The 53,983-nt window shown below is 65.1% G+C and carries 57 protein-coding genes (1 of these 57 only partly in view); 28 read left to right on the forward strand and 29 right to left on the reverse strand.

Annotated features, from left to right (window positions below):
• Window positions 1-73: 73 nt before the first annotated feature.
• Window positions 74-346, reverse strand: a complete 273-nt coding sequence (locus BCV67_RS11475) for a hypothetical protein (protein WP_156455883.1) — start codon at window positions 344-346, stop codon at window positions 74-76.
• 238 nt (window positions 347-584) lie between these two features.
• Between BCV67_RS11475 and BCV67_RS11480 the strand changes: the two genes are divergently transcribed.
• From BCV67_RS11480 to BCV67_RS20115, 5 genes are all read left to right on the forward strand, one after another.
• A complete protein-coding gene (locus BCV67_RS11480) occupies window positions 585-1,100 on the forward strand; it encodes a M23 family metallopeptidase (protein ID WP_082746637.1) in 516 nt (171 codons plus the stop codon).
• Between the two features lie 47 nt (window positions 1,101-1,147).
• Window positions 1,148-2,440 (forward strand): adenosylmethionine--8-amino-7-oxononanoate transaminase, encoded by a 1,293-nt coding sequence (bioA, locus tag BCV67_RS11485; RefSeq protein WP_062170257.1) that lies wholly within the window; start codon window positions 1,148-1,150, stop codon window positions 2,438-2,440.
• Window positions 2,437-3,087 (forward strand): dethiobiotin synthase, encoded by a 651-nt coding sequence (bioD, locus tag BCV67_RS11490; protein ID WP_062170255.1) that lies wholly within the window; start codon window positions 2,437-2,439, stop codon window positions 3,085-3,087. The genes bioA and bioD overlap by 4 nt, the downstream gene beginning before the upstream one ends.
• Before the next feature lie 154 nt (window positions 3,088-3,241).
• Complete coding sequence (locus tag BCV67_RS11495; protein ID WP_062170253.1) at window positions 3,242-3,532, forward strand: hypothetical protein; 291 nt, start codon at window positions 3,242-3,244, stop codon at window positions 3,530-3,532.
• Window positions 3,513-3,671 carry a hypothetical protein gene (locus tag BCV67_RS20115; RefSeq protein ID WP_156455882.1) on the forward strand — a complete coding sequence of 53 codons (159 nt, stop codon included), beginning with the start codon at window positions 3,513-3,515 and terminating at the stop codon, window positions 3,669-3,671. Before BCV67_RS11495 ends, BCV67_RS20115 begins: the two co-directional genes overlap by 20 nt.
• 168 nt (window positions 3,672-3,839) lie before the next feature.
• On the opposite strand, the gene BCV67_RS11500 is transcribed toward BCV67_RS20115, so the two are convergent.
• Entirely contained in the window at window positions 3,840-6,248 is a 2,409-nt protein-coding gene (locus tag BCV67_RS11500; protein WP_062170251.1) for a membrane-bound PQQ-dependent dehydrogenase, glucose/quinate/shikimate family, read from the reverse strand.
• Between the two features lie 120 nt (window positions 6,249-6,368).
• On the opposite strand from BCV67_RS11500, the gene BCV67_RS11505 reads away from it, so the two are divergent.
• The 3 genes from BCV67_RS11505 (at window position 6,369) to BCV67_RS20120 (ending at window position 8,917) form a co-directional block, all read left to right on the forward strand.
• Complete coding sequence (locus BCV67_RS11505; RefSeq protein ID WP_062170249.1) at window positions 6,369-7,448, forward strand: SPFH and helix-turn-helix domain-containing protein; 1,080 nt, start codon at window positions 6,369-6,371, stop codon at window positions 7,446-7,448.
• Window positions 7,448-8,647 carry a hypothetical protein gene (locus tag BCV67_RS11510; protein WP_062170247.1) on the forward strand — a complete coding sequence of 400 codons (1,200 nt, stop codon included), beginning with the start codon at window positions 7,448-7,450 and terminating at the stop codon, window positions 8,645-8,647. Before BCV67_RS11505 ends, BCV67_RS11510 begins: the two co-directional genes overlap by 1 nt.
• A 129-nt stretch (window positions 8,648-8,776) precedes the next feature.
• Entirely contained in the window at window positions 8,777-8,917 is a 141-nt protein-coding gene (locus BCV67_RS20120) for a hypothetical protein (protein WP_156455881.1), read from the forward strand.
• An 81-nt stretch (window positions 8,918-8,998) separates the two neighbouring features.
• Here the strand turns inward: BCV67_RS20120 and BCV67_RS11515 are convergent, their stop codons facing one another.
• Window positions 8,999-9,358, reverse strand: coding sequence for a DUF1428 domain-containing protein (locus BCV67_RS11515; RefSeq protein WP_062170245.1), 360 nt, complete (start codon window positions 9,356-9,358; stop codon window positions 8,999-9,001).
• A 647-nt stretch (window positions 9,359-10,005) separates the two neighbouring features.
• Between BCV67_RS11515 and BCV67_RS11520 the strand changes: the two genes are divergently transcribed.
• A complete protein-coding gene (locus tag BCV67_RS11520; RefSeq protein WP_231732403.1) occupies window positions 10,006-11,022 on the forward strand; it encodes a hypothetical protein in 1,017 nt (338 codons plus the stop codon).
• A 443-nt stretch (window positions 11,023-11,465) separates the two neighbouring features.
• Here the strand turns inward: BCV67_RS11520 and BCV67_RS11525 are convergent, their stop codons facing one another.
• A complete protein-coding gene (locus BCV67_RS11525) occupies window positions 11,466-11,855 on the reverse strand; it encodes a DUF6165 family protein (RefSeq protein ID WP_062170243.1) in 390 nt (129 codons plus the stop codon).
• Between the two features lie 138 nt (window positions 11,856-11,993).
• On the opposite strand from BCV67_RS11525, the gene BCV67_RS11530 reads away from it, so the two are divergent.
• Complete coding sequence (locus BCV67_RS11530) at window positions 11,994-12,395, forward strand: hypothetical protein (RefSeq protein ID WP_062170241.1); 402 nt, start codon at window positions 11,994-11,996, stop codon at window positions 12,393-12,395.
• Window positions 12,396-12,523: 128 nt separating this feature from the next.
• Here the strand turns inward: BCV67_RS11530 and BCV67_RS11535 are convergent, their stop codons facing one another.
• Entirely contained in the window at window positions 12,524-12,712 is a 189-nt protein-coding gene (locus BCV67_RS11535) for a heavy-metal-associated domain-containing protein (protein ID WP_057626485.1), read from the reverse strand.
• 133 nt (window positions 12,713-12,845) lie between these two features.
• Here BCV67_RS11535 and BCV67_RS11540 point away from each other — a divergent pair, with 133 nt between their 5' ends.
• The 4 genes from BCV67_RS11540 to BCV67_RS11555 all read left to right on the forward strand — a co-directional run bounded on the left by BCV67_RS11540 (window position 12,846) and on the right by BCV67_RS11555 (window position 17,439).
• Entirely contained in the window at window positions 12,846-15,344 is a 2,499-nt protein-coding gene (locus BCV67_RS11540) for a heavy metal translocating P-type ATPase (protein WP_062170239.1), read from the forward strand.
• 24 nt (window positions 15,345-15,368) lie between these two features.
• Window positions 15,369-15,824: a Cu(I)-responsive transcriptional regulator gene (gene cueR, locus BCV67_RS11545; RefSeq protein WP_062171846.1), complete on the forward strand. Its 456-nt coding sequence runs from the start codon at window positions 15,369-15,371 to the stop codon at window positions 15,822-15,824.
• Window positions 15,825-16,034: 210 nt separating this feature from the next.
• Entirely contained in the window at window positions 16,035-16,610 is a 576-nt protein-coding gene (locus BCV67_RS11550) for an Ax21 family protein (RefSeq protein ID WP_057626483.1), read from the forward strand.
• 373 nt (window positions 16,611-16,983) lie between these two features.
• The gene (locus BCV67_RS11555; protein ID WP_062170237.1) at window positions 16,984-17,439 is read left to right on the forward strand and encodes a hypothetical protein; all 456 of its coding nucleotides are present in this window, start codon (window positions 16,984-16,986) and stop codon (window positions 17,437-17,439) included.
• 192 nt (window positions 17,440-17,631) lie between these two features.
• Here the strand turns inward: BCV67_RS11555 and BCV67_RS11560 are convergent, their stop codons facing one another.
• Window positions 17,632-18,102: a DUF1456 family protein gene (locus BCV67_RS11560; RefSeq protein WP_057626481.1), complete on the reverse strand. Its 471-nt coding sequence runs from the start codon at window positions 18,100-18,102 to the stop codon at window positions 17,632-17,634.
• A 182-nt stretch (window positions 18,103-18,284) separates the two neighbouring features.
• Between BCV67_RS11560 and BCV67_RS11565 the strand changes: the two genes are divergently transcribed.
• Window positions 18,285-18,608, forward strand: a complete 324-nt coding sequence (locus tag BCV67_RS11565) for a DUF6122 family protein (protein WP_062170235.1) — start codon at window positions 18,285-18,287, stop codon at window positions 18,606-18,608.
• A 22-nt stretch (window positions 18,609-18,630) separates the two neighbouring features.
• On the opposite strand, the gene BCV67_RS11570 is transcribed toward BCV67_RS11565, so the two are convergent.
• The 3 genes from BCV67_RS11570 to BCV67_RS11580 form a co-directional block, all read right to left on the reverse strand.
• Window positions 18,631-19,083, reverse strand: a complete 453-nt coding sequence (locus BCV67_RS11570) for a hypothetical protein (protein ID WP_062170233.1) — start codon at window positions 19,081-19,083, stop codon at window positions 18,631-18,633.
• A gap of 107 nt (window positions 19,084-19,190) precedes the next feature.
• Entirely contained in the window at window positions 19,191-20,402 is a 1,212-nt protein-coding gene (locus tag BCV67_RS11575; protein ID WP_062170231.1) for an NAD(P)/FAD-dependent oxidoreductase, read from the reverse strand.
• 28 nt (window positions 20,403-20,430) lie between these two features.
• A complete protein-coding gene (locus BCV67_RS11580; RefSeq protein ID WP_062170229.1) occupies window positions 20,431-20,925 on the reverse strand; it encodes a lipocalin family protein in 495 nt (164 codons plus the stop codon).
• Between the two features lie 189 nt (window positions 20,926-21,114).
• Here BCV67_RS11580 and BCV67_RS11585 point away from each other — a divergent pair, with 189 nt between their 5' ends.
• Window positions 21,115-21,360 (forward strand): hypothetical protein, encoded by a 246-nt coding sequence (locus BCV67_RS11585; protein WP_062170227.1) that lies wholly within the window; start codon window positions 21,115-21,117, stop codon window positions 21,358-21,360.
• Window positions 21,361-21,453: 93 nt separating this feature from the next.
• The gene (locus BCV67_RS11590; RefSeq protein ID WP_062170225.1) at window positions 21,454-23,880 is read left to right on the forward strand and encodes a DUF3772 domain-containing protein; all 2,427 of its coding nucleotides are present in this window, start codon (window positions 21,454-21,456) and stop codon (window positions 23,878-23,880) included.
• 596 nt (window positions 23,881-24,476) lie between these two features.
• Here BCV67_RS11590 and BCV67_RS11595 read toward each other — a convergent pair.
• Together BCV67_RS11595 and BCV67_RS11600 are read right to left on the reverse strand one after the other, a co-directional pair.
• The gene (locus tag BCV67_RS11595) at window positions 24,477-26,576 is read right to left on the reverse strand and encodes a phosphoglycerol transferase I (RefSeq protein ID WP_062170223.1); all 2,100 of its coding nucleotides are present in this window, start codon (window positions 26,574-26,576) and stop codon (window positions 24,477-24,479) included.
• A 476-nt stretch (window positions 26,577-27,052) separates the two neighbouring features.
• Window positions 27,053-28,747 (reverse strand): ABC1 kinase family protein, encoded by a 1,695-nt coding sequence (locus BCV67_RS11600; RefSeq protein WP_062170221.1) that lies wholly within the window; start codon window positions 28,745-28,747, stop codon window positions 27,053-27,055.
• A gap of 143 nt (window positions 28,748-28,890) precedes the next feature.
• Between BCV67_RS11600 and BCV67_RS11605 the strand changes: the two genes are divergently transcribed.
• A complete protein-coding gene (locus tag BCV67_RS11605) occupies window positions 28,891-29,799 on the forward strand; it encodes a DUF808 domain-containing protein (protein ID WP_062170220.1) in 909 nt (302 codons plus the stop codon).
• A 316-nt stretch (window positions 29,800-30,115) separates the two neighbouring features.
• Here BCV67_RS11605 and BCV67_RS11610 read toward each other — a convergent pair whose 3' ends face one another.
• The 3 genes from BCV67_RS11610 to BCV67_RS11620 form a co-directional block, all read right to left on the reverse strand.
• Entirely contained in the window at window positions 30,116-30,775 is a 660-nt protein-coding gene (locus BCV67_RS11610) for a hypothetical protein (RefSeq protein ID WP_062170218.1), read from the reverse strand.
• Window positions 30,776-30,779: 4 nt separating this feature from the next.
• A complete protein-coding gene (locus tag BCV67_RS11615) occupies window positions 30,780-31,334 on the reverse strand; it encodes an RNA polymerase sigma factor (RefSeq protein ID WP_062170216.1) in 555 nt (184 codons plus the stop codon).
• Window positions 31,335-31,401: 67 nt separating this feature from the next.
• Window positions 31,402-32,943 (reverse strand): GGDEF domain-containing protein, encoded by a 1,542-nt coding sequence (locus BCV67_RS11620; RefSeq protein WP_062170214.1) that lies wholly within the window; start codon window positions 32,941-32,943, stop codon window positions 31,402-31,404.
• 118 nt (window positions 32,944-33,061) lie between these two features.
• On the opposite strand from BCV67_RS11620, the gene BCV67_RS11625 reads away from it, so the two are divergent.
• Window positions 33,062-33,694 carry an NAD-dependent epimerase/dehydratase family protein gene (locus BCV67_RS11625; protein WP_062170212.1) on the forward strand — a complete coding sequence of 211 codons (633 nt, stop codon included), beginning with the start codon at window positions 33,062-33,064 and terminating at the stop codon, window positions 33,692-33,694.
• A 108-nt stretch (window positions 33,695-33,802) separates the two neighbouring features.
• Here BCV67_RS11625 and BCV67_RS11630 read toward each other — a convergent pair whose 3' ends face one another.
• From BCV67_RS11630 to pdhA, 9 genes are all read right to left on the reverse strand, one after another.
• The gene (locus tag BCV67_RS11630) at window positions 33,803-34,567 is read right to left on the reverse strand and encodes an SDR family NAD(P)-dependent oxidoreductase (protein WP_062170210.1); all 765 of its coding nucleotides are present in this window, start codon (window positions 34,565-34,567) and stop codon (window positions 33,803-33,805) included.
• 76 nt (window positions 34,568-34,643) lie between these two features.
• A complete protein-coding gene (locus BCV67_RS11635; RefSeq protein ID WP_062170208.1) occupies window positions 34,644-35,066 on the reverse strand; it encodes a hypothetical protein in 423 nt (140 codons plus the stop codon).
• A gap of 71 nt (window positions 35,067-35,137) precedes the next feature.
• Window positions 35,138-35,524, reverse strand: a complete 387-nt coding sequence (locus BCV67_RS11640; RefSeq protein ID WP_062170206.1) for a VOC family protein — start codon at window positions 35,522-35,524, stop codon at window positions 35,138-35,140.
• Window positions 35,525-35,563: 39 nt separating this feature from the next.
• The gene (locus tag BCV67_RS11645; RefSeq protein ID WP_062170204.1) at window positions 35,564-36,205 is read right to left on the reverse strand and encodes a DUF998 domain-containing protein; all 642 of its coding nucleotides are present in this window, start codon (window positions 36,203-36,205) and stop codon (window positions 35,564-35,566) included.
• A gap of 13 nt (window positions 36,206-36,218) precedes the next feature.
• A complete protein-coding gene (locus BCV67_RS11650; RefSeq protein ID WP_062170202.1) occupies window positions 36,219-36,560 on the reverse strand; it encodes a hypothetical protein in 342 nt (113 codons plus the stop codon).
• Window positions 36,561-36,995: 435 nt separating this feature from the next.
• Entirely contained in the window at window positions 36,996-38,372 is a 1,377-nt protein-coding gene (locus BCV67_RS11655) for a dihydrolipoamide acetyltransferase family protein (protein ID WP_062170200.1), read from the reverse strand.
• Complete coding sequence (locus BCV67_RS11660; protein ID WP_062170198.1) at window positions 38,369-38,722, reverse strand: SH3 domain-containing protein; 354 nt, start codon at window positions 38,720-38,722, stop codon at window positions 38,369-38,371. The genes BCV67_RS11655 and BCV67_RS11660 overlap by 4 nt, the downstream gene beginning before the upstream one ends.
• Window position 38,723: 1 nt before the next feature.
• Entirely contained in the window at window positions 38,724-39,803 is a 1,080-nt protein-coding gene (locus BCV67_RS11665) for an alpha-ketoacid dehydrogenase subunit beta (RefSeq protein ID WP_062171843.1), read from the reverse strand.
• The gene (gene pdhA / locus BCV67_RS11670) at window positions 39,796-40,884 is read right to left on the reverse strand and encodes a pyruvate dehydrogenase (acetyl-transferring) E1 component subunit alpha (protein WP_062170196.1); all 1,089 of its coding nucleotides are present in this window, start codon (window positions 40,882-40,884) and stop codon (window positions 39,796-39,798) included. Before pdhA ends, BCV67_RS11665 begins: the two co-directional genes overlap by 8 nt.
• A gap of 805 nt (window positions 40,885-41,689) precedes the next feature.
• Here pdhA and BCV67_RS11675 point away from each other — a divergent pair.
• The 4 genes from BCV67_RS11675 to BCV67_RS11690 all read left to right on the forward strand — a co-directional run bounded on the left by BCV67_RS11675 (window position 41,690) and on the right by BCV67_RS11690 (window position 46,307).
• Complete coding sequence (locus BCV67_RS11675; RefSeq protein WP_062170194.1) at window positions 41,690-42,550, forward strand: tryptophan 2,3-dioxygenase; 861 nt, start codon at window positions 41,690-41,692, stop codon at window positions 42,548-42,550.
• 206 nt (window positions 42,551-42,756) lie between these two features.
• Complete coding sequence (locus BCV67_RS11680) at window positions 42,757-44,265, forward strand: peptide MFS transporter (protein WP_062170192.1); 1,509 nt, start codon at window positions 42,757-42,759, stop codon at window positions 44,263-44,265.
• 10 nt (window positions 44,266-44,275) lie between these two features.
• Window positions 44,276-44,869 (forward strand): thioredoxin family protein, encoded by a 594-nt coding sequence (locus BCV67_RS11685; RefSeq protein ID WP_062170190.1) that lies wholly within the window; start codon window positions 44,276-44,278, stop codon window positions 44,867-44,869.
• A 322-nt stretch (window positions 44,870-45,191) separates the two neighbouring features.
• The gene (locus BCV67_RS11690) at window positions 45,192-46,307 is read left to right on the forward strand and encodes a hypothetical protein (protein ID WP_062170188.1); all 1,116 of its coding nucleotides are present in this window, start codon (window positions 45,192-45,194) and stop codon (window positions 46,305-46,307) included.
• Window positions 46,308-46,320: 13 nt separating this feature from the next.
• On the opposite strand, the gene BCV67_RS11695 is transcribed toward BCV67_RS11690, so the two are convergent.
• Window positions 46,321-46,815, reverse strand: coding sequence for a MarR family winged helix-turn-helix transcriptional regulator (locus BCV67_RS11695; RefSeq protein ID WP_057626456.1), 495 nt, complete (start codon window positions 46,813-46,815; stop codon window positions 46,321-46,323).
• Between the two features lie 128 nt (window positions 46,816-46,943).
• Between BCV67_RS11695 and hppD the strand changes: the two genes are divergently transcribed.
• The 3 genes from hppD to hmgA all read left to right on the forward strand — a co-directional run bounded on the left by hppD (window position 46,944) and on the right by hmgA (window position 49,939).
• Window positions 46,944-48,053, forward strand: coding sequence for a 4-hydroxyphenylpyruvate dioxygenase (gene hppD / locus BCV67_RS11700; protein WP_062171839.1), 1,110 nt, complete (start codon window positions 46,944-46,946; stop codon window positions 48,051-48,053).
• 101 nt (window positions 48,054-48,154) lie between these two features.
• Window positions 48,155-48,553, forward strand: a complete 399-nt coding sequence (locus tag BCV67_RS11705) for an endonuclease domain-containing protein (protein ID WP_062170187.1) — start codon at window positions 48,155-48,157, stop codon at window positions 48,551-48,553.
• Window positions 48,554-48,640: 87 nt separating this feature from the next.
• Entirely contained in the window at window positions 48,641-49,939 is a 1,299-nt protein-coding gene (gene hmgA, locus BCV67_RS11710; RefSeq protein ID WP_062170185.1) for a homogentisate 1,2-dioxygenase, read from the forward strand.
• Between the two features lies 1 nt (window position 49,940).
• Here hmgA and BCV67_RS11715 read toward each other — a convergent pair whose 3' ends face one another.
• Window positions 49,941-50,501, reverse strand: a complete 561-nt coding sequence (locus BCV67_RS11715) for a hypothetical protein (protein WP_062170183.1) — start codon at window positions 50,499-50,501, stop codon at window positions 49,941-49,943.
• A gap of 129 nt (window positions 50,502-50,630) precedes the next feature.
• Here BCV67_RS11715 and BCV67_RS11720 point away from each other — a divergent pair, with 129 nt between their 5' ends.
• Both BCV67_RS11720 and BCV67_RS11725 read left to right on the forward strand, forming a co-directional pair.
• Window positions 50,631-51,230 (forward strand): hypothetical protein, encoded by a 600-nt coding sequence (locus tag BCV67_RS11720; protein WP_062170181.1) that lies wholly within the window; start codon window positions 50,631-50,633, stop codon window positions 51,228-51,230.
• 77 nt (window positions 51,231-51,307) lie between these two features.
• Entirely contained in the window at window positions 51,308-52,261 is a 954-nt protein-coding gene (locus tag BCV67_RS11725) for a calcium/sodium antiporter (RefSeq protein ID WP_062170179.1), read from the forward strand.
• 106 nt (window positions 52,262-52,367) lie between these two features.
• Here the strand turns inward: BCV67_RS11725 and BCV67_RS11730 are convergent, their stop codons facing one another.
• The 4 genes in view from BCV67_RS11730 to BCV67_RS11745 are tightly spaced (at most 38 nt apart) and all read right to left on the reverse strand, a layout consistent with a single transcriptional unit that may run on beyond the window.
• Window positions 52,368-52,703 carry a Na+/H+ antiporter subunit G gene (locus BCV67_RS11730; RefSeq protein WP_062170177.1) on the reverse strand — a complete coding sequence of 112 codons (336 nt, stop codon included), beginning with the start codon at window positions 52,701-52,703 and terminating at the stop codon, window positions 52,368-52,370.
• Entirely contained in the window at window positions 52,700-52,942 is a 243-nt protein-coding gene (locus tag BCV67_RS11735; RefSeq protein WP_231732514.1) for a K+/H+ antiporter subunit F, read from the reverse strand. Before BCV67_RS11735 ends, BCV67_RS11730 begins: the two co-directional genes overlap by 4 nt.
• A gap of 38 nt (window positions 52,943-52,980) precedes the next feature.
• Window positions 52,981-53,487 (reverse strand): Na+/H+ antiporter subunit E, encoded by a 507-nt coding sequence (locus BCV67_RS11740; RefSeq protein ID WP_062170173.1) that lies wholly within the window; start codon window positions 53,485-53,487, stop codon window positions 52,981-52,983.
• Window positions 53,484-53,983, reverse strand: partial view of a monovalent cation/H+ antiporter subunit D gene (locus BCV67_RS11745; RefSeq protein ID WP_062170171.1) — the 3' end only. It continues 1,051 nt past the right edge of the window; only the last 500 of its 1,551 coding nucleotides appear in the window; its start codon lies beyond the right edge, outside the window; the stop codon is at window positions 53,484-53,486. Before BCV67_RS11745 ends, BCV67_RS11740 begins: the two co-directional genes overlap by 4 nt.

Genomic DNA, 53,983 nt, shown 5'->3' on the forward strand with positions numbered 1-53,983 from the left:
CCTACAAGACTGCATGACGTCGCCTTTGTGGGAGCGGCGTAAGTCGCGAAGCTATTGGCATTGAACAGCCCCATCAGCCACGATCCGACAGTGCACGAGCACCGCCACTCACACGCTGCACGCGGCTGCCGGCGAAGCTCAGCGTCAGCTGGATGACAGCGATGAGCGCGATGATCATTGATGCTTCACCGCTGCTGCCCAGGAAGGCCATCAGCAATCCGATCAGCCCCAGGATTGAAACCGCATCGAACAGCAATCGACTGAAGCACCATGTGCAAGCCAATAGCAGTAGATACATCGCTGCGGGAATCGCGGGTGTTCGGGTCATGAAGTAGAGAATGTCCATGTGCGAGGTGCATGGGCGATGGGTTCGGAGGTGCACAATCTAGCTGCGTTGCGTGTTCCCTCTATGCGCCCAATGTGAAGTGAATTTGAAGTGTTCGCCGTTGAGTAGTGAGGACGAAAATGTTGTGGAAATTCACCGTGACCTCCTGCTAGCTTTCGGCATCCAGCAGATATCTATCAGGCGCACTTTGACTTCTCCCGCACGAATCACGCCATTGCGAGCGACAGGTTTCCTCCTGATGCTGGCAGCACTGGCATTGGCCGCCAGCTGGCTTTGGCAGCAGCCCTTTTCGGTTGTCGCCCGCGAGAGCTGGAAGCTCTCCCGCTTGCCGCCGCCAACGGCCATCGTGGTGCCGGTGCAAGGCATCAAGCCGCGGCAGATCGCCGATACCTTCGGCGCGCCACGCGGGCGTGATCGCAAACACCATGGCGTCGACATCTTCGCCAAGCGCGGTACGCCAGTGCTCGCGGCCACAGCTGGCGTGGTGGCGGCTGTGCGCGATAGTGGCCTGGGCGGGCGCCAGGTGTGGCTGATCGGTCCCGCCGGGCAACGCCACTACTACGCGCACCTGCAGGACTGGGTGCCGGGGCTGGCCTACGGGCGCGTTGTCCAGGCGGGCGATGTGCTGGGCTTTGTCGGTGACAGCGGCAATGCGCGCGGCACGCCGCCACACCTGCACTACGGCATCTACGCGGGCGACGGCCCGTTCGACCCGTTGCCGCTGATGCATGCAGGCCAGCCGCGCAAGCGGTAAGGTACGCCCCCTGCAAGCCGCGCTGCCGCGGCGTGAAGCGCCCAACAATGCTGATTGATCAATTCGACCGTGAACACCTGTGGCACCCCTATAGCGCTCTGGGCAGCCCGGTGCCGGTGCTGAAGGTTGCGCGCGCCGATGGCGTGCTGCTGCAGCTGGAAGACGGCACCCAGCTGATCGATGGCATGGCCTCATGGTGGTGCGCCATTCATGGTTACAACCATCCGCAGCTGAACCAGGCCGTGGTTGAACAGCTGGGGCGCATGTCGCATGTGATGTTTGGTGGGCTCACCCATGAGCCGGCCATCGCCCTGGGCAAGCAGCTGCTGCAGATCGTGCCCAAGGGGCTGGATGCGATCTTCTACGCCGACTCCGGTTCGGTATCGGTCGAAGTAGCACTGAAGATGGCGGTGCAGTACCAAGCCGCACGCGGCAAGCCCGGCAAGACCAACATCGCCACCACCCGCTCCGGCTACCACGGCGATACCTGGAACGCGATGTCGGTCTGCGATCCGGTCACCGGCATGCACGGTCTGTTTGGTGCCTCGCTGCCGTCGCGTTGTTTTGTTCCCGCCCCGCAGACGCGCTTCGGCGATGACTGGGACCCCGCCGATATCGCGCCGGTTGCGCAGCTGTTTGCCGAGCGCGCCGATCAGCTGGCCGCCTTCATCATCGAGCCGGTGGTGCAGGGCGCCGGTGGCATGCGCTTCTATCATCCGCAGTATCTGCGTGAGCTGGCGCAGCTGTGCCGTGCGCACGACGTGCTGCTGATCTGCGACGAGATCGCCACCGGCTTCGGCCGCAGCGGGCGCCTGTTCGCCTGCGAGCACGCCGGCATCAGCCCGGACATCCTGTGCATCGGCAAGGCATTGACCGGTGGTTACATGACCCTGGCCGCCACGCTGTGCACGCGTGAGGTGGCCGACGTGATCGCCAGCGCCGAACCGGGCGTGTTCATGCACGGGCCGACCTTCATGGCCAACCCGCTGGCCTGTGCGGTGGCCTTGGCGTCGGTGCAGCTGTTGTTGGCGCAGGATTGGCAAGGCAGAGTGGCGGCGGTTGAAGGCCAGCTTGAACAGGGCCTGGCGCCTGCACGCGTGTTGCCGCAGGTTGCCGATGTACGCGTGCTTGGCGCCATCGGGGTAATCGAGTTGAAGGCTGGTCTGCGCCTGGAACGCATCCAGCAGCGGATGCTGGAACACGGCATATGGATCCGCCCGTTTGGCCGGCTGGTCTATGTGATGCCGCCATTTGTGATTGACGATGCACAGCTGCAGCAGTTGTGCGCAGGCATGGTTGCGCTGGTCACCAGCCTGCAGGAAGAGGATATGCGCGCATGAGCGGCAGGATCGTATTTGTCAGTGGCATCGATACCGAGATCGGCAAGACCGTGGTCACGGGTTGGCTGGCGCAGCAATGGGCGGCGCAGGGCGAGGACGTGATCACCCAGAAGCTGGTGCAGACCGGTTGCGTGGGTGCCTCCGATGACATCCTGCTGCATCGGCGGATCATGGGTACCGGCCTGTTTGAAGAGGACCGTGACGGCACCACGATGCCGGCATTGTTCGCCTACCCGGCATCGCCGCACCTGTCCGCGCGGCTGGAGCAGCGACCACTGGATCTTGCCGCGATCGAAGCGGCGACCGCACGCCTGTGCGAGCGCTACGAGACCGTGCTGATCGAAGGCGCCGGTGGTTTGATGGTGCCGTTGACCGAGCAGTTGCTGACGATTGATTACGTCGCAGGAAAGGGCTGGCCGGTGCTGCTGGTCACCTCGGGACGGCTGGGTTCGATCAATCACACTCTGTTGTCGCTGGAGGCGTTGGCCGCGCGTGGCATCACCTTGCACGGCATTGCCTGGAACAGCCGCGATGACAGCAGTGACGAGGTGATCGCGGCTGACAGCCGAGGCTTTATTCGAGATTGGGTTCTGTCGCGGTTCCCGGAAGCTGTCTGGTATGACGTGCCAAGGATTGATCTGGGGTGAAGCGCGGGAACCGTGTGCCCCCTTTGCTGGTGAAAGGCAGCGTTGCATTCATTGGTGAAAGAGCAGGGAGGGGATGGAGCAGTGGCCGAATTTCGGGCTCATTCCGGGTTGCCAGTCATCTATGATGTAGCCTCCAGACAGGAAGGAGCCTGACATGACATTTGCTTTCCCTGCGTTCCATGAGGAGATACTGGAGCGCGATCACACGTCGGATAATATCGAGGCGGCGATGCGTCGTAACGGCTGGAAAGGCATCCAGAAGACAGCGACAGGCATACGTTGTGCGGTTTCATTCAATCTGTGGTCATTTGGCGAGACGATCGAAGTGACCTGCGAAGACCGCCGGACCGTGCTCCGGAGCAATTGCGTATTGCCCACCCAATGCATGGACTGGGGCAAGAACCGGCGCAACATCACGAACCTGGTTGCTGCGCTGGAGCGTTGATGCGCGCTGCCGGAACAGCCGCGATGACAGCAGTGACGAGGTGATCGCCGCCGACAGCCGCAGCTTCATCCGCGACTGGGTACTGCAGCGCTTCCCCGATGCGGCCTGGTATGACGTGCCGCGGATTGATCTGGGCTGATTGAGTTCGTGGCGAAAAGCACCCCTCCCCAACCCTCCCCTGCGCGTTGCGCAAGGGAGGGGGCGGATCGGCGCTACTGACGCTGTTGCTCGTGCTCCCTCCCTTTGCCGAAGGCAAGGGGAGGGTTGGGGAGGGGTGCTTCTGCCCCTGCTTCAGCCATTAAGGACCTTACTTCTTCAACTTGTAAGCCAACACATAATCGCCGGCCTTGGTTCCCGTAGAGCCGTGCCCGCCAGCCACCAGCAGCACCATCTGCTCGCCCTGGCTGTTGAGGTAGGTCATTGGCGTTGCCTGTCCGCCGGCGGGAATACGTACATCCCACAGCACCTTGCCGGTGGCCAGGTCGTAGGCGCGGAAGTTGTCGTCGGTGGCTGCGCTCATGAAGGCCACGCCGGTGGAAGTCAGCATCGGTCCGCCAATGCCTGGCACACCGATGCGGATCGGCAGCGGGATCGGTGACAGGTCGCGGATGGTGCCGTTGCGGTGCTGGTAGGCGATCTTGCCGGTACGCAGGTCGGCGGCGGCGATCGTGCCCCACGGCGGCACATGGCAGGGCACGCCTATCGGCGACATGAACGGCCCCATCTCCACCGCGTATTCGGCGCCCTTGTTCTCGTTGAGGCCGTGCTCGCCCTTGTTCATCGCGCGGCCGCGGGTTTCATTCTTGGGCACCAGCTTGGACACGAAGGCCAGGTAGGTCGGCATGCCGAACATCACCTGCCGCTGCGGGTCCACTGCCACGCTGCCCCAGTTGAAGGTGCCGAAGTTGCCCGGGTAGACCAGGCTGCCCTGCAGCGTCGGCGGGGTATAGCGGCCGTCGTAGCGCAGCTGCCGGAACTGGATGCGGCACAGCATCTGGTCGATCAGGCTCGCCCCCCACATGTCGGCCTCGCGCAGCGGCTTGGGTTCAAAGCTCAGCGCGGAGGCGGGCTGGGTGGGCGCGGCGTGCTGGCCGGGAATATCCACGTACTGCGGCGCGGTGCGCTCGCTGATCGGCAGCAGCGGCTTGCCGTCGCGGCGGTCCAGCACGTAGACGTCACCCTGTTTGGTTGGCTGCACCAGCGCCGGTACGCGGCCCTGTGGCAGGTCCAAGTCGAGCAGCACCGGTTGCGCCGGGGTGTCCATGTCCCACAGGTCGTGATGCACGAACTGCTGCACCCAGCGCACCTGGCCGCTGCTGAGATCCAGCGCCACCACCGACGATGCGTAGGTTTCCTCGGCCGGGCTGCGGTACATGCCGAGCTGGTCGGGGGTGCGGTTGCCCATCGGGAAGTAGGCCAGGCCCAGGGCTTCGTCAGCACTGGCCACCGACCAGCTGTTCGGCGAGCTGGGGGTGTAGACCTGGTTGGGATTGTTCGGGTCCAGCGGCGCGGTCTGGGTGGGGTTGCCCGAATCCCAGTTCCATAGCAGCTGGCCGCTGTGCACGTCGTAGGCGCGGATCACGCCGGAAGGCGAGTTGATCGCATAGTCGTCGTTGACCGCGCCGGCGACGATGACCTTGCCGCCGGCCACCAGCGGCGGCGAGGTGGAGTAGTAGTAACCGGCCTGCTTGAACGGCATGTTGTGCAGCAGGTCGAGCACGCCGTTGTTGCCGAAGTCGCTGCAGTGCTCGCCGGTCTGTGCATCCAGTGCGTGCAGCTTGGCATCGGCGCTGGGCAGGAACACCCGGCTGCTGCAGGCATGGCCGGTTGCGGGCACGGCGGCCGGTGCAGGTGCGGCGGTTGTGGAGGCGGTGGCGGTCAGGGTGGCCGGCGTTGTTGCGGCAGCTGCGCCGGTGGGCTCGGTGTAGTACGAAAGCCCACGGCAGGTCTGGTGCTGGCGCTGCGGCTCCATGCCGGCGGCGGGGTCGAACTTCCACAGCACCTTGCCGGTATCGGCGTCCAGCGCGAAGGCAAGGCTGTGCGGCGTGCACAGGTAGAGCATGTTGCCGATCTTCAGCGGGGTGACCTCGTAGGTGGTCTCACCCACGTCCTGCGGCAGCCGCACGTCACCGGTCTGCATCTGCCAGGCCAGCTGCAGCTGGCCGACATTGGCCGGGGTGATCTGCGCCAGCGGCGAGTAGCGCTGGCCGTAGCCGCTGCGGCCGTAGGCCTGCCACTCGCCGTCCGGCTGCGGGCTGTCGCCCAGCGCCGGGTTGGCGTTGACGATGTCCATCGGCAGGGTTCCGTCCATCTCGTGCAGGTGACGCGGGATGCCGGCCAAGGCAACCGCCGCCACCGCCAGCGAGGCCAGCAGCACCGGCCAGCCGGCCGGCCCGGTATAGCCACGCGGGCTGGAGCGGCGCGCGGCCGGCAAGGCCATCAGCAGGCCCAGCAGCACCGGCACACCCAGGCGGGTGGCCAGCGGCCACCAGTACAGGCCGGCTTCCCACAGCGACCAGCCCAGCAGCACCAGCAACCAGCCGGCGTACAGCCAGGTGGGCCAGCGCCGGTGGCGCCACAGGCCCCAGGCAACGATCAGCAGCAGTACGCCGCTGAACAGGTAGAACGGGCTGCCGTGCAGCGCCAGCAGCCAGCCGCCACCCACGGCCAGGGCCAGCCCGAACAGGCTCGTCAACAACAAGGTCAGAAAACGCATGGCGTCCCCCGCAGGTACAGAAGATGTACCCATGCTGCGCCCAGTCATGTCTGCATGGCGTCACGCGCGCTGTTAACAATCCCGCCGTAGAATCACGGTCTTGTCGAGCGGGGAGTGAGCATGAGCATTCTGGACTTCATCAAGAAGGAACTGATCGAGATCATCGAATGGACCGATGACTCGCGGGACACGCTGTCCTACCGGTGGCCCGACGAGGACCGCCAGATCAAGAACGGCGCGCAGCTGATCGTGCGCGAATCGCAGATGGTGCAGTTTGTTGCTGCCGGCCAGTACGCCGACCTGTTTGGGCCGGGCAAGCACACGCTGAGCACCCAGAACATCCCGGTGCTGTCCACCATCCTGGGCTGGAAGTACGGCTTTGAATCGCCGTTCAAGTGCGATGTCTACTACCTCAACACGCGCCTGTTCACCGGCAACAAGTGGGGTACCGCAAACCCGGTGATGATGCGCGACGCCGATTTCGGCGTGGTCCGCCTGCGTGCGTTCGGCACCTACGATTTCCGCATCGTCGATCCGCCCAAATTCCTCAAGGAAGTGGCCGGCACCGACCAGAATTTCCGTCTGGACGAGTTCGCCGACACCATGCGTTCGCGCATCGTCAGCGTGTTTACCGAGGCGCTGGCCAAGGCCGGTGTACCGGCGCTGGACGTGGCCTCGCGCTACTCCGAGCTGGGTGAGGCGCTGCTGCCGCTGATCAACCCGGCCATGTCCGGCAAGTACGGCATCGAGATCACCAGCTTCATCCTGGAAAACGTGTCGGTGCCGCCGGAAGTGGAACAGGCCATCGACAAGCGCTCCAGCATGGGCGTGATCGGCAATCTCAACGACTACGTCAAATACCAGATGGGCCATGGCATGGGCGAAGGCGGCGAAGGTGCTGCCGCCGCCGCGGTGCCGGCACAGATGGCGATGGGCTTTGGCATGGCCCAGGAAATGATGCGCAATATGCAGAGCGGCGCGCCGGGGGTGCCGGGTGCGGCAGTACCGCCGCCGCTGCCGCCGGCTGGCGGCGATGCACCGCTGCTGGATGTGCTGACCCCGGAACAGGCCGCGCAGGCGCTGTCGGTGTCGGTGGAAGACGTGATGGCGTCGATTGCCGCCGGTGACCTGAAGGCACGCAAGATCGGCAATGCCACCCGTATTGCCCGTTCCGCACTAGAAGAGTTCCTGCGCGGCTGATGAACAACGCAACAGTTGGCAAACATCCCTGCCCGGAATGCGGCGGGGATCTGCAGTGGAATGCCGCCAAACAGGCCTTGGCCTGCCCCTACTGCGGCACCATCGTGCCGCTGTCGGAGGCGGCCGAGGGGGTGGGCGATGGCAGTGCCGGCGTGGTCGAGCTGGACCTGCTGGAGGCTTTGGCGCGGATGGATGCACAGGCGGCCATGCCGCCGCCGCTGCCGCCACTGCAGCAGGGCGGTGTGGCCGGCATGCTGCAGAGCATGGCCGCCACCCCGGCCGAGCAGCGTGGCTATGGCGGGCAACCGCGCGAGGTGCAATGCCGGAGCTGCCATGCGATCTCGGTGTTTGTCGATGGCAGGGTGGCCGACCGCTGCGAATTCTGCGGTTCGCCCTCGATCATCGCGCATGAATCGCTGGGCGATGCGATCACCCCGCAGAGCGTGCTGCCGTTCAAGATCAGCGACGGCCAGGTGCGCGACATCATCCGCCAGTGGTACGGCACGCGTTGGTTCGCGCCAAGCAAGCTCAAGCGCGCGGCGCTGACCGATACGCTCAAGGGCATGTACCTGCCGTACTGGACGTTCGATGCGCAGGTGTCCGCGCGCTGGACCGCCGAGGCCGGGCATTACTACTACGTCACCGTCAGCTACCGCGATTCCAAGGGCAATACCCAGACCCGGCAGGAGCGGCGCACGCGTTGGGTGCCGGCCTCCGGTTCGCTGCAGCACTTCTTCGACGACGAGCTGGTGCCGGGCACGGTAGGTGTGCATCCGGAGCTGCTGGCCAAGATCGGCCGGTTCCCGACCAACACTGACCTGAAACCATATACGCCGGAGTTCGTACGTGGCTGGACGGTGGAGCGCTACCAGGTGGACCTGCGCCAGGCGGCGCAGCAGGGCCAGGAGCGCATGCAGGAGCAGACCCGCTACCTGTGTTCCGAACAGGTGCCCGGCGATACCCAGCGCAACCTGCAGGTGCAGGCCACTTACAGCAAGCGTACCTTCAAGCACATCCTGGTGCCGGTGTGGCTGGTCAGTTACACCTATGGCGCGCGCAGCTACCAGGTGCTGGCCAATGGCTATACCGGTGCACTGGCCGGTGAGCGCCCTTACAGCGCGTGGAAGATTTTCTTCACGGTGCTGGGCGCTGTGCTGGGACTGCTGCTTATGCTGTTGGTGCTTGGCGGCGGGCGCTGACCAGGCGAAGTTGCCTGCCCGATGCGGCACCGCGCCGCGTTGGCTTCAGCCTCAGCGCTTGAAATGCAGGGTTTCAGCACCATATAGGAGCATTGGAATGCAACAAGAGGGAGGCTTATGGAAGCCAACATGGCTGGACGCGTCCAGTGCAACAAGTGCAAGGCGGTCTACGCGCCGGTGATCAAAGTGCTGGAACGGGTATGCCCGGAATGCCTTTCGATGAAAACGGTAATGCTGCAGGCGCCGCAGATGGCGCGCAGCGACAGCTGAGCGCAGCCACACAACAGATCCGACAAGGCCAGGCAACGTCCTGGCCTTTTCATTGCCCGCGCCATGCGCCGGGCTGGGCGATTACTCGCCCAGGTGCACCACCGGCAGGAACCCACCGTAGACCAGGCGCTTGCCATCGAAGGGCATGGGATTGGTGGCTGGGTCCATGCGTGGGTCTTCCATCATCCTGCGCATGCCGGCATCGCGGGTGGCCTTGTCCGGCCACTCTATCCACGAAAACACCACGGCTTCATCGTCCTTGGCCTGTACGGCGCGATGGAAGTCGGTCAGCGTTCCATGTGGCACGTCATCGGACCAGCATTCGGTGACGCGCAGCGCTCCGAATTCGATGAACAGTGCATCGGCAATGTGTGCGTGCTGGATGAATTTGGCCTTGTTGGCCAGTGGCACGGCGGCCAGGAAACCATCGACATAGGACATGGCGAACCTCGCGGGAGCAGCGGCCAGGGCGGCCGCCTTGGGTGGCAACGGCGGAGTGGGCGTCGGCTTGATTGTGCGCCCGGCAATGTTGCAACCGTGCAAAACCGCGCCGGTGCGGATGTCATTCGCCGTCGGGTTCGTGCGACGTGCTTACACCGGCCTGTGCCGCAGCAAGGGCGCGGCCCGGCGGGGTTCACGCGTCCGGTGTGGCGCAAAGGTTTCGGACGGCAGCGCAACGCTCAGGCCCCGGAATATGAACGCGCCTTGGCGGCGCCGCAGCGGCCCGTGACCGTGAAGTGGCGGGTACACGCGCCGGTTGGCATGCCGGCAAGGGGGCGGGCCGGGCGAGCATCGCGTTCAATGAATGCCGATCGCCGCCGCTATGGGGGGATGCCTCGTCAACAGCAGCCCCGGCACCCCACCGCGCTGCTCCAGAACGGCTTTCATGTTGAAACACGTCCCGTCCTGCAGCCGCAGATGCCGTCATCATGCGGTTGTCGGCAGGAGGCGCTGGAGGTGGTGCTTGCTTCCCCGCAACCGCAGCCGGGTGTTGCCGGCAGGGCCGATCCCTGCTCCGCCGACAGTGTCCCTGCAGGTACGCGATTGACCGCATAACGCCAGCTGCGGCTGGCATCAGGAGAGTTGTAATGCAGTTTGTTTCCCGCAATACCCTGGCTACCGCGCTGGCCGTGCTGTGCCTGCCGACCATGGCCTGGGCCCAGGATTCCGCACCGGCCACCAAGGTATCGGCGCAGATCTTCGTCAACGCCAGTCAGTTGGATCGCGATGGCGTGGACAGCGACGATGAAGGCCTGGCGATGGAGCTCAAGCGCACCTTCATCACCGTGGATCATCGTTTCAACCAGCAGTGGTCGGCACAGGTCACCACCGACGTGCAATGGCTGCGCAACAGTGACCCCACCGACGTATGGCTGCGCCACGCCTACCTGCAGCGCAGTTTTGGCAAGGGCACCTGGCTGCGTTTCGGCAATGCGCCGCTGCCGTGGATCCAGCAGGAGTCGGCACGTGATGGTTACCGCTATGTCGATGGTGCGCTGATCACCCGCAGCAAGATGGGCAATGCGGCTGATTACGGCGTGCATGGCCAGTACACGCGTGGTGATTTCACGTACGCCGCCTCGGTGGTCACCGGTGGTGGCTACCAGAAGCCGCGTCTGGGCGATCACCCCGATGTCGAGGTGCGGGTTGGCTGGGCAGCGGCCAAGGGCGTGGAGTTGGCGCTGGGCGGCTACCGCGGCACCCGCGCACTGGATTCCGGTGACATGCCACGCGAGCACACCGCACAGCGCTGGAATGCGATGGCCAGCTGGGTTGGCGAGCGCGGCCGGATGGGTGCGCAGTACTTCTATGCTGAGGATTGGACCCGCGTGGTCAAGCCTGGCAGTGACGACCAGCGTGGTTGGTCGGTGTGGGGCAGCTATCAGTTGAGCCCGCAGTACGCCGTGTTCACCCGTCACGAGGAAACCCGGATGAGCCTGGATATCAATCCGCTGAACCGCGAGCGTTATCACCTGGTCGGTGTGGAGTGGAAGCCGAACAAGTACCTGCGCCTGGCCGCAGTCGGCAAGCAGGTCACCCAGGAAACGGCCACCGCGCGCAAGGAAAGCCACGAAGCCGGTCTGTGGGCGCAGCTGGCGTTTTGATCGCGTTGCGGGAATAGCAAAAGCAACCCTCCCCAACCCTCCCCTTCGCTGCGCGAAAGGGAGGGGGCCTTTCTTCGCTATGCAAACAGGGGCGGCTACTCGCCTTGCTCCTCCCCTTTGGCGCAGCCAAGGGGGAGGTTGGGAGGGGGTTGGCGTTTGCTTGGGGCTTTGTGTTTGCCGCCAAGAGCACCCCTCCCCAACCCGTCCGGCTCGAAGGCATAGCCTTAGGTCGTTCATCAGGCCGCGCGCCAGTGGCGCGCAAGCAGGCCTTCTTCACCCCCTTCGCTGCGCGAAAGGGATGGGGCGTAGTGCCGAGCCATGCTCGGCGGGAGCGTCACCGGCAATGCCAAATGTAGAGCCGAGCCATGCTCGGCAGGAGCGTCACCGGTAAAGCCCCAGCCGAGTATGGCTCGGCTCTACAGGTGGGGCGGGCGCCGAGCGGCTTACTCGCCCTGGTACTGCTTTTCTTCCACCAGCGCCGAGCCGGCTACGCGGTTGATCTCGTTCTTCACCACGATGCGCTCACCATTGGTGCCGTACACGCCACGCGCCAGGGTGATGAACTCCGCACCGAAATCCTGCGCGGCTTCCTTCTCGCGCAGCCGGTCCTGGATTTCCCACATGCGTTCGTTGATGGCCTTGAGCTGGTCCTTGAGCGCGCCCAGCGAAGGACGTGCCTCCTGTTGCGCCAGCCACAACGGCCACAGGCCCTGCAGCTCGGTACGGATATTGGCCAGCTTGGCGGTGTCGCGGATGCGCTCGGCCTTGATTTCGAGGATGGTGATCTTGTCGATCAACTCGCCAATCGATACCGGGGTGAGGAGGGTCTGCATGGGGGCCGCCGTGGGTTCCTGTAATGGCGGCAATGATAGCGCCGCGCTGGCGCCGGCAAAGGTTGCCGATGCACCGGTATTGGCGTTGATCGCTTGCCAGTGCGCACAATGCGGGCCCGACCTGATCTGGAGTTGCCGATGCTGCGTTCTTTCGCCACCGCGGTACTGTTGCTGGGCGCGGCCAGCGCGCAGGGTACCGATGCCCTGCAAGGTGCCTGGCAGCTGCAGTCCGGGGAGTTCATCAACCCGGAAGGGGCGCTGGTGGATTACGCCAGCAAGCAGCTGGCCGGCACCAAGGTATTGGCCGATGGCCGCTTCGCCTTCACCACCACCAGCGGCGGCAAGTTCTGGGCCGGTGGCTCAGGCACCTACCGCAGTGAGGGCGGGCAGTACGTGGAAACGCCGTTGATGGCGTCCTACCCGCTGGAAAATGGTGGCAGCTACCACTTCCGCTACACGCTGGAAGGTGACGTGTGGACGCTGGAGCGCTGGGACGGCGAGCGCCGGGTGGAGCGTGAAGTCTGGAAACGCGCGCGCTGACGCGGTAGTGGGCGGTTGGGTTGTAGGAACGGCATAAGCCGCGAAGCTGACAATCCATGACGGTACTGGAAAGCCGCGAACGGAAGCGGCATCAGCTTCGCGGCTTACGCCGCTCCCACGGATACGCATCAACGCGGCGGGAAGCCGGCTTCTTCCAGGGCCTTGGTGAAGCTTTCAACCGGCTGGCTGGATTCGATCTTCACATTCTTGCCGGGCAGGTCGATCTCGACCGTCGCGGTGGGGTCCACGGCCTTGAGCGCGGCGGTCACGCTGCGTGCGCAGCCGCCACAGGTCATGCTTTCGATATGCAGTTTCATGGGGGTTTCTCCGGTTGGGAGTGCTCACCTTGGACCTTCCCATGATGGCAAGGTCAAGCGCTCGATCCGTGCTTGACCCTCCCATCGTTGGAAGCTTTAAGGTGGCTCCAGACCCTGACATGGAGATGTGCCGATGAGCAGCAGTACCCACCCGGGCGGCCCGGGTTCCGCCCCCGGCAGCGTGGATCTGACGATCGAAGGCATGACCTGCGCTTCCTGCGTGGGCCGTGTCGAGCGTGCGCTCAAGGCCGTCCCCGGCGTCACCCAGGCCAGCGTCAACCTGGCCACCGAGCGGGCCAGCGTGCACGCCGACGGCAACGTGCCGCGCGAGGCGCTGGTGCAGGCCATCCACAAGGCCGGCTACGAGGTCAGCGCGCCCGCCACGCAGGCGCTGGAACTGCTGATCGAAGGCATGACCTGCGCTTCCTGTGTGGGCCGTGTCGAGCGCGCGCTGAAGGCGGTGCCCGGCGTGCAGTCGGCCAGCGTCAACCTCGCCACCGAGCGCGCCAGCGTGCAGGGTAGTGCGGAGCCCGAGGCGCTGCTGGCGGCGATCAGCAAGGCCGGCTACACGGCCAGCGTGGTCGGCAGCGCCGGCAGCAACGAGGACCAGCAGGCGCAGCGGCATGCCGAGGAGCTGCGGGTGCTCAAGCGTGACCTGTGGCTGGCGGCGGCATTGACCCTGCCGGTGTTCCTGCTGGAAATGGGCGCGCACCTGGTACCGGCGTTCCATCACTACATCGCCGCCACCCTGGGCACCCAGAACAGCTGGCTGCTGCAATTCGTGCTGACCACGCTGGTCCTGGTTTTCCCGGGCCGCCGTTTCTACCAGAAGGGCATTCCGGCGCTGCTGCGCGCCGCACCGGACATGAACTCGCTGGTGGCGGTAGGCACCTTGGCGGCCTACGGCTACTCGCTGGTGGCCACCTTCCTGCCGCGGCTGCTGCCGGCTGGCACGGTGAACGTGTACTACGAAGCGGCGGCGGTGATCGTTACCTTGATCCTGCTCGGCCGCGTGCTGGAGGCCAAGGCCAAGGGCCGCACTTCCGAGGCGATCAAGCGCCTGCTCAAGCTGCAGGCCAAGACCGCGCGCGTGCGCCGCGATGGCAGCGTGGTTGAACTGCCGTTGGCGCAGATCGTCAGTGGCGACGTGATCGACGTGCGCCCCGGCGAACGCATCGCGGTGGATGGCGAGGTGGTGGACGGCGAAAGCTACGTCGACGAATCGATGATCAGCGGCGAGCCGGTGCCGGTGCAGAAAGCGCCGTGCAGCACGGTCATTGGTGGCACGGTCAACCAGACCGGTGCGCTCGGCGTGCGTGCCACCGCAGTAGGCGGGGCAACGGTGCTGGCGCAGATCATCCGCCTGGTGGAACAGGCGCAGAGTGCCAAACTGCCTATCCAGACCCTGGTCGATCGCATCACCCTGTGGTTCGTGCCGATCGTGATGGTGCTGGCGGTGCTGACTTTCGCGGTGTGGCTGCTGTTCGGCCCGGATCCGGCGCTGACCTTCGGCCTGGTCAATGCGGTGGCGGTGCTGATCATTGCCTGCCCGTGTGCGATGGGCCTGGCGACACCAACCTCGATCATGGTCGGTACCGGCCGTGGCGCCGAGCTGGGCGTGCTGTTCCGCAAGGGCGAGGCGCTGCAGCTGTTGAAGGAAGCGCAGGTGGTGGCGGTGGACAAGACCGGCACCCTGACCGAGGGCCGCCCGGTATTGACCGATCTGCAGCTGGCCGCAGGCTTCCAGCGCGGCGATGTGCTGGCACGCGTGGCGGCGGTGGAAGACCGCTCCGAGCATCCGATTGCCCGCGCCATCGTCACTGCCGCGCAGCAGGAAGGCCTGCAGCTGCCGGCCGTGGATGCGTTCGAATCGGTGACCGGTTATGGCGTGCGTGCGAACGTGGACGGCGTGCGCGTGGAAGTAGGCGCGGACCGCTTCATGCAGCAACTCGGCCTGGACGTGACGGTGTTCGCCGCCGATGCGCAGCGGCTGGGCGAGGAGGGCAAGAGCCCGCTGTATGCCGCGCTGGATGGCCGCCTGGCGGCGATCATCGCCGTCTCCGATCCGATCAAGCACGACACCCGTGCCGCCATCGCCAGCCTGCATGCGCTGGGCCTGAAGGTGGCGATGATCACTGGCGACAACCGCCGCACCGCCGAAGCCATCGCCCGTCAGCTGGGCATCGACGAAGTGGTGGCCGAAGTGCTGCCGGAAGGCAAGGTGGATGCGGTGCGCCGGCTCAAGGCCGCGCATGGCCGGCTGGCCTATGTCGGCGACGGCATCAATGATGCGCCGGCACTGGCCGAGGCCGATGTCGGCATGGCGATCGGCACCGGCACCGATGTGGCGATCGAGGCCGCTGACGTGGTGCTGATGTCAGGCAGCCTGCAGGGCGTTCCCAACGCCATCGCGCTGAGCAAGGCGACGATGGGTAATATCCGCCAGAACCTGTTCTGGGCCTTCGCCTACAACACCGCGCTGATTCCGGTTGCTGCCGGCGTGTTGTATCCGGTCTGGGGCATCCTGCTGTCACCGGTGTTCGCGGCCGGGGCGATGGCCTTGTCGTCGGTATTCGTGCTCGGCAATGCGCTGCGGTTGAAGCGTTTCCGTGCACCACAGAGCGAGGCGTGAGGAGCGATGATGATGGATGAAGGCATGAACATCGGCCAGGCCGCCAAGGCCACCGGCATCTCGGCCAAGATGATCCGCTACTACGAGGACACCGGCCTGATCGGGCCGGTGGCTCGCACCGATGCCGGTTACCGCGTGTATACGCCACGCGACATCCACACCCTGGGCTTCATCAAGCGTTCGCGCGACATGGGCTTCAGCGTGGAGCGCATCGGTGAACTGCTGGAGCTGTGGCGCGACCGCTCGCGGCACAGCGCCGATGTGAAGCGCATGGCGCTGGAGCACGTGCAGGTGCTGCAGCAGCGCATCGCCGAGCTGCAGGACATGGTGCAGACGGTGCAGGCGCTGGCCAGCTGCTGCGCCGGCGACGAGCGCCCGGATTGCCCGATCCTGCGCGACATCGAGACCGGCGTGCCACTGCACGACGCGGCGCTGCCGACCACCTTTGGCGGCGTTGCCGCTGGCAAGCGTTCACGCTGAATATTGCGTGTATTTGCTTAAATGAATTCGATTCAACGTGCACGCGCCCCGCGCGTGCCAGAAATCGCCTGAATGGACGCCAAAAATCGACGTTTTATTGCAGGGCCTGTTTCAGGGTTTGTTGGGGCGGCTAACGGAAAACTTACATCCGGACGCAGACAGCTCTTTGTTGTCGTGCCATCAAGCTCAGTAATGCAGAGGTAGTACCCCATGAAGACTTCGTTGATTGCCCTGGCGCTGGTTGCCGCCCTTCCGTTCGCCGCTTCTGCTGCTGACGGCCTGTCCTACAACTATGCCGAAGCCGATTACGCCAAGACCTCGGCTGACGGCAAGGCCGAAGGTTGGGGTGTGAAGGGTTCCTACGCCTTCCTGCCGAATTTCCACGCTTTTGGCGAATACACCCGTCAGGAAATCTCGCACACCAACCTTGACGTCGACCAGTGGCGCGTCGGTGCCGGTTTCAACAAGGAAATCGCCCCGACCACCGACTTCGTTGCTCGCGTGGCTTACGAAAAGTACGACGAAAAGTTTGCCCAGGGCCTGGATTTCAACGGCTACAGCGCTGAAGCCGGTATCCGCACCGCCTTCGGCAAGCACGCCGAAGTGTATGCAATGGCTGGCTACGAAGATTTCAGCAAGAAGCACGGCATCAGCCCGGAAGGTGACTTCTACGGCCGCCTTGGTGGCCAGGTGAAGTTGAACCAGAACTGGGGCATCAACGGCGACATCAAGATGTTCAACAACGGTGACAAGCAGTGGACCGTGGGTCCGCGCTTCAGCTGGTAATACGTACAAGGCGCTTTGGCGTCATGTAGCGAAGAAAGGCCCGGCTTATGCCGGGCCTTTTCTTTTGGGTTGGTTTTGGGTTTTGAATTTCCAGCCAGGAGCTTCCCCTCACCCCAACCCCCGCGCCCCGGCCCTTGCGCTGGCGCAAGGGCGTTCGAATGGCTGCGAACCTTTGGTTCGCGGGCAGCCCTTCTCACCCCGTAAATGGGAGAGGAGCTAATGCACTAGCAGCCGACGCGATCCGAGCCCCTCTCCCGCGTGCGGGAGAGGGGTTGGGGTGAGGGGAAGCTCTTGCTCTGCTTCATGTAACGCCACTGCAACCAAACTGCAGCAAAGTGCGCCTCAACCGGCATCGGCCGGAAGGACCTTGAGCATGAAAACCCGCCTGCTGCTTGCCGTAACCCTGCTGTCGATCACCCCGCTGGCCTGGAGCCAGCAGCGCGACTACCTGCCGCTGGAGCAGCGCCTGAGCGCGGAGCAGCTTCAGCAGGTCGGCCTGAGTGCGCAGCAGCTGCAGCTGCTCAATCGCATGCTCAGCGAAACCGCGCCGCTTGCAGCCGTTGCCGCCACGCCCACGCCTGCCCCCATGCAGATCGGCCTGGAGGAAGGCCCGGTGCACAGCCGGGTACAAGGCGCGGTGGAAGGCTGGGAGCCGGGCACCGTGTTCGTGCTCGCCAACGGCCAGCAGTGGAAGGTGCTCAAGGGCCAGATGCGCCTGCGCACTACCTTGCAGTCGCCTGAAATCGAAGTGATCCCCGGCATCGCCGGACGCTGGTTCCTGCAGGTGGATGAAGACCTGCCGAAGGCCCGCGTTTACCGGATTCTGTAAGCGCCGGATGGAGCGCGCCCAAGCCATCATCTTGTGGGAGCGGCGTAAGCCGCGAAGCCACAATTGTTTTCGAAGCAGCGATCTACACTATCCCCGACGAAGCCAAGCCTTTGCGGGCTGCAGGATTCGTTGTTTCGCGGCTTACGCCGCTCCCACAAGGCAAGAGAGCAGGGGAGCGGTGGCAGCGAGGCCTTACGCCGGGCGCACGCGCTGGGTCAGGCCCTTGAGGAAATTGCGCAGGGCCTGGTCGCCGCATTCGCGGTAATTCTTGTGGTCCGGCTGGCGGAACAATGCCGACAGCTCCGGCTTGGACATCGGGAAGCCCGCCGCCTCGAAGATCGCATGCATGTCCATGTCCTTCAGTTCAAAGGCCACGCGCAGCTTCTTCAGCACGATATTGTTGGTGATGCGCTTTTCCGGCGGGCGCTGCGGCTGCGATTCGTCGCGGCCACGGTAGTGGTAGATCAGGCCATCCAGAAAGCGCGACAACACCGCGTCCGGGCAGGCTTCAAACAACGGCTCGTCATCCTTGCGCAGGAAATCGTGCACCTGTGCCGCGTCCACCTCGAAGCTGGGATCGGCCAAGTGAATGGTGTCCACCACCATGCTGTCGCTGAGGTCGAGCATGTAGCGGATGCTGCGCAGTACGTCGTTGTTGATCATTGCCACTCCGGAACCACCGCGGCGGAACTGCCGGCGGGCGCATAGTGTAACGCCGTGCCCACGCCGCCCCGGCCTACAATCGGCGCTGGTTCAGCCAGAACGGTCCGCATGCGTCTTCCCGCCCCTGATCCCACCGCGCCGGCCTTGGCGGCCGCTGCCCCGTTGCGCCCGGCGGGCAGGCCATGAGCCTGCGCGCGATCCTGCACCTGTGCCTGCATGTGGCGGTGCCGGCGCTGCTGGCCTGGTTGTTCTGGCGGCCGCAGTTCGGCAAGGCCTGGATGCTGCTGTTGTTGGGCTGGGTGATCGACCTGGACCACCTGCTGGCCGATCCGATCTACGCGCCGGGCCGTTGCAGCATCGGCTTCCATCCGCTGCACACCGCGCCGGCCATCGTGCTGTATGCGGGTTTGACCCTGCCCAAACGGACCCGTCTGTTCGGCATCGGGCTGCTGGTGCATATCGCGCTGGATGCGCTGGATTGCCTGTGGATGCGCGCCAGCACCTGAGCGGTGCCGGGTTCGGGCTTGCTTACCAGCCGCCCCAGGGGCCGGGGCCGAAGCCAGGACCGGGGCCATATCCATACGGGCCCGGGCCTTCGCTCTTGCTCATGTGGATGTTCAGGTTGATGCGGCGGCTTTCGCCTTCATCGTTGTTGTAGTTCTTGCCCAGGTTCAGGTCCACAGCCTGCCAGTTGCTGTTGCCGTAGCCCTTGGAATAACCCATGCCGGCGCTGACCGCGCCGTGCACCTGCAGTTTGTCGTCCATCACCTGGGCGCCGGGCTGGTCCTTGCGCGGTGCGGGGCCGCTCTTGTCACCGTAGTAGGTGCCCGGTGCATCGCCCTTGTAGTCGGTGTCGCCCAGGTAGCGCAGCGGTGCCTGCGGCACGCTCAGGTCCAGGCCGCCCGGTGCGGTTGCGGTGTCCTGCGCCATGGCGATGGCCGGGGCCAGCAGCAGTAGCGCGGATAGGAAGGTTCGGATCATGGTGCAACCGCTCCGTACAGGGCCGCACCGTGATGGCGAGCCAGCCTGAACGCTACCAGAAATGATTTGAATGATGGCTGTCGGTTGCCCCTCCGCTGCCAGCGGCTTCAGTCCAGCCGCTGGAACGAAAACAGCTGCGCCAGCGGATGCCGGCGGCGCTCGATTGCCGCACGCACCAGGCCGGCGCCGATCATCGAATAGGTGATGCCGTTGCCGCCGTACGCCATGGCGAACTGCACACGCGGGCCCCATTGCGGATGCGCGCCGAAGAACGGCAGGCCGTCTTCGGTTTCGGCAAAGGTGCCGGCCCAGGCGAAGGTGGGTTGGATCGGCAGCTGCGGGAACAATTTGCCGACCTTGTCGGCCAGGCGCCGCGCCTTTCGGTCGACCTGTGCATCGCGCCGCAGTGGCAGATCGACGGCGTCGTCCTCGCCACCGATCAACAGGCGGTCGTCGGCGGTGCTGCGCAGGTAGAGATAGGGGCGGGCGGTCTCCCACATCATGGTGTCGCGCAACGGCCCCAGTGTGTCGGTGGGCAGCGGATCGGTGACGAAGGCGTAGCTGCTGCGGTTGCGTGCGACACGCTGCTGCAGCCAGTGCTGGGTGGCGTAACCGGCAGCGATGACCAGGTGCCGGCAGCGGATGTTGACGCCGTCGGTGGTGCGCAGATGCACCTGCCGCGCGCTGCTTTCGATATGACTCACGCGGCAGCGGTCATGCACACGGCCGCCCTGCGCCTGCACCCGGTCCAGCAGGCGGTAGGCCATGCGGTAGGGGTCCATGCTGGCTGCCGGGGTGGTCAGAATGGCGCCGGGCGCGCTGAAGCCATAGTCCTCGGCAACGCCTTGCGCATCGAGCCAGTCCACCGCGAAACCGTGCCTGGCGCGCAGCTCGAATTCCTCGAGCAACGGGCGCAGGTCGCGGCGCCGACTGGCGTAGTACAGGCTCTGCGCGCTGCGGAAGTCGACCTCGCCTACCTGCGTGGCCAGTACCCGCAGGTCGTTGATGGCCTGCGCGCAGGCACGGTAGGCCAGCAGCGCCGCGTCCAGCCCATAGCGCTTGGCCAGCTCACGCAACGGCGTGTCGATTTCATACTGCAGCAAGGCAGTGCTGGCGGCGGTGGAGCCCCAGCCGATATCGCGTTGCTCGATGACCGCCACTTCATGGCCATGCTGCACGAGCTGGTCGGCGATCAGCGCGGCGGTGATGCCGCCGCCGATCACCGCTACCTCGCATTGCAGGTCCTGCTGCAAGGGCGGGAACGCCTGCATCAAACCGTTCCTGATGGCCCAGAACGGGTAACCACTTTTCAAATCCATGCCGGCCTCCGCGCCGTTGCAGTCCAGGTCAGGCGGTCGGGTGGCCGGTATGCGGGGGGAAGATCAACGGGCTGGTATCAAAGCCCTGCTGCTGCGCATAGGCGATGTAGTGGTCGCGGGTAGTGGCGTCCATCTGTGGCAGGCGCGCAAGCAGCCACAGGTATTTGCGGTCCGGGCTGCCCACCAGTGCGGTGGTGTAGGCCTCATCCAGCTGCATGATCCAGTAGTCGCCCTTGGTGAAGGGTATCCAGCGCAGGCCTTCGGGCAGGAAGGTGACTTCCAGCTTGCTGTTGCTGTCATCGATGGGCTTGGCCTGGCCGATGGATTCCTCCAGGTTGCCGGCACGCAGGCAGCGGTTCTGCACCCGCACGCTGCCATCTTCGTTGAGCGAATAGTGGGCACTGATGTCGGTGCCGTCTTCGGGTTCGTGGCGCATCGGCAGGCGTGCCACTTCGTACCAGGTGCCCAGGTAGCGCTGCAGGTCCACATGCGCAACGGTTGCCAGGGGAGAATGTTCAGTCATGGTGCTCTCTTCAGCGTTGGCGCAGGCCGCTGCGCCGGGGCACCAGCTATAGGCCAGTGCCGGTTAAGGCGCTGTGCCGGGCAGGTCGACAGGCCATTCACTGAATCCTCACCATCGCCGGCAGCGTGTCTTCGCGCCGGGCAAACATGGCTGCGCTAGGCTGGCCACATCCGAAAACGGGAGTTCTCCATGTTTGTCGTGATCCTGCTCAAGGGGCAGAGCCGCTATGCGCGTGAACGCTGGGACCAGCTGCCCAAGGTGGTCGAGTACGAAGGCCACGGGTTTTCACTGCGCGCCGGGCCCCACCCGCCCCAGCCCAGCAGCGGGGCGCGGGAACAGGTGGCGGTGTATGCGCCGGCCGAACTGACCGAACAGGAATTCCAGGAGATCTACGAGCTCAACTGCGGTCATATCGCCGAGCTTGCGTTGAAATGAACACCGCGTTGGCGCGGTTTTGCAGGATGTGAACGCGTGCTGACATATAGTGCGCTGCAGGCGCGGTAGTCCGCGCGATCCGGTTGCCCTGCCTTGCCTGCCCAACGTTTCCTGCGTCCGCTGCGCACGCTGCTGTTTGTATTTCTGATCGTCCAGGCTGGCTTGCTTGCCAGTGGTCCGGCGTTGGCGGCGGTGGGGGACGCGGCGGCCGATAGCAGCCCGCAGGCGCGCATTGAACAGGCCTCGCGGGTGATCGAGTCGGTCAAGCGCGCGGTCAACGATGCCGATGCCCCGGAAACCCTGAAAACGCTCGCCGAGCGCGCCAGCCAGGCGCAGCGCGAGGCCGAGGCCAGCGTGCTTGCCCTGCAGCCGGAGCTGAACCAGCTCGATGCCCGCATCGAACAGCTGGGGCCAGCGCCGGAAGCTGGCGAAGAGCCCGACATCGCCCGCCAGCGCAAGCTGCTGGACCAGCAGCGCAGCCAGATCGATGCCGACATCAAGCGCGGCAAGCTGCTGGCCGAGGATGCCAAGCAGGCGACCGAATCAATTGAAAAAACCCGCGCCCAGCAGTTCGGCGAACAGCTTGGCCGCAAGGTGGGTTCACCCTTGTCACCGGCATTGTGGCGCGAGTTTGCCGAACACCTGCCGGACGACTATGCGCGTTTCCAGGCGTTGTACCGGCAGGCCAGTACTGCCTTGCTGAAAGCGGTAAACAAGCACGGCTGGGGCACGCCGATTTCGGGTGCGGTAGTGGCATTGCTGCTGCTGTTCCCGCTGCGCATCTGGCTGCGTCACCTGGGCCGGCGCTATGCGGCCTCCGAACGTGCGCCGGCCGGGCGCCTGCGCCGCACCGGCCTTGCGGTATGGCTGTTGCTGGTAGGCACCATGCTGCCGGGCCTGGCGGCCACGGTGCTGGTGGCCAGCCTGCAGGCTATCGATGCGGTCGCGCCACGGCTGGAATCGGTAGCCAACACCTTTGTCACGGCAACCTTTGTGGCCGCCTTCATCGGTGCGGTGGCTGCCTGCCTGCTGGTGCCATCGCGGCCCACCTGGCGTCTGCTGGATATCGATGATGTGGCCGCGGCACGCCTGCGCCGCTTTGCCTGGGGCGCGGCCAGCCTGACCTGGCTGACCATGCTGCTGCGCGAGGTCAACCGCGCGGCGCGCACCTCGGCAGTGGGCACGGTGACCCTGGACGGCTTGATCGCGCTGACCTACGTGGTGCTGATCATGAGCATGCTGGCCACGCTGGCCGCCCTGCACCGGCGCCGCGCGGCCGAGGCGGCACGGGCCGAGCATGAGGAAGCGGCCGGTGGCCGCACGCCCAGGGCACCGCGCAGCGGTTGGCTGATCGTCGCGCGCCTGGGTGGCTACCTCAGCATTTCCGCCGCGTTGCTGGCCACCTTGCTCGGCTATCTGAATTTCGCCATGTTCACCGCCCAGCAGATGGTGTGGGGCACGGTGATCGTGCTGGCCACCACGCTGCTGATGCGGTTTGCCGATGACTTCGCGTTGTGGCTGCTGGCGCCGGACAGTACGGTCGGGCGCATGTTGCGCCTGTCCACCGGGCTGTCGGCCAGCCGGCTTGAGCAGGCTGGGGTGTTGTTGTCGGCCACCGCGCGGGTTGCACTGGTGATGCTGGGGATCACCGCCTTTGTTGCGCCGTTCGGCAATGTCAGTGCGCTGTACAGCTGGCTGGAGCGGCTGTCGGCCGGAATCAGGATCGGCGGCAGCCTGCTGACGCCGACATCGATCTTCAGTGCGCTGCTGGTGCTGGCTTTGGGGCTGACGCTGATGCGCGTGGTGCAGCGCTGGCTGGTGGATACCTACCTGCCCAAGACCGAGCTGGACACCGGTGCGCGCAATTCGATCAGCACCGTGGCCCATTACTTGGGCATCGTGCTGGCCGCGTTGTGGGCGTTGGCGGCCTTGGGGATTGGTTTTGAGAAGCTCGCGCTGCTCGCCAGTGCCTTGTCGGTGGGTATCGGTTTCGGCCTGCAGGCGATCACCCAGAACTTCGTATCCGGCCTGATCCTGCTCGCCGAACGGCCGGTGAAGATCGGCGACTGGGTCAAGATCGGCGACCAGGAAGGCGACATCCGCCGCATCTCGGTGCGCTCGACCGAGATCCAGGTGGGCGATCGTTCGACCTTGATCGTGCCCAACTCGGAGCTGATCACCAAGACCATCCGCAACATGACCATGGCAAATGCGTTGGGCCGCATCCAGGTGCAGTTTTCGGTACCGCTGGGCACCAACATGGGGCAGTTGCGCAGCTTGTTGCTGGGGATCTATGCGGCCAACGAGAGCGTGCTGATCGACCCGGCGCCGTCGTTCTTCGTTGATTCGATCAGCGGCGGCCAGGTGGCGGTGAACAGCTTTGCCTATGTGTCATCGGCGCGGAATGTATACGGCACGCGCAGCGATGTGTTGTTTGCCCTGCTGGAACAGACTGCCGCTGCCGGCATCGCGCTGGTTACACCCACCGACATCCATCTGGTGCGCGACCCGGAGCAGTGATCGCGCGCTGTTGGATTGTAGGAGCGGCGTCAGCCTGTAGGAGTGGCGTAAGCCGCGAAGCTGACGGTCCATCAGATTGCAGGTGTATCGGTAACTGCGGCTTTCCCGGCGTCGCGGCTTACGCCGCTCCTACAAGGGAGCGGCGTGTGTGGCCAAATCCATCAGCCGCGATTGGTTGTGTGAGCGGCGTAAGCCGCGAAGCTGACGGTCCATCAGATTTCAGGCGGATCGGAAGCTGCAGCATTCCCGGCTTCGCGGCTTACGCCGCTCCTACAAGGGAGCGGCGGGTGCGACCAAATCCATCAGCCGCGTTTGGTTGTAGGAGCGGCGTCGGCCGCGAAGCTGACGGTCCATCAGATTGCAGGTGTATCGGTAACTGCGGCTTTCCCGGCTTCGCGGCTTACGCCGCTCCCACAAGGGAGCGGCGTGTGTGGCCAAATCCATCAGTCGCGTTTGGTTGTGGGAGCGGCGTAAGCCGCGAAGCTGACGATCCATCAGATTGCAGGCGAATTGGGGTAGCTGCAGCATTGCTGGTTTCGCGGCTTACGCCGCTCCTACAAGGTTATGCCGCTCCCACAGACAGCCTCGCCGCCTCGTCACGACCTCGGGTGGTCGCTGGTGGGAACCAGCGCATAGTCGTCGAGTGCCAGCTGTTCGGCGTGGTTGAGCCAGGCGCGGATTTCCAGATCGTCGATTTCCTGGTCCACGCCCAGCGGCATGCGGATGCGGCCTTCGCTGTCTGCCTGCACCCATTGCTGGGCGACCACCACCTGGCGCTTGGAAGACACCGCCTCCACCCAGAACGCGCGCGTCGGCCGCTGGGCGGCGTACAACTCCAGCACGTACTGGCCGGGGCCGGCATGACGCGGCTTCTGGCTGATCATGCGTGACTGGCGCACGCTCGGGCGCGGTCCGCTGAAGGCCTGCAGCGGTGCATCCACGGCAATGCCACGGCGCAGCTGCGCATCGCGGTACAGACGCATGCCTTGATCGCTGTCGAGCAGCAGTGCGCACCACTGGCCATCAGCCGAACCATCCTCAAATGCGGTGCAACGGTCGACATAGGCCAGGCGATGCTGCGGATCGGCTTCCTCGAACTTGCGCGTGGTGTTTTCCAGGTACACCGATTTCAGGTCCCACTGCTGGTCGTATTCCAGCAGTACCGGCGGCTGCACTTTCTGCACGCCCACCAGCAGCTGGTCCTGCTCCAGCCGCAGCATGCGGGTCTGTTCGCCCAGCCACAGCGAGCGCGCGAAGGCGCTGTAGCGGGCGTAGGCCAGGGTGTCGCCACCGGTGGCGGCAACGCTGGCACTGGCCGGGCGCTGCGGGTTCAACAGCGAGCGGCCGAAGCCAATCGCATCAATGGCTGGATCCAGCAACTGCAGGGCGGTGGCACCCGAGTCCAGGGTGGTGCCGGCCTGCACGTTTATCTGGCGCGGCTGCAGCTTGTTGCCGAGGAACAGCAACAGGTTCTCGCGCTGCTGCTGTTCCAGCACATGGCTCAGGTCGTTGGGCATGGCCAGGTGATCGGAGGCCACCACCACCAGCGTGTTGTCGGCGAACTGGCTGCTGCGGATGCGGTCCACCAGGCGCGAGATCAACCTGTCGCTGCACTTGAGCGCATTGAGCAGGCCGATGTTGCCGTGCGCGCTGCGATAGCGGGTGTTCTTGCACGCCACCGGCAGGTGACCGGCCGGATGGTGGGTGTCCATGGTCAGCGCGGTCAGCATGAACGGCTGGCCGCGCGCGGACAGTTCCAGGAAACGTTCGTAGGCACGCTCCAGCAACACGTCATCGTGCACGCCCCAGTTGGAGAAGTGCTGCTTGGCGATCTTCTGCTGCTGGAACCATTCCAGATCGCGCACGTCGTCAAAACCGTGCGAGCCCAGGAAGTCGGCCTTGGCCGCGAACTGGCCGTTCGCGCCGCCGAGGTAGTGGTTGCTGTAGCCCTGCTGCTTCAGATAGTCGCCAAGGCAGAAAGCCTCCGGCAGAAAGCGGCCCATCCGCCCCATGCTGTTCTCGTCGCCCTGCGCGGTGGTCAGCGGTACGCCACACATGGATGAGACCAGGCCAGCGATGGTCCAGCCACTGCCATCGGCCGAGGCGATGTTGCGGAAATCCAGGCCTTCGCCGGCAAGCCGGGTGAGGTTGGGCATCAGGCCGGGGAACACGGCCTCATTCAGATAGGTGCGTTCCAGGCTTTCGCCGTAGATCCAGACGATATTCGGACGTTGTGCCAGCGGTTTGGAAGGCAGCTGGTACTCCGGCGCCACCACGCTGTAATCCACCGGCTGCATCTGCTGGTGGATGCGCTTGGCATCGGTGTACAAAGGGCTGAGCAGCACGGTGCTCAGCAACAGCGCCGCAAACCCGGCAAATACCGGCAGGCCATGCCGCGGCAGCTGCAGGCGGCGCACGCGCAGCAGCAGCAAGGGCGTAAGCGAGAGCAGCAACAGTGCGATGAAGCCGATGATGTAGGCGCTGAAGTCGCCGACACCGGCACCTTCCATGTCGCTGCGCAGGTGATACAGCGTGGCCGAATTGATGCCATCGCCGCTGAGCTGGTCGATCAGCCACCAGCCGCTCATGGCCAGCAACAACAGTGACAGCAGCCCTGCCTTCAGCCGGGCCAGAGTGGGTGACAACATCAACAATACAAACAGTGCTGCCAGAGACAGCCAGATGATCCAATGCATGCGGTCACGTGGGTAGCGGAGACAGGGGCACAACGGCTGGGCCGTTGTCGCCTGCCACACCACTGTGTCAGTGGTGTGGCTGAGGTCATTGGATGTTGCCTGCCGTAACCTGACTGAAATGTTCGGACAGCGGCCTTGTATTCAGCATCTGTGACAAGACGCTTATCGCTGCGAAAACGAGGTGAGGCGAGGTGAGAAAGTGTGCTTTTGCTGGCGCTATACAGCCGCGCAGCAGCAGACTGCGCCGCAGCGACGTCGCCTGGCCAAACCCGCAGTACACCATGTCCAGTGACGTAGCCCGGGTAAGCGCAGCGCACCCGGGGCATGCAACATCCAACGCAGCGCAGCGATGATCGAAGCGATGCCTTGCACTGATTAAATCAGCAAGATTCGATCGCACGGCTGCTGTAGTCGTGCGGGCGTTGCGTGGTCCCGGGTGCGCTGCGCTTACCCGGGCTACGTGGACTCTTCGGTGTTCAGCGGTGGCCGCGTTCTTCGCGTGCGCGGGCGCGGGTGCGGCGATCGAACAGCAACGCGCTGACAATCAGGCCCAGTCCGATGAACACGCCCAGCAGGAACAACACCATCGCAAAGGCCGGGTAGCCAAACAGGTTCCAGTGCGTCGGTACCCGCATCAGCAGGGTGGAAGAAAGCAGCAGCGCGGCGGTGATCAGGCCGGCGGCGATGCGGTTGGCAACCTTCTGTATGTTCTCCATCAGCCGCGACTCGTCCAGCCCGGTGACCTTCATCTGCAGCCGGTTCTCGGCGAGCAGGCTGAGGATATCGGACATGCGCCGTGGCCCGTTGCGCAGCAGCTGCTGCAGTTCCATCGCCTCGCTGGCCAGATTGGCGGCCGACAATGATTTGCGGAAATGCGCGCGCATCACATGCTGCAGCTGTTTTTCGACCACGCGCCGGGTTTTCATTTCCGGGGCGAGGAAACGGCAGACGCCTTCCAGGTTGAGCAGGGCCTTGCCCAGCAGGCTCAGCTCCGGCGGCGTACGCAGGTTGCTGGTGGTGGCGATGCGCACGATCTCCAGCACCACGTGGCCTTCGGACAAGGTGCCGTTGGCGGCGTAGCGGGCAATCATCTGCCCGGTTTCGCGCAGATAGCGCTCCTCGTCGTAGTCCTCGAGGCGGGTGCTGATGCCGATGATCTCATCGGCCACTTCCTCGCCACGGCCATCCACCGCGGCGAACAACACCTTGAGCAGACGCTGGCGCAGCCGCGGTGGCACATGCGCCACCATGCCCAGGTCGAAGATCGCCAGTTGCCCCTGCGGGGTCACCCGCAGGTTGCCCGGATGCGGATCGGCATGGATTTCGCCATGCACGAAGATCTGGTCCAGATAGCCGCGTACCAGCGCGGCGGCCAGCGGTACCATTGATTGTTCGGTGCGGCGCACCTGCGGAATGGCGTCCACGCGCACGCCGTGCACCAGTTCCATCGTCAGTACACGCCGCCCGCACAGGTCCCACACCGGCTGCGGCACCCATAGCTCGGGGTAGGGCGCCAGATGCTGGCCGAAACGCGCCAGGTTGGCGGCTTCGGCTTCGTAGTCCAGCTCCATCCGCAGGGTCTTGGCGAATTCGCCCAGCCAGTCGGAGAAACGCACCTTGCGGCCGACCCGGGTGAGGTGGTCGGCGGCACTGGCAAAGCTGCGCAGCACGCCGATATCCGAACGCAGCTGGGCCGCGATATCGGGCTTCTGCACCTTGATGGCCACCTCGCGGCCGTCGTGCAGCTCGGCCCGGTGAACCTGGGCGATGGACGCGCAGCCCAGCGGTTCCGGGTCGAACCAGGCAAACAGTTTGTTGACCGGCGCGCCCAGGTCGTCCTCGATCACCGCGCGGATCTGTTCCACCGGGATTGGCGCCACCTGCTCCTGCATGCGTTCCAGCGCCGCCACGTATTCGGGCGGAATCATGTCCGGGCGGGTGGACAGCACCTGTCCCAGCTTGACGAAGGTGGTGCCCAGCGCCTCCAGGTCGGCGACGAACTGGGTGGGGTTGCCGGCGGCCGGCGGCCGGCCCAGGCGTGGAATTTCGCCATCCAGGGAGATGCCGGAGAACACGCCCGAGTTGCGGTAGCGCAGCAGCAGCCGCACGATCTGTTGGCGTCGGCTGTTGCCGCCTACGGTGGTCGGGCTTTCGCTGCTGGTCGCTTCCATCAAACGGGTATCTCCCTGTCGGCAGAACCCGCAGTGTGGCCGGTGGCGGGTTGAAGAGGAGTGAATGCGCGACCGCTGGCCCCGCTTGCGCCGTGAATGAGTGAGAATCCCCCTTCCCCTGACCTATGACCTGACGGTGACCCATGGCTGGAGCCAGCCTGTTTGCCCTGCTCGACGATATTGCCGCCTTGCTGGATGACGTTTCCATCCTCACCAAGGTCGCAGCCAAGAAGACCGCCGGCGTGCTCGGCGACGACCTGGCCTTGAACGCCCAGCAGGTGACCGGCGTCAACGCCAACCGCGAGTTGCCGGTGGTGTGGGCGGTGGCCAAAGGCTCGCTGCTCAACAAGGCCATCCTGGTGCCGGCGGCGCTGGCGATCAGCGCCTGGCTGCCGTGGGCGATCACTCCGCTGATGATGATCGGCGGCGCCTTCCTCTGCTATGAGGGCGTTGAAAAACTGGCGCACAAGTTCCTGCATTCCAAGGACGAGGACGAGACCCGCAAGGCCGAACGGCTGAAGGCCATCGCCGATGAGAAGGTCGACCTTGTGGCGTTCGAGAAGGACAAGATCAAGGGCGCGGTGCGCACCGATTTCATCCTTTCGGCCGAGATCATCGTGCTGTCGCTGGGTGTGGTGTCGCACGCGCCATTCGGCCAGCAGGTGGCGACGCTGGTGGCGATTGCGCTGGGCATGACGGTCTTCGTCTATGGCCTGGTCGCCGGCATCGTCAAGCTTGATGACATAGGTGCCTGGTTGCTGGACAAGGGCCGTGTACTGGCGGCGTTTGGTCGCGGCCTGCTGTATGCCACGCCGTGGCTGATGCGCGGTCTGTCGGTGGCCGGTACGGCGGCGATGTTCCTGGTCGGCGGCGGCATCCTGGTGCACGCGATTCCGGCCCTGCATCACTTCGTGATCGGCTTGGCACCGTCCAATCTGGAATGGCTGGCCAATGCACTGGGCAGCGTGGTGGTGGGCGTGATCATCGGGGTGGTGGTGCTGACCGTGGTGACCTTGATCCAGCGCATGCGTGGGGCGAAAGCGGCGCATTGAATCTGCTTTTTGTAGGAGCGGCGTCAGCCGCGAAGCCGGCAATCTTTCCGACACAGGTTCTGCAGGCAAACAGCCTGCAGCCGGAAGCATTCTCTGCTTCGCGGCTGACGCCGCTCCCACAATCACAACCGCTGCAACAGCACTCAAGCCATGCTTTGCTGCAACTAGCACACCAAGCGGTTGTTGCTGTGTTGTGGGAGCGGTGTAAACCGCGAAGCTGGCAATGTTTCCGATACATGTTCTGCAGGTAAACAGACTGCAGTCGGAAGCATTCTCTGCTTCGCGGCTGACGCCGCTCCTGCAACTGCAGCTGCAATCATTGGCCTTGCTGCAACTCCTGCAATTGCTGTTGTGCGCGATGCAGTGACTGCCCGGAGAGGCTGTCCAGCAGGCGCTGCAGCCGGTGGTCGGCGGGCAGGCGCTGCACCATCCAACGTGCTGCAGCAGCGCTGACCAGCATCATCACCACGCCGAAGCCCAGCGTGCCGAGAAACCACGCCGGCGCCAGCGCATACAGGTCCACGCCCAGCCATTGCATGCCCAGCCACTGCAGGGCCAGCAGCCACAGCCAGAACCAGGGCAGGCCCAGGCCAAGTTCGGTCACTGCGGTGAAGCGGCGCAGGCGTGCCAGCCGTTGTTGCTGGATCAGCACCGGTGCCTCGGCCCTGTCCACATGCACGGCAAGCAGGGCGCGGGTGATCGAGACCCAGATCGCGGCTATGCCGTAGACATGCAGGGCCAGCCCGGTCAGCAGGAGCTGCGGCACCTGCCGGTGCTCGACCCAGAAACCGGCAGCCAGCGCGGTCATCACGATCCACACCAGCAGCCAGACCACCTGCAGGCCGCCGAACCAGCGCAGGCGGCGACGCACGGCGTGCTGGCGCGGTTGCTGCCAGGCCTGCAGGGCCTGCGCTTCCAGCTGATCGATACGGTGCGCCTGCTGTGCCCAGGCGGCTTTGAGTTCGTCCAGTTGCATGCTGTCAGTCTCGCGAGTTGGGCGCAGGCAGCGCCGCTGGGTCGGGGTTGAAGCGGCTGCGCAGTTGCTGGCGCAGCCGGTGCAGGCGGGTGGCGGCATTGCTGGCGCTGATGCCCAGCACCTCGCCGATCTGGCGGTGGCTGCAGTCATCCAGGTGCAGCAGCAACAGCGCCCGGTCCAGCGCCGGCAGGGCGTGGATCAGCTGGTTGAGCTGGGCCAGGCTGGCATTGTCTTCGGCGTTGTCGACGACGCTGGCGTGCGCATCCTCCAGCGCCACATCGCTGTGGTACTGGCGGCGCAGCGCGTGGCCACGCAGCTGCGAAATGGCGATGTTCAGGGCGATGCGGTACAGCCAGGTGCTGAACTGTGCGCGCTGGGGATCGAAGCCGGGGAAGGCGCGCCAGGCCTGGGTGCTGATCTCCTGGATCAGGTCGCTGCGGTCCTCGCGGTTTGCGCAGTAGCCACGCGCCACCTTGAGCACGATGCCCTGGTGCTGGCCCAGCAGGTGGGCAAAGCGCTGTTGCAGATCGACGATGGAGTCGGTGGCGGTGATGTCCATGCCCGGGTGATTCGCACCAGCGCAGCAGATATCACAGCCACGCGCAGTTTGCCGCCGGTGCTGCCGCCTAGTCCGCCGGCAGCACTTGGTTGCCGCCGACCCGCTTGGCCGCATACAGGGCCTGGTCGGCGCGTTGCAGCAGGGCCTGCAGGGCTTCGCCGGGCTGGGCCTGGGCGACGCCGGCGCTGAAACGCACCTGCACCCGCTGTTCTTCATGCAGGAACGGGCGTTGCGTCAACTGCTGCTGCAGCTGACGCAGGGTTTCCAGCGCGGCGGCACGGGTCAGGCCGGGCAGCACCAGCACGAATTCATCACCGCCGAGCCGGGCCAGGCAATCGCGGCCGCGCAGGCGTTGCTGGGTGATCGCCACAAGATGGCGCAGGGCCTGGTCGCCGCCGGCATGGCCGTGCTCGGCGTTGGTCCGGGCGAAGTGGTCCAGATCCAGCATGGCCACGCTCAACGGCGTGTTCGGGTCGGCCAGCAATTGACCCAACTGCTGTTCCAGCCCGCGCCGGTTCAAGGCGCCGGTCAGGGGATCGGTGCGCAGCTGGCTGCCGGCTTCTTCCAGCTCGCGTTCCAGCTGCTGCACGCGCTGCTCGGCGGCCTTGGCCTCGGCGCGGGCATTGGCCAGGTGATCGCGCGCGCGCGCGGCCTGCGCCTGCACCCGCGCGGTGTCCTGCAGCACGTCCTGCAGCAGCTGGGTGAGGTCGGAAATACTGCGGGTCTGGCGCACGGCGATGGCATAGCTGGCGATGCGGTCGTGGAATTCGCCGGTTTCGGTGACCATGCCGTCCACCTGCTGCACGAAGTCCACCATCAGGTCCTTCATCGCCTGCTTGGATTGGTCGATGCCTTCGCGCAGCAGGCCTTGCCGGTAGATCACCTCGCGCAGGTCGTTGCGGGTCTGTTCCAGCGAGCTGGCATCCAGCGGCCCGGCCAACAGCTGGCGGATGGCACGGATCTGGCCTTGCAGCCAGCTGTCGCCATCGAGCAGCTCGGCGATGTTCTCCAGCAGCATGTCGAACAGATTGAGCAGCAGATCGCGTTGTTCCTGCAGGCTGCTGCTGCGCACGCCGACCTGGTGGCAAAGTTCGCGCAGGTGCACGGCGACCGGCTGCAGCGGTTGGCCGCTGCGCCAGCTGCGCAGTTCCTCGCCCATGCGCTGGGCCTGCTGTTCCAGTTCGGGCGACTGCTGCAGCAGGCTGGCCAGCACCGCGCCGAGGGTGTCGCGCAGCATGTCGCGCAGCTGCTCGGCCTGGCTGTTGCGGGTGTTGGACGCTTCCAGCTCAACGGTGCGGATGTATTTGTCAATCAGCTGCCGCAGCAGCCGCCCGTAGCGCTCCCAGTCCTTTTCGGCGTGCGCGCTGTGCAGGCGCTGGCCCATGTCACCCAGCTCACCGGGCAGGGTACACATGCCTTGAGCGAATGCCGCCAACACCGATTCCGGTGCCGTGGCGCCGACGAACAGGCGCTGCAGCATCGCCGTGCCCGCACCGCCACTGGCGACCACCTCGACGGCCGCAACCGCCTGCTGCGTGGGCCGGCGCGCCAGGATGCGGCCCAGCCCGCTGCTGCGGGAGGTGGAGGAATCGTCGGGGCTATCGGCCATGGCGAGGAGGTCCGGGCGGGTTGCGGCGGCGCCTGTGCGCAACCGGAGGTGGTATCCAAGCCCCATTATCGGCAAGGTAACAGCGGGCTTGAATTGCAGCTGATCACAGGAACACATCATGCAGGTATTGCTGGCTGGCGCGACCGGCCTGGTCGGGGCGCAGGTATTGCAGCGGTTGCTGGCCGATCCCCGCTGCAGCGGGGTGATCGCGCCCACCCGGCGCGCGTTGCCGCGCACCGACGGCCGGCTGCTGAACCCGGTACTGGATTTCGAGAACATCACAGCGCTGGCGCAGGACTGGCGGGTGGAGGCGGCGATCTGCGCGCTCGGCTCGACGATGAAGCAGGCCGGCTCGCGCGAGGCGTTCCAGCGGATCGATCACGGGTATCCGCTGGCCATCGCGCGGGCGGTGCGCGGCAATGGCTGCGAGGTATTCGCGCTGAACTCGGCGGCCGGTGCCAATCCGCGTGCACCGTTTTTCTACAGTCGGGTAAAAGGCGCGTTGGAGCAGGACCTGCGCGCGCTGGGGTTTGCCTCGTTGACCCTGGTCCGCCCGGGCCTGATTGGCGGCGAACGTGCACAGCCGCGTACCGGGGAGCATCTTGCCAGCGTGGTATTGGGCGCGCTGGCGCCGGTGCTGCCGCGCGCGTGGCGGATCAACCCGGCCACGCGGATTGCCGAAGCACTGGTGGAGGCGGCATTGAATCCGCAGCCCGGTGTGCACATCGTGGGCTCGGCAGAGTTGGTGTGAGGTCTTGTTGAGCGCGTTTTTGTAGGAGCGGCGTCAGCCGCGAAGCCGGGGATCTGTGAGTACACCGGCTTCGCGGCTGACACCGCTCCCACAAACAGCCTGCAAGGCTCAGGCCGGCAGCGACTGCCCGCCATCCACCGCCAGCACCTGGCCGGTGATCCAACGCGCCGCCGGTGAGCACAGGAACACTGCCGTGCTGGCCACATCTTCGACGTTGCCAAAACCGCCGAACGGGATCTTGTCTTGGATCTGCTTGTACAGCGCGGGCGCGTTGCTGCGGCGCTGGTCCCACAGGCCGCCGGGGAACTCGATCGAGCCCGGTGCCAGTGCATTGACCCGGATACGTTCGCGCGCAAGCTCGGTGGCCAGCGACACGGTGTAATAGTTCAGTGCGGCTTTTGCAGCGGAATAGGCCGCCGCGCGCGGTGTAGGCACCGAGGCGTTGATCGAGCTGATATTGAGGATGGCCGGCAGCGTACTGTTGCGCAGATGGGGCAGGGCGGCGCGGCTGGCGCGCACTGCGGCCATCAGGTCGATATCGAAACCGGCCTGCCAGCTGGCATCGTCATTGCCGTTGCCATAGCCGGAGGCATTGTTGATGAGGATGTCGACGCCGCCCAGCTCGGCTGCAGCGGTATCGATCCAGGCCTGGATCTGCAGTGGATCGGCCAGATCGCAGCTGTAGTGATGCACCGCTGCAGCGCCATCTGCGTGCAGCATTGCGGCAGCGTCCTGCAAGGCAGCCACACCACGCGCGCAGATGCTGAGTTTCGCGCCTTCGCGGGCAAACGCCTGGGCGATGCCCAGGCCGATGCCGCGGCTGCCGCCGGCAACCAGGACGCGTGCATTTTGGAGGGTCAACGGGGAGTTCATTGCTGCGGTTCCGGTGGGCGGAGACCGCACATTATCGCCGTGTTGCCGGTTGCAGGCGGGCAACGCGCTGTTCCGCTCAGGGCAGGCCGGGCACGTTCAAGGACGCGAACAGATCGTTCTGTGCCTTCTTGGCCAGCGAGCGCGGCAGCTTGGCGATGAAGGTGTCGCCGGTGAGCGCCATGTCTCCGCGCAGGATGAAGCCATTGATCTGGGTATAGCTCTTGACGCTGTACTTGCGCCCTTCCTGGCTCACTTCCAGGTACATCGGCGAGGTAAGGATGTTGTTGCCTTTGCGATAGACGCGGGTGCCATCAACGTCCCTGACCATGCGGTAGCCATGCGTGTTCGCCCAGGCATCCACCTTGGCCATCACGTTCTCATCGGAGGTGAAGGTGGTCAGGTCATGCGGTCGGCCGCTGTTCCTGGCCATCAATGCGAGGATGTTGACGGCAGCCAGGCCACCCAGCCCGCCGACGATCATTCCGGTGATCAAACCCATGCGTACCGCTCCTTGAAAGTTGAACGTCCATTGCAGCACATCGGCGTGCGTCCCGTCGTGAAAACTTCGCGCTATTTCCAGTGGTTGGGTGCGTGGCCCTGTTCCGGATGTTTCATCTGCACGATGCAGAAACGGTGTCCGGTGGGGGCTTCCATCACCCACCAGCGTTTGACCTTGCCGATGCGGCGCGCACCCAGTGCTTCAAGCCGGTCGGCTTCGGCATCGATATCGTCCGCTTCGATATCCAGATGCACGCGCGAGGCGTGGTCCACGCGTTGCACTTCCACGTGCAGGCTGGCCGGCGCGCCCAGCAGTTCGGCGTACTGCGCACCATCGTCTTCGGTATAGCCGGGTTCTGCTTTCAGGCCAAGCGCTGGCGCCCAGAATGCGGCGGCGGCATCGCTGTCGGTGCCTTGGCAATCAATGATGAAACCGGCAAGACGGCTGCGGTGGCTCATGTGCGTGCTCCGGTGACAGAGGAGCGCAGCGTACACCGCCTATCCGGATACGCGTGTTACCGCGCCGTGCGCCACACACGCGGGATTGCCCAGCCGCCAGGCGCTGATGCACAAGGCGCTGTAGACGCTCCATTCGGCCAGGCGTTGCAGCAGCCCACGCCACGGCTGCAATGGCGGCAACGCCATCAATGCGAACAGCAGCAGCCACAGCCCGGCCAAGGCGATCCATAGCAGACGCGTGGAGGTGCTTATCGCCGGTGTGGTGGCCAGCAGCACCAGCCCGAGAGCGGTACCCACATAGGTGAACAGGCCCAGCAGGGTATGCAGCGATTGCGACAGGCTGCCGGTGCTGGGGCAGCCCAGATCACACGGCGCCAGCGCCGAGCCTATCCATGCCAGCGGCTCGAACATCAGCAACCAGTAACCCAGCCGGCTGGCGCCGGTGACCGGCACCAGCGGGGCGGACGCCCACAGCAACATCGCTGCCAGCACGCCTACCGGAATGAACCCGAACACGCTTATCAACCGGGCATGCGCGCTGCCGCTGGCACCGAGCTCACTGATGTATTGCGATACCGGTGAATAGCCGGGTTTGAGCGCGGCGCCGCCGAACAGCATCAGCAGATAGAGGGCGACGAACACCATGATCAGCCAGCGTTGCGAGCGCACCGACGAGGTCATGTGGAGGCTGCGCTCAGCGGACTCTATCGGAGAGGAACAGTTCCACCTTGCCGCAGCTCGGGCAGGCATGCAGATCAAATTCCTCGCGGTTGACGAACAACTCGCCGATGTCGCCAAGCAGGAAGGGCATGGCCTGCGAGCCTTCGTGGAAACGCTTGCGGCCGATGAATTCCATGCGCATGCCAGGGCAGCGCGGGCATTCGATCAGGCGCGGTGGCTGCGTCCAGGCGGCGCTTTCTTCGCGCTGATAGCCACGTGGCGGCGGCGCGCCATCGGCATGGGTGCCGCATTTCCAGCACTGGTCGAAGCTGTCTTCGTTGACTTCCTTGCAGTTGCTGCAGGTCCAGGTGCCCATGGCGGTCTTGATGGCGGGTGTGGGTAGGGCAATCGTAGCGCCGGCTGTGTGGGTTCGGGTTAGTGATGGGTGATGTTTTTTTTTTGTGGGAGGGAATTGGTTGAAGATCAAGATCAAGAGCTTCCCCTCACCCCAACCCCTCTCCCGTGAACGGGAGAGGGGCTAGTGCACTACGAGCGCACGCAATGCGAGCCCCTCTCCCGCCTGCGGGAGAGGGGTTGGGGTGAGGGGAAGCTTCTAGCAAGCAAACCCAAAGCAAACCAAGCCAAACCAAACCTAGGCAAACCCAACCAAGCAAAACCAAACCAAGCAAAACCAAACCAAGCAAAACCAAACCAAGCAAAACCAAACCAAGCAAAACCAAACCAAGCAAAACCAAACACAAAAAAAAGGGCCCGCATCGCTGCGGGCCCGAATTCACACTGGGAAAAACGATCAGTGAACCTTGGCCAGGTCATCAATCAGCACGCGCAGGAAGCGCGCCGCTTCGCCGCCGGTGCAGGCGCGGTGATCGAAGGTGACCGACAACGGGATGACCTTGTGGGTTTCAATGCCGCCCATCACCGGAGTGACCTGGAAGCGGGCACGGCCGGCGGCGACGATGGCTACGCAGGGCGGCACCACCACCGGGGTGGCATAGCGGCCGGCGAACATGCCGAAGTTGGACAGGCTGATGGTGTAACCACTCAGCTCCGACGACGCGATCGAGCGGTCTTCCACCTGCTGGCGCAGGCGGTTGATGCCTTCGCGTACGCCGCGTGCATCCAGCATGTCGGCGTTGCGCAGGGCCGGCACGAACAGACCGTCGTCGGTGTCCACGGCAATACCGATGTCGACCTGGGCGTGCAGGGTGCGGGTGAGGTTGTCACCATCGAACCAGGCATTCATGGCCGGCACCGCCTGGCAGGCGCTGACGATGGCGCGGACCAGACGCGAGGTCATGTCGTTGCCCGGTGCCCAGGCGTGGATGTCGGCGTCATCGCTGAGCGTGGTCGGCACGACCTTGCTGTGCGCATCGGCCATCACCCGCGCCATGTTGCGGCGCACGCCCTTGAGCGGTTCCGGCTGGCCCTTGGCAACCACGCCCGGAGGGGCAGTGCGCATCGGCTTGCCGGCAGCGGACAGCGGGGTGCGGGCGCTTGAGCCCCTTTCCGCCTGGGAGAGGGGTTGGGGTGAGGGTACGGCAGCTGCAGTAGCGATCGAACCCCCGGCCACTGTCCCGGTGGAAGAGGGGAGCAGCGCGGACGGATCTGCCGCCGCCTGCTTCACATCATTCATCGTCACTGCGCCTTCGGCGCCGGTGGCGCGTACGCGGCTCAGGTCCACGCCCAGCTTGCGGGCCATCGCGCGCACGGCCGGTACCGCCTTGACGCCACCGACGGCCACGGCCTGTTCGGTGTGCACGGCATTGGAGCTGACCATCGCGCCGACCACGGTGCCTTCATCGGCACGTTCGGCGGCCGCTGCGGCTGCCGGCGCCGGTACTGCGGCAGGCGCAGGCGCGGCTTCGGCCGGTGCGCCGTGGTGATGGCCGGTGTCCTGGCCTTCGGCACGCTGCGGCAGGTTGGGGTCGGTCTCGAAACTGGCCAGCACGTGGCCGGTCACCACGATGTCACCGGCCGCACCGGCCAGCTTCAGTACCTTGCCGGAGAACGGCGAGGGCACTTCGACCACGGCCTTGGCGGTCTCCATCGACACCAGCGGCTCATCAAGCTTGATGACGTCGCCTTCCTTGACGAACCACTCAACGATGGTGGCGTCCGGCAGGCCTTCGCCCAGGTCGGGCAGGTTGAAATTCTTGGTCTGGCTCATGTGCAGTTCTCTTCCAGCAATTCAAGTTCGCGCGCCGGCAGCCAGCCCTGCGCGCCGTCGGCGCGTTCGGACCACCACCAGCCACCATGTTCGTGATGCAGCCGTACCTGCTCGCCCCGGTCAACGTCCAGCTCGCGCGCGCTGTAGTCACGCAGCGCTTCGGCATGGCCATTGTCCAATACCTGCAACCAGGCCACCGGCGCCCAGCCGGCGCTGCCCTCGCGGGTTTTCACCCAGGCGAAGGCGGGCCATTCCTCGTCGCGTACACCGAGCTCGACGATCTGCCCGGTACGGAACTGCAGGGGATTGCGGTATTGGCTGCGGTAGCTGCCAATCAAGCGTGCCAGCATGTCAGCCCGCCGCGACCGCGCGCTTGGCGGCGGTCACAATCCGCTCGACGCTGGGCAGGTACTTCATTTCCAGACGGAACAGCGGGATGTGGGTGTCGTAGCCGGCAACGCGCTCAACCGGTGCCAGCAGGTCGTAGAGCGATTCCTCGGCCAGGCGCGCGGCGATTTCCGCACCAAAACCGGCGGTCTTCGGCGCTTCCTGCACGATCACGCAGCGGCCGGTCTTGGCCACCGACTCGGCGATGGTGGCGAAGTCCAGCGGGCGCAGCGTGGCCACGTCGATGACCTCGGCGCTGATGCCTTCGCCGGCCAGCTTGTCGGCTGCTTCCAGTGCTTCCTTGACCTGTGCGCCCCAGGTGACCAGGGTCACGTCGGTACCGTCACGCAGCACGAAGCACACGTCCAGCGGCAGTGCTTCGCCGTCATTGACGACCACCTCCTTGTACTGGCGGTAGATGCGCTTGGGCTCCATGTAGATCACCGGATCCGGCTCGCGGATCGCCGCCAGCAGCAGGCCATAGGCACGCTGCGGGCTGGACGGCAGCACCACGCGCATGCCCGGCACATTGGTGAAGATGGCCTCGTTGGCTTCGCTGTGGTGTTCCGGCGCACGGATACCACCGCCCCACGGCACGCGCAGCACCATCGGGCAATGGAGGCGGCCGCGGGTACGGTTGCGCAGGCGTGCGGCGTGGCAGATCAGGTGATCGACCATCGGGTAGACGAAGCCGTCGAACTGCGCTTCGGCCACCGGCTTCATGCCCTGTGCGGCCAGGCCGACGGTGAGGCCGGCGATGGTGGTTTCATCCAGCGGGGTATCGAGCACGCGCTGCGCGCCGAACTGCTGCTGCAGGCCGGCGGTGGCGCGGAACACGCCGCCGTTGACGCCCACGTCTTCGCCCAGCACCAGCACCGAGGGGTCGTGTTCCATTTCCCAGGCAAGCGCCTGGGTGACGGCTTCGATGAGGGTGATGGGGGTGGCAGTCATCGGGTTGTCTCCGCTGTTGCTCGCCGCGATGTGCGCGACGCCGTGATCGTGGCTGGCCGGGGTGACCGCCGCCGTGCGCTTGATGTCATCCATGGCGCTGCTCCAGGGCAATGGCGGCGGCACGCTGCGCCAGCAGGTCCGGCGGCGGATCGGCATATAGATAGTCGAACATGGCTTCGACCGGCTGCACCGGGCAGTTGAGGTAGGCGTTGACCTCCTCGTCGACGCGGGTGCCGCATTCGGCGATCCAGTTCTTTTCTTCTTCCTCGCTCCACACGCCCTGCGCGGTGAGGTACTTGCGCAGGCGGATCAGCGGTTCCTTCAGCCAGGCCGATTTCACTTCCGCATCCTCGCGGTAGCGACGTGCATCGTCGGCGGTGGTGTGGTCGGACAGGCGGTAGGTGAGCAGTTCCAGCACCGTGCCACCTTCGCCGGACAGGGCGCGCTCGCGCGCCTGTTCCATCGCGGCCAGCACGGCGATCAGGTCGTTGCCATCCACCTGCAGGCAGAACAGGCCGCCTGCCAGGCCCTTCTGGGCCAGGGTTTCAGCGCCGGTCTGGGCCGAACGCGGCACCGAGATGGCCCAGCCGTTGTTCACCACGCACAGGATCAGCGGCAGCTTGTAGGCGCCGGCCGAGTTCACCGCGGCATAGAAGTCGGTCTTGGAGCTGCCGCCGTCGCCGCAGACGCTGACCGCCACCTGTGGCAGGTTGCGCAGCTTGAACGACAGCGCCGAACCGGCTGCATGCAGGCACTGGGTGGAGATGGGTACACAGATCGGGAAGTCGCGGACCGCGTCACTGTCGCGGTCGTAGTCGCTGCCGCGCTCGTCGCCGCCCCAGTACATCAGCACGTCGCGCGGGCGCACGCCGCGCATGAACATGGCGCCGTACTCACGGTAGCTGGGGGCGAACACGTCACCGGACTTCATGGCCGCACCGATACCGACGTGGGCCGCTTCATGGCCCAGGCAGGAGGCAAAGGTGCCGAGCTTGCCGGTGCGCTGCAGCGCCACGGCCTTGGTGTCGAACACCCGGGTGGCCAGCATCTGCTTGAACATCGGCAGCAGCGAGCGCGGGTCACGCAGCGAGGCGGGCAGGTCGTCACGTACCAGGTTGCCGTCGGCATCCAGGTACTGCAGGTAATTGATTTGGAACTGGGCGGAAACCGTCATTGCAGCAACACCTTAGACAGATGGTTTCAAATGATAGGAATTGCACATGGTAAGGACTCCGTCCGAAAAAGCCGTCCTGCGCCGCAGCAAGACTGACCGGATACAGGGCGGTTTTGTTCCGCGGAACACGACATGGGCACGCAAAAGCAACGTATTCAGTCTGTAAGCACAGATGCGGCACATTGTGGCGCTGCTCGGCGTCAGGTGTGTTTCGATTCCGTTTGCGCGGGAAGACCGACCGGTAGTGCCGAGCCATGCTCGGCAGCGGAGAGGAAGGTAGTGCCGAGCCATGCTCGGCAGAGGCCTTACCGGGAATGCCCCAGCCGAGCATGGCTCGGCGCTGCATGTCTGCGCCGAGGTTTTCTTGTGGGAGCGGCGTAAGCCGCGAAGCCGGCACCGGATCAGGCCGCGAAGGGCTTACCCCTCCCCAATCCTCCCCTTGACTAGGGCAAAGGGAGGGGGCGTAGTGCCGAGCCATGCTCGGCAGAAGCCTTACTGGGAAAGCCCCAGCCGAGCATGGCTCGGCGCTGCATGTCTGCGCCGAGGTTTTCTTGTGGGAGCGGCGTAAGCCGCGAAGCCGGCACCGGATCAGGCCGCGAAGGGCTTACCCCTCCCCAACCCTCCCCTTGCCTATGGCAAAGGGAGGGGGCGTAGTGCCGAGCCATGCTCGGCAAGGGCTTCACCGGGAATGCCCCAGCCGAGCATGGCTCGGCTCTACCGTGGGCGGGCGCCCATGGCATAAGGCGACCCTCCGTGCCGGCATCGGCCTGCGTTACCCTTGCCGGCCCATCCGATGGCCAGGCCGATGACCGTAGAAAAGAACCAGCGTGAGCTCGAAGCCGGTATCCATACCGACCTGCAGGGCCGGCTCACCTACGCCGGCTATCTGCGCCTGGACCAGCTGCTGGCGGCCCAGCAGCCGCTGTCCAACCCGCCGCACCATGACGAGATGCTGTTCATCATCCAGCACCAGACCTCGGAGCTGTGGCTGAAACTGCTGGCCCATGAGCTGCGCGCCGCGCGCGGCCACCTGCAGCGCGACGAGGTCTGGCAGTGCCGCAAGGTGCTGGCCCGGGCCAAGCAGGTGTTGCGCCTGCTTACCGAACAGTGGGCGGTGCTGGAAACCCTGACCCCTTCCGAATACATGGGCTTCCGCGACGTGCTGGGCCCTTCCTCGGGCTTCCAGTCGCTGCAGTACCGCTATATCGAGTTCCTGCTGGGCAACAAGAACGCTGACATGCTGACCGTGTTCGCCCATGACCCGGACGGGCAGGCGCAGCTGCGTGAGGTTCTGGAGGCGCCCAGCCTGTACGAGGAGTTCCTGGCCTACCTGGCGCGCTTCGGCCATGCCATTCCGGCCACCTACGAAGGCCACGACTGGACCCAGCCCCACGTCAGCGACCCGGCACTGCGCCAAGTGTTCGAGAACATCTATCAGGACACCGACCGCTATTGGCGTGAGTATTCGCTGTGCGAAGACCTGGTGGACTTGGAAACCCAGTTCCAGCTGTGGCGCTTCCGGCATATGCGCACGGTGATGCGGGTGATCGGCTTCAAGCGCGGCACCGGCGGCTCCAGCGGTGTGGGCTTCCTGCGGCAGGCACTGGAACTGACCTTCTTCCCCGAGCTGTTTGAAGTGCGCACCACCATCCGTGCCGATGGCTGAGCCCTGTGTCAAGGTTGAAAATTCAACCTATTCAGCAGCTTGCGCTGCGCGGGCGGCCGGGCTGGAACGGCCTTTGCCGATCCGTGGGCAGCACATGGTTGCATCAGCATGTATTTGACGTGAAGCCGACGCTTCTGTGATCCTCGCCCGTCGCGCCGGTTCCGGCCGACTTTTTGTATTTGCCCATTTCGATCAGGGGACACCGCATGAGCGCTGCCGCGCCCAATTCCGCATCAACCCCGGCGCCCGTGCCGGAGTTCAAGACCACCCTCGGTCACCCGCGTCCGCTATGGATGCTGTTCATGACCGAGTTCTGGGAACGCTTTGCGTTCTACGGCATCCGCTGGGCACTGGTGTTGTACATCGTGGCGCAGTTCCATGGCGGCAACGCCGCGGGCGAAACGCCGGCCAATCACACCTACGGTGCCTACCTGGCGCTGGTGTATGCGGCAGCGATCTTCGGTGGCTATGCGGCCGACCGGATCATCGGCTACCAACGATCGATCCTGATGGGCGCGGTGATCATGGCCGCAGGCCTGTTCATGATCGCCATACCCAATCCGCAGATCTTCAACCTGGGCCTGGCCACGATCATCGTCGGCAACGGCCTGTTCAAACCCAACATTTCCACCATGGTGGGCAAGCTGTACAAGCTGGATGACGAGCGCCGTGACTCGGGCTTCACCATCTTCTACATGGGCATCAACATGGGTGCGATGATCTCGCCGATCCTCACCCAGATCCTGGCGCAGAAGGTGTTCGGCACCGACGCCATGCCGGCCTACAAGATGGTGTTCATCGCCTCGGGCATCGGCATGCTGGTCAGCCTGCTGTGGTTCCAGTTGGAGCGCCGCCACCTCAAGGGCATTGGTGCACCGTTGCCGGACAAGCAGGGCAGCGGCCCGGTGATCAAGACCGCCGTCGCCTGCCTGGTGGCCATCCCGGTGATGTACGGCCTGCTCAATGCCGGCGCCAACGTGCTGCAGGTGATCCTCACCATCATGTTCATCGGCCTGGGCATCATGTTGCTGCTCGAAGGCAACCGCGAAGGCAAGGTCTCGCGCAACCGCGTGATCGCGATGCTGATCATCTTCACCTTCAACGTGCTGTTCTGGATGTTCTTCGAACAGGCCGGCAGCTCCTTCACCTTCCTGGCCGATCGCATCGTCGACCGCCAGTTCGGTGACTGGACCTTCCCGACCGCCTGGTTCCAGTCGGTCAACTCGATTGCCATCATCACCCTGGCGCCGGTCCTGGCCTGGTTGTGGGTGCGCCTGGGCAAGGCCAATCCGTCGATTCCGCGCAAGTTCGGCCTGGGCCTGATTTTCAACGGCCTGGCCTTCCTGCTGCTGATGTTCGCCCTGTCCAGCCTGCTCGACCCGGGCACCAACAAGATCCCGTTCTGGACCCTGTTCGCGGTTTACTGGATCCAGTCCATCGGTGAGCTGTGCCTGTCGCCGATCGGTCTGTCGATGGTGACCAAGCTGGCGCCGGTGCGTCTGGTCGGTTTCGCGATGGGTGGCTGGTTCCTGTCCACCGGCATCGGCAACAATCTGGCCGGTCTGTTCGCAGGCCACGTCAGCGGCGCCGGTGGCATGACCGTGCAGTCGGCCCATGCCGGTTACACGATGGGTTTCTGGATCCTGATCGGCGGCGGTGTACTGCTGTTCCTGATCGCCCCGCTGGTGCAGAAACTGATGCACGGTGTGAAGTAAGGAGTTAGCGATGAAACAGCTGGTCGGAATGGTTCCCCTGTTGCTCACCGTGGCGCTGGCTGGCTGCAGCCAACCACCGCCTGCGGCACCGGAAAAGGTGCAGCCACTGGATACCTCCGAGCAGAAGGCGCCGGTGGCTGACACCAGCCAGCCGGTTGCCTCGGGCAATACCCCCACCGCAGCGGATATCGCTGCGGTGGCCGGGCTCAACGCCCAGTTCGACCCGGCCCGCGACCCGGTCGCGGATCTGGAAACGGCCAAGGTCGAAGCCCAGCGCGGCGGCAAGCGGATCATGCTGGACGTGGGCGGCGAGTGGTGCTCGTGGTGCCACCTGCTGGACGCCTTCATGGAAGGCGATTCGGAGCTGCGCCGCTTCCGCGATGCCAATTACGTGTGGATGAAGGTCAACTACAGTCCCGAGAACGAGAACGCCGAGTTCTTGGCGCGCTTCCCGGAGATCAAGGGCTATCCGCATCTGTTCGTGCTGGACGCCGAAGGCCAGCTTCTGCATTCGCAGTTCACCGGCGATCTGGAGAAGGGCAAGGGCTACGACCGCGCCAAGTTCGATGCCTTCCTAAAAGAATGGGCGCCGCCGGCGAAGTAAGCCGGGTTGCTGATAGAAAAACGGCGCCGAAAGGCGCCGTTTTTTTTTGCACCCTCCCTTGCGCATGGCGCAGGGGAGGGTTGGGGAGGGGTGCCTTTGATTTTGCTGTTTGCTGTTTGCTGGCAGCAAAGCCAAAGCCAAAGCCAAAGCCAAAGCCAAAGCCAAAGCCAAAGCCAAAGCCAAAGCCAAAGCACCCCTCCCCAGCCCTCCCCTTGGCCTTTGGCCAAAGGGAGGGGGCAACGCCACAGCCGTAATCTTCATTTCCTCCGCGCGCGGCCGCTAACGGATCAATCCCTCTGCATCCGGCCTTTGCCTTCCCACCATGCCGCCAGCTGCCAGCCCCGATTCCAGCACCGCGACCGCCGAGCAGGCGCCTTCCGGCACCCAACTGCCGTCGGTGGAGGAGTTGCTGGACGAGAGCGCAGCGCCGGAAGAATCCGCGCCGCCGCCGCGCTACCGGCTGCCGCAGGCCGCAGTACCGCCCAACATCATGTTGCAGTCGGCAGTGACACGGCTGGTCGAGCAGAAGGAACAGATCGACCAGCTCGCGCGCAATGGCCTGCTTGCCGGCCTGCTGCCGCCGGAATGGAGTGCATCGCCGGGCAACGAGCTGCGTGCCTTCGTCGCCAGCGTGGTGCCGTTTGCCTCCGACAGCGTGCGCGGCGACACCGTGGCCGCGCGGGTGCCGCTGAAGTTCCTGCTTGGCCATTCGCAGCGTTGGGGCAAGGCCGATGTGGCCGAACCGATTTCGCTGTCGACCTATCTGGCCAGCGATGAGCGCGCCAACGGCGGCGGTACCGATCATGCCGAGGTCATGCTGCTGTCGCCGCTGGGCCTGGGTTGGGCGCAGAGCGGTCGCAGCCGGGTCGGCTTCCTGCGCGCGATGGGGGCGGAATCGATGGCCGCGCGGGTCACCGCACTGCCATATCCGGCACCGGAGCAGCTGGCGTTGTACCAGCTCAGCCATGACGGCCTGACCCAGTTCTGGTGCGTGCTGGACAAGCGCCGGCTGCGCGCGCTGCCGGTGCCGGCGCTGTCGCTGCCGTTGTTGACCGCCTATGGCGTAGGCGCGCCGCAGGCATGGCCATCCAACTGGCCGGCGCCGGCCGAAGTTGGCGCGGCCTTGGCCGTGGCGCGGATGGGAAAGGCGGTTGCCGAAGTCGACCTGGTCAAGCTGGTGGACAAAATCGGGCGTGACCAGGCCAACGAAATCTGGACCGGCGCCAGCCTGATGCAGCTGCACACCTGGGTGCCGCGCTGGCGGTTCTTCCTGGCCTCGTTCATCGGCCTGCCTGCCGGCCTGCTGCTGCTTGCAGCATTGGCCTTGCCGGGCCGCGTGGAAGCGGCGGCGGTGGCAGCGGCATTGGGTTTTGCAGGTGGTGCGATCGCGGCCCTTGCCGCGCCGTGGATCTATGCGCGGCGCAAGCACCTGAGTTGATCGTCGCTGACGATCAACCCTCGTTCATGCGCTGCAGACCGGCATCGGCCAGGCGCGTGATCAGGCGTTCGAGTACCTGTTCTTCTTCCTCGGTGAGCGCTGACATCAGCCGGCGTTCCATCTCGATCACCATCGGCGCGATGGTTTCGTAGACTTCAAAGCCTGCGGCCGACAAGGCCAGCACCGAGCGGCGGCGGTCATCACCGTGGGTCTCGCGTTTGATGAAGCCACGCTCCAGCAGGCGCGCCACCGCGCGGCTGACCGCCACCTTGTCCATCGCCGTGCGCTCGGACACTTCACTTGCCGAGGAGCCCGGGTACAGCGCCAGGATGGTGATCACCCGCCATTCGGGAATGGCCAGGCCGTAGCGCTCCCCGTACAGCCGGGCGATGTTGCCGCTGACCCGGTTGGACAGAACGCTGATGCGGTAAGGCAGGAACTGCTCAAGATCCAGCAACACGTGCGAGGCGCGGATGCTGGTGGACTTGCTGTAATCGGAAGAGCTCATGCTGCAGTGCACCTTGATGGTGGTTTCATGTGAAACTATAACCTTCGGTCCAGACCCGCTTTTTTGCGGCGGATCTTCCTGTTTTCATCGCCGGTACCCCGGCGACCGCCATGCTCCCGGAGGCCACCATGAACACCCCTACTGCATCCAACGCGCCCAACCTGGGCATGCAGGTCACCACCTTTGAAAACCCGATGGGCATCGATGGTTTTGAGTTCGTCGAGTTTGCCGCACCGGCTGGGCAGGCTGCCCAGCTGCACGCCTACTTCAAGAACATGGGGTTCACGGCCGTACTCCGCCACCGGCAGCGTGCTATTACCGTCTACCGTCAAGGCGGCGTCAACTTTCTTGTGAACGAGGAGCCCAACTCGTTCGCCGCCGACTTCGCCGCCAAGCACGGCCCGAGCGCCTGTGGCTTCGCCATCCGCTTCCAGAAGCCGGCCGCCGAGGTGCTTTCCCTGGCCCTGGCCAACGGTGCCGAGGAAGTGGACCTGCTGCCGGAAACCCGCGCGGTGCCGGCCCCGGTGATCAAGGGCATCGGCGACTGCATGCTGTACCTGGTGGACCGTTACGGCGGTGCCGGCAGCATCTATGACGCCGACTACGAGGCCATTGAAGGCGCCGACCAGAACCCGGTTGGCTTCGGCCTGACCTTCATCGACCACCTGACCCACAATCTGTACCTGGGCAACATGCAGCAGTGGTCGGACTATTACGAGCGCCTGTTCAACTTCCGCGAGATCCGCTATTTCGACATCAAGGGCGCCAAGACCGGCCTGGTGTCCAAGGCGATGACCGCACCGGACGGCATCGTGCGCATCCCGCTCAACGAGTCCTCCGACCCGAAGAGCCAGATCAACGAATATCTCGATGCCTACAAGGGCGAGGGCATCCAGCACATCGCCTGCTTCACCGACAACATCTACGACACGGTTGAAGCGATGCGCGCGCAGGGTATTGATTTCCTGGATACGCCGGACACCTACTTCGACGTGGTTGATCTGCGCATTCCGGACAATGGCGAAGACGTCGAGCGCCTGCGCAAGAACAAGATCCTGATCGACGCCGACCCGGAAACCAAGCAGCGCAAGCTGCTGCAGATCTTCACCAAGAACTGCATCGGCCCGATCTTCTTCGAGATCATCCAGCGCAAGGGCAATGAAGGGTTTGGTGAAGGCAACTTCCAGGCCCTGTTCGAGAGCATCGAGCGCGACCAGATGGATCGTGGCGTGCTGTAAGCGCTGAAGTGCCGTAAGACATAGCCCCTCTCCCGCCGGGAGAGGGGTTGGGGTGAGGGCGAAGCTGCTAAAGATCATGAAAGGCGCAAGGAGGCCGCTTCATGAGCTACAGCAGCAAACCGCCGTTACCCACCGTTACTCTGGGTCGCGCCCGCAGGCTTCGTCGTAATTTGACCGACGCCGAGCGCAAGCTCTGGAACCGGTTGAGGAACGGCCAGCTGTGTGGGTTGAAGTTTCGCAGACAGCATCCGGTTCCGCCGTACATCGTGGATTTCTACTGTGAAGCCAGGCGACTGGTGGTGGAATTGGACGGCTCGCAACACAATGAAGTCGTTGATCGGGTGCGCACTCGGTTTCTTGAGCAGCAGGGTTTGATCGTTCTGCGCTTCTGGGACAACGATGTGCTGCTGCAGGTGGATGCGGTGCTGGAAGCCATTTTGATGATGGCTGAAAGCCTCACCCACACCCCAACCCCTCTCCCGGAGGGAGAAGGGCTTTAAGCGGCAATGCTTCAGCTCTTACCCTCACCCCAACCCCTCTCCCGGAGGGAGAGGGGCTTTGAACGCAACAACACAGGCAGGTTTGTGATGGTCAGCAACGCTTATCAATCCGGCTTCGGTAATGAATTCGCCACCGAGGCTGTGCCCGGCACCTTGCCGGTGGGTCGCAATTCGCCGCAGCAGGTGGCGCACGGGCTGTATGCCGAACAGCTGACCGGCACCGCCTTCACCGCGCCGCGTGGCAGCAATCGCCGCAGCTGGCTGTACCGCATCCGCCCGGCGGCGATGCACGGTGAATTCACCCCGTTCGAGCAGCCGCATCTGCACAGCGACTTCAGCCACGCCGCGGCCTCGCCCAACCAGCTGCGCTGGGACCCGTTGCCACTGCCGGCCGCGCCCACCGATTTCATCGATGGCCTGTACACGATGGGTGGCAACGGCTCGGCCGAAGCCCATGCCGGTGCCGGCATCCACCTGTACGCGGCCAATGCAGACATGCGCGGGCGCTATTTCTACAACGCCGACGGCGAGTTGTTGATCGTGCCGCAGCTGGGCCGGCTGCGCCTGCGTACCGAGATGGGCCTGATCGAAATCGAGCCGCAGCAGATCGCGGTGATTCCGCGCGGTGTGCGCTTCGCGGTGGAACTGCCTGATGGCCAGGCGCGCGGCTATGTGTGCGAGAACTTCGGCGCGCTGTTGAAGCTGCCCGACCTCGGCCCGATCGGTAGCAACGGCCTGGCCAATCCGCGTGACTTCGAAACCCCGGTCGCTGCCTACGAAGACCTCGACGGTCAGTTCGAGCTGGTCGCCAAGTTCCAGGGCCGGCTGTGGCGGGCGGACATCGGCCACTCGCCGCTGGACGTGGTGGGCTGGCACGGCAACTACGCCCCGTACCGCTACGACCTGCGCAATTTCAACACCATCGGCTCGATCAGCTACGACCATCCGGATCCGTCGATCTTCCTGGTGCTGCATTCGGCCAGCGACACGCCGGGCACCAGCAACCTGGATTTCGTGATCTTTCCGCCGCGTTGGCTGGTGGCGCAGAACACCTTCCGCCCGCCGTGGTTCCACCGCAACATCGCCAGCGAGTTCATGGGCCTGATCCACGGTGCCTACGACGCCAAGGCCGAGGGCTTCGTGCCGGGCGGCGCGTCGATACACAACTGCATGACCGGCCATGGCCCGGATGCGGCGACCTTCGACAAGGCCTCGCAGGCCGACCTGTCCAAGCCCGATGTGATCAAGGACACCATGGCCTTCATGTTCGAAACCCGTGGCGTGATCCGCCCGACCGAACAGGCAATGCAGGCCGCACACCGCCAACGTGGCTACCAGGCCTGCTGGAGCGGGCTGCGCAACAACTTCACCCCGCCCAAGGGCTGAGTCAGGCCGGCAGCGGTGCTGCTTCCAGCACCGCTGTCAGATGCGCCTCGGGCAGCACTTCCTGCAGGCGCCCGCGCACGCGCTCGGTGTAGCCCGGCGAGGTCATCGCCGGCAGGTGGCTGAGCGCCAGTTTCAGTGCATTGACCGTATCGCCTTCCTCGCGCGCTGCCTGCAACAGCTTGTGCAGCTGGGCGGCGGTGGGATTGCGCTGCAATGCCAGGATATCCAGCACATAGATGCGCGCGGCGACCATCGAGCGCCGCCGTTCCACGGGCGCCTGCGGGCTCAAGGGGGAGGGCACTGCGGCGTGTGGCTCCAACTTGGGGGGCGGATCGGCCGCCTGTGCTTTTACGGCCGGCGCAATGGGTGCTTCCACCTGCAGATAGCCATCGCGTTGCAGCTGCGCGATGAGCTCGGGGACATCATTGCCGAGCATGCCGCGCAGTTCGGCCAGGCTGCGCTTGCCATCGCAAAGGATCAGCGCCCGCCGTTGGCGCAGGTCCAGCGCGGCACGGTGTGTCTGCAGCACGGTGTGGCCAAGTTCGGTCTTGTGCGGATGCATGGGCGGTGGGCACGGGCGACGTAGGCGCCCAGCCTGTCGGCAACAGGTGAAACCCCGATGACAGCGCCTTCGCGCGCGGCGCGAGGGCTTGCCGCTAGACTCGGCCCCGGACCTGCCTGGAGCCACTGCATGAATCGCATCACCTTGCCGACCGCCCTGTTCGCCGTGCTGTTGCTGGCAGCCTGCCAGCGCACGCCACCTGCCGAGCCGGTTGCGGCCGCGCCTGCCGCCACCCCGGCGCCAGCACCGGAACCCGCCGAGCCCGCTCCCAGCGCCGTGGCGGCCAGCGATGCCGACTGGCAGGGCTACGGCGCCGCGCAACTGGGCACCGATGCCGAACAGCTGCGTGCCGCCTGGAGCGCCGAGTTGCAGGGCGACGCGGCTGCCGACGGCGGCTGCTATTACCTGTCGCCCGGTGCGCACACCGAGGGCGGGCCGTTCTTCATGCTGGAAGGCGGCCGCTTTGTCCGCTATGACGTGCGCGGTGGCGATACCGCAGCGCCGGGTGGCGGCAGGATCGGCATGGATCTGGCGCAGCTGCAGGCGCTTTACCCGCAGGCCGAGCCGGTGCAGCCGCACAAGTACGTGGCCGACGGCAAGGTCCTGCGGGTAACCGCCACCGATGGCAGCCAGGGCGCGCTGGTGTTCGAGCTGGGTGCCGATGGCAAGGCCACGACATGGCGGGTAGGCCTCCCGCCACAGGTGGATTACGTGGAAGGCTGCGGCTGATACCCTGCTGCGGCACCGGGCGGTAGCGTGGGCATCGCCCCCGCCACCGCCGTCATCAACGCCGGGAGTCAGCTGCAATGTTCGAAGCTTTCATATGGTTTGTACTGGGGCTGGTACTGCTGGCCTTGGGCGGCGACTCCATCGTCAAGGCCGCCTCCGGCCTGGCCCAGCGTTTCGGTGCCTCGCCGTTCGTCGCCGGCCTGCTGCTGGTGGCCTTCGGCACCTCGCTGCCGGAACTGGTGGTCAACGCCCGTGCATTCGCGGTGGGCGCGCAGGAACTGGCACTGGGCAATGCGGTCGGCAGCAACATCGTCAATGTTGGCCTGACCCTGGGCCTGGCGGCGCTGGCGTACCCGCTGGTCGTGCGCACCCGCCTGCTCTCGCCATTGCTGGTGCTGCTGGCGGTCGCAACGCTGGCACTGATCGTGTTCGGCCTGGACGGTGCGATCAACCGCATCGAAGGCATCGTGTTGCTGCTGGGTTTTGTCGGCGTGCTGGCCTTCCTGCTCAAACGCGCACGGCATGAGCCGGTGGCGTTGCAGGAAAGCATCATCAACTACGCCACCACCCGCACCGGCCTGGGTTTGAACCTGATCCGCCTGGCCATCGCCGCAGTGGTGCTGTATTACGGCGCCCGCTTCGTGGTGCAGTCTGCCCCGGTGATCGGTGCGGGCTGGGGCATGTCGCCGCTGTTGGCCGGCCTGCTGCCGGTGGCCATCGGCACCGCCTTGCCGGAAGTGGCCGCCGCCGTTGCCGCCGCACGACGCGGCCAGGGTGACATGGTGGTGGGCCACGTGATCGGCTCCAGCCTGTTCAATGTGCTGGTGGTGATTGGTGGGATGGCGGCACTGCGGCCAATGCCGTTGCCGGCTTCGTTCGTGCGGCTGGAACTGCCGGCGGCGATCGTGTTCGTGCTCATGCTGTACCCGATGCTGCGCGGCGACCTGAAGGTCAGCCGTGGCGAGGGCGCGGTGTTGTTTGTTGCCTTCCTGGCCTGGGTGGGGCTGGAGCTGGCGTTGTTCGCCGTGTAGGAGCGGCGTCAGCCGCGAAGCCACTGCAACAGCGGCGGCAACGTGTCATGCAATTGCATCCCGGTCGACGCTTTGGTTTGCGCTGGCTTCGCGGCTGACGCCGCTCTTACGGGCTTTTCTGCTCGTCTTTCGGCGGCTCTGGGCGGCTTTCCATCATCAGCGACAGTGCCGCCTTGGCCATCAGGTGGGCGCTGATCGGTGCGGTGATGAACAGGAATACGGTGATCAGCAGCTCGCGCGGCTGTGGGTCCTGGCCGAGGAAGATGTGGTACGCCACCGAGCACACCAGCACGCAGCCCACGCCCAGAGTGCTGGCCTTGGTGGGTGCATGCAGGCGCTTGAAGAAATCGGAGAAGCGCACCAGCCCGAGCGCGCCGACCAGGATGAAGAAGCAGCCAAAGGCCAGCAGCGCCGACAATGCAATCTGCAGGAAAGTAATCATTCGACGATATCCCTGCGCAGCACGAACTTGCTCAGCACCACCGTGCTGCAGAAACCCAGCATGGCGATGATCAGGGCAGCCTCGAAATAGATGGCCGAGTCCAGGTACATGCCGAACAGCATCAGCTCGGCGATGGCGGTGACCGACAAGGTGTCCAGCGCCAGGATGCGGTCCGGCACGGTGGGGCCGCGCAACAGGCGCCACAAGCCCAGCAGCATGGCGATGCCGACCACGTGCATGCAGACCACCAGGGTGGTTTCGAATATCTGGTAACCGTTCACGGGAAGATCTCCATCAGCGGCGCTTCGTAGCGGCTCTTGATCTCGTTGATCAGGGCGTTGGCATCTTCCAGGTGCAGCACATGCACCAGCAGATGGCGGCGGTCCTCGGACAGCGCCGCCGATACCGTGCCCGGGGTCAGGGTGATGAAGCTGGTCAGCGCGGCGATACCGTGGATGTTGGCGATATCCAGCGGCACCCAGATGAAACCGGGTTTGAGCTTGTGCTCCGGCCCCAGCACCTGGGCGGCCACGCGCAGGTTGGACACCAGGATGTCCCACAGCACCACCACGATCAGCTTGGGCACCGGCCGCAGCGTGCCCAGGCGGGCGAACTCGCGGTCCAGGCGCGCGGCGAACAAGGGGATCACCACGCCCAGCAGCAGGCCCAGCACCAGCTGGCCAAGGTCGAAGCTGGCCGACATCACCATCCAGAACGCAACCACGGTGATCGACAGGGCCGGCGAGGGGAATACCCGGCGCAGCAAGGGACGACGTTCGCTCATGGCTGCCTCACCTGCGGCGCGGTGCCGCGTACATCGTGCAGGTATTGGTCCGGTGCCAGCAGCTGTGCGGCGATGGCGTCGGTCTGGCGCATCAACGGCGCGGCGAACACGCTCATCAGCACCACGTAGCCGAGCAGCAGGCAGGTGGCGGTGGTTTCAAAGGGACGCGCTGGTGCATCCACGGGTTCGGGGTCCGGAACGGCGGCGTCATCATCGCCGGGCACGCGCCAGAACAGGCGGATGCCGGTACGCGCCAGGCCCATGATCACCAGCAGGCTGCTGCCCAGTACTGCGGCCCAGACCACGGCGGTATGCGCGTCGGGCACGGCCGACAGCAATGCCGCCTTGGCCAGGAAACCGGCCAGTGGCGGCAACCCGGCCACTGCTACCGCGCCGACCAGGAACAGCAGGCCCGGCACGGTCCGGCTCGGCAGTACGGCGACAAGCTCATGCTCGCGGCGGCGGTCGGCCTGCACGCGCCGGCGGCGCATCAGGT

This window comes from Stenotrophomonas nitritireducens (assembly GCF_001700965.1).
GTDB lineage: Bacteria > Pseudomonadota > Gammaproteobacteria > Xanthomonadales > Xanthomonadaceae > Stenotrophomonas > Stenotrophomonas nitritireducens_A.

What these genes read in the sequence shown, in the direction of transcription:
- BCV67_RS11535 (WP_057626485.1), bottom strand. Translation starts at nt 12,712, where the DNA reads ATGAAACTGCATATCGAAAGCATGACCTGTGGCGGCTGCGCACGCAGC.
- BCV67_RS11530 (WP_062170241.1), top strand. Translation starts at nt 11,994, where the DNA reads ATGCTGCGTTCTTTCGCCACCGCGGTACTGTTGCTGGGCGCGGCCAGC.
- BCV67_RS11665 (WP_062171843.1), bottom strand. Translation starts at nt 39,803, where the DNA reads ATGGATGACATCAAGCGCACGGCGGCGGTCACCCCGGCCAGCCACGAT.
- BCV67_RS11475 (WP_156455883.1), bottom strand. Translation starts at nt 346, where the DNA reads ATGGACATTCTCTACTTCATGACCCGAACACCCGCGATTCCCGCAGCG.
- BCV67_RS11540 (WP_062170239.1), top strand. Translation starts at nt 12,846, where the DNA reads ATGAGCAGCAGTACCCACCCGGGCGGCCCGGGTTCCGCCCCCGGCAGC.
- BCV67_RS11480 (WP_082746637.1), top strand. Translation starts at nt 585, where the DNA reads ATGCTGGCAGCACTGGCATTGGCCGCCAGCTGGCTTTGGCAGCAGCCC.
- BCV67_RS11655 (WP_062170200.1), bottom strand. Translation starts at nt 38,372, where the DNA reads ATGAGCCAGACCAAGAATTTCAACCTGCCCGACCTGGGCGAAGGCCTG.
- BCV67_RS11510 (WP_062170247.1), top strand. Translation starts at nt 7,448, where the DNA reads ATGAACAACGCAACAGTTGGCAAACATCCCTGCCCGGAATGCGGCGGG.
- cueR (WP_062171846.1), top strand. Translation starts at nt 15,369, where the DNA reads ATGAACATCGGCCAGGCCGCCAAGGCCACCGGCATCTCGGCCAAGATG.
- BCV67_RS11515 (WP_062170245.1), bottom strand. Translation starts at nt 9,358, where the DNA reads ATGTCCTATGTCGATGGTTTCCTGGCCGCCGTGCCACTGGCCAACAAG.
- BCV67_RS11675 (WP_062170194.1), top strand. Translation starts at nt 41,690, where the DNA reads ATGACCGTAGAAAAGAACCAGCGTGAGCTCGAAGCCGGTATCCATACC.
- BCV67_RS11605 (WP_062170220.1), top strand. Translation starts at nt 28,891, where the DNA reads ATGGCTGGAGCCAGCCTGTTTGCCCTGCTCGACGATATTGCCGCCTTG.
- BCV67_RS11720 (WP_062170181.1), top strand. Translation starts at nt 50,631, where the DNA reads ATGAATCGCATCACCTTGCCGACCGCCCTGTTCGCCGTGCTGTTGCTG.
- BCV67_RS11705 (WP_062170187.1), top strand. Translation starts at nt 48,155, where the DNA reads ATGAGCTACAGCAGCAAACCGCCGTTACCCACCGTTACTCTGGGTCGC.
- BCV67_RS11660 (WP_062170198.1), bottom strand. Translation starts at nt 38,722, where the DNA reads ATGCTGGCACGCTTGATTGGCAGCTACCGCAGCCAATACCGCAATCCC.
- BCV67_RS11500 (WP_062170251.1), bottom strand. Translation starts at nt 6,248, where the DNA reads ATGCGTTTTCTGACCTTGTTGTTGACGAGCCTGTTCGGGCTGGCCCTG.
- BCV67_RS11625 (WP_062170212.1), top strand. Translation starts at nt 33,062, where the DNA reads ATGCAGGTATTGCTGGCTGGCGCGACCGGCCTGGTCGGGGCGCAGGTA.
- hppD (WP_062171839.1), top strand. Translation starts at nt 46,944, where the DNA reads ATGAACACCCCTACTGCATCCAACGCGCCCAACCTGGGCATGCAGGTC.
- BCV67_RS11585 (WP_062170227.1), top strand. Translation starts at nt 21,115, where the DNA reads ATGTTTGTCGTGATCCTGCTCAAGGGGCAGAGCCGCTATGCGCGTGAA.
- BCV67_RS11650 (WP_062170202.1), bottom strand. Translation starts at nt 36,560, where the DNA reads ATGGGCACCTGGACCTGCAGCAACTGCAAGGAAGTCAACGAAGACAGC.
- BCV67_RS11645 (WP_062170204.1), bottom strand. Translation starts at nt 36,205, where the DNA reads ATGACCTCGTCGGTGCGCTCGCAACGCTGGCTGATCATGGTGTTCGTC.
- BCV67_RS11725 (WP_062170179.1), top strand. Translation starts at nt 51,308, where the DNA reads ATGTTCGAAGCTTTCATATGGTTTGTACTGGGGCTGGTACTGCTGGCC.
- BCV67_RS11690 (WP_062170188.1), top strand. Translation starts at nt 45,192, where the DNA reads ATGCCGCCAGCTGCCAGCCCCGATTCCAGCACCGCGACCGCCGAGCAG.
- BCV67_RS11680 (WP_062170192.1), top strand. Translation starts at nt 42,757, where the DNA reads ATGAGCGCTGCCGCGCCCAATTCCGCATCAACCCCGGCGCCCGTGCCG.
- BCV67_RS11685 (WP_062170190.1), top strand. Translation starts at nt 44,276, where the DNA reads ATGAAACAGCTGGTCGGAATGGTTCCCCTGTTGCTCACCGTGGCGCTG.
- BCV67_RS11610 (WP_062170218.1), bottom strand. Translation starts at nt 30,775, where the DNA reads ATGCAACTGGACGAACTCAAAGCCGCCTGGGCACAGCAGGCGCACCGT.
- BCV67_RS11575 (WP_062170231.1), bottom strand. Translation starts at nt 20,402, where the DNA reads ATGGATTTGAAAAGTGGTTACCCGTTCTGGGCCATCAGGAACGGTTTG.
- BCV67_RS11580 (WP_062170229.1), bottom strand. Translation starts at nt 20,925, where the DNA reads ATGACTGAACATTCTCCCCTGGCAACCGTTGCGCATGTGGACCTGCAG.
- bioA (WP_062170257.1), top strand. Translation starts at nt 1,148, where the DNA reads ATGCTGATTGATCAATTCGACCGTGAACACCTGTGGCACCCCTATAGC.
- BCV67_RS11560 (WP_057626481.1), bottom strand. Translation starts at nt 18,102, where the DNA reads ATGATCAACAACGACGTACTGCGCAGCATCCGCTACATGCTCGACCTC.
- pdhA (WP_062170196.1), bottom strand. Translation starts at nt 40,884, where the DNA reads ATGACGGTTTCCGCCCAGTTCCAAATCAATTACCTGCAGTACCTGGAT.
- BCV67_RS11630 (WP_062170210.1), bottom strand. Translation starts at nt 34,567, where the DNA reads ATGAACTCCCCGTTGACCCTCCAAAATGCACGCGTCCTGGTTGCCGGC.
- BCV67_RS11595 (WP_062170223.1), bottom strand. Translation starts at nt 26,576, where the DNA reads ATGCATTGGATCATCTGGCTGTCTCTGGCAGCACTGTTTGTATTGTTG.
- BCV67_RS11730 (WP_062170177.1), bottom strand. Translation starts at nt 52,703, where the DNA reads ATGATTACTTTCCTGCAGATTGCATTGTCGGCGCTGCTGGCCTTTGGC.
- BCV67_RS11495 (WP_062170253.1), top strand. Translation starts at nt 3,242, where the DNA reads ATGACATTTGCTTTCCCTGCGTTCCATGAGGAGATACTGGAGCGCGAT.
- hmgA (WP_062170185.1), top strand. Translation starts at nt 48,641, where the DNA reads ATGGTCAGCAACGCTTATCAATCCGGCTTCGGTAATGAATTCGCCACC.
- BCV67_RS11520 (WP_231732403.1), top strand. Translation starts at nt 10,006, where the DNA reads ATGCAGTTTGTTTCCCGCAATACCCTGGCTACCGCGCTGGCCGTGCTG.
- bioD (WP_062170255.1), top strand. Translation starts at nt 2,437, where the DNA reads ATGAGCGGCAGGATCGTATTTGTCAGTGGCATCGATACCGAGATCGGC.
- BCV67_RS11620 (WP_062170214.1), bottom strand. Translation starts at nt 32,943, where the DNA reads ATGGCCGATAGCCCCGACGATTCCTCCACCTCCCGCAGCAGCGGGCTG.
- BCV67_RS20120 (WP_156455881.1), top strand. Translation starts at nt 8,777, where the DNA reads ATGGCTGGACGCGTCCAGTGCAACAAGTGCAAGGCGGTCTACGCGCCG.
- BCV67_RS11640 (WP_062170206.1), bottom strand. Translation starts at nt 35,524, where the DNA reads ATGAGCCACCGCAGCCGTCTTGCCGGTTTCATCATTGATTGCCAAGGC.
- BCV67_RS11505 (WP_062170249.1), top strand. Translation starts at nt 6,369, where the DNA reads ATGAGCATTCTGGACTTCATCAAGAAGGAACTGATCGAGATCATCGAA.
- BCV67_RS11555 (WP_062170237.1), top strand. Translation starts at nt 16,984, where the DNA reads ATGAAAACCCGCCTGCTGCTTGCCGTAACCCTGCTGTCGATCACCCCG.
- BCV67_RS11600 (WP_062170221.1), bottom strand. Translation starts at nt 28,747, where the DNA reads ATGGAAGCGACCAGCAGCGAAAGCCCGACCACCGTAGGCGGCAACAGC.
- BCV67_RS11615 (WP_062170216.1), bottom strand. Translation starts at nt 31,334, where the DNA reads ATGGACATCACCGCCACCGACTCCATCGTCGATCTGCAACAGCGCTTT.
- BCV67_RS11550 (WP_057626483.1), top strand. Translation starts at nt 16,035, where the DNA reads ATGAAGACTTCGTTGATTGCCCTGGCGCTGGTTGCCGCCCTTCCGTTC.
- BCV67_RS11735 (WP_231732514.1), bottom strand. Translation starts at nt 52,942, where the DNA reads ATGCACGTGGTCGGCATCGCCATGCTGCTGGGCTTGTGGCGCCTGTTG.
- BCV67_RS11695 (WP_057626456.1), bottom strand. Translation starts at nt 46,815, where the DNA reads ATGAGCTCTTCCGATTACAGCAAGTCCACCAGCATCCGCGCCTCGCAC.
- BCV67_RS11635 (WP_062170208.1), bottom strand. Translation starts at nt 35,066, where the DNA reads ATGGGTTTGATCACCGGAATGATCGTCGGCGGGCTGGGTGGCCTGGCT.
- BCV67_RS11565 (WP_062170235.1), top strand. Translation starts at nt 18,285, where the DNA reads ATGAGCCTGCGCGCGATCCTGCACCTGTGCCTGCATGTGGCGGTGCCG.
- BCV67_RS11525 (WP_062170243.1), bottom strand. Translation starts at nt 11,855, where the DNA reads ATGCAGACCCTCCTCACCCCGGTATCGATTGGCGAGTTGATCGACAAG.
- BCV67_RS11740 (WP_062170173.1), bottom strand. Translation starts at nt 53,487, where the DNA reads ATGAGCGAACGTCGTCCCTTGCTGCGCCGGGTATTCCCCTCGCCGGCC.
- BCV67_RS11715 (WP_062170183.1), bottom strand. Translation starts at nt 50,501, where the DNA reads ATGCATCCGCACAAGACCGAACTTGGCCACACCGTGCTGCAGACACAC.
- BCV67_RS11570 (WP_062170233.1), bottom strand. Translation starts at nt 19,083, where the DNA reads ATGATCCGAACCTTCCTATCCGCGCTACTGCTGCTGGCCCCGGCCATC.